Source organism: Campylobacter sp. CNRCH_2014_2452, from assembly GCF_025772865.1.
Classification (GTDB): domain Bacteria; phylum Campylobacterota; class Campylobacteria; order Campylobacterales; family Campylobacteraceae; genus Campylobacter_D; species Campylobacter_D lari_D.
Map to the genome: position 1 here is coordinate 57672 of NZ_JAKMSX010000006.1, position 57671 is coordinate 115342.

A 57671-nucleotide genomic window follows, 5' to 3' on the forward strand; every position below is an offset into this window, starting at 1 on the left:
AAAAAATATTGTATTACTTGTGTTAGAATTTAAAAAAAGGAAAAAACATGAAAGAAATTTTAATAACAAACGATGATGGCTATGAAAGTGAGGGTTTAAAAAAGCTTATAAAAATGCTAAGAAAGCATTTTAAAGCTAAAATTACCATAGTAGCTCCTGCTAGTGAAAAATCAGCATGCTCGCACTCCATAACACTAACTAAGCCTTTAAGATTTCATAAGGTTGGAAAAAGATTTTACAAGCTTGATGATGGCACGCCTGCAGATTGTATTTATCTAGCTTTACATGCTTTATATAAAAAGCGTTTGCCTGATCTTGTCATAAGTGGAATTAACAAAGGTGCTAATGTAGGCGAGGATATAACCTACTCAGGAACTTGCGCAGGTGCTATGGAAGCAGTGCTTCATGGAATTCCTGCCATTGCTTTATCGCAATTTTACAAAGATAATCAAAAAGAGCTTGATTATAAACTTGCTTTAAAACTTACTAAAAAAATAGTCAAAAATATCTTTGAAAAGGGCTTTCCTTTAGATAAAAAAGAATTTTTAAATATCAACTTTCCTTCTAGCAAAACAGCCTTTCAAGGCTTAAAAATTTGCAAAGTGGGTAAAAGAATTTATAGCTATAAAGCACATTCTAATACAAATCCAAGAGGTGTAGAATACTACTGGCTAGCTGCTGCTAATCTTGATCATGAAAATGAAAAAGATTCAGACATAGCACTTTTAAAACAAGGCTATGCCACAATAACCCCTATAATGCTTGACCTAACAGCTTATAAACAAATGAAAAATCTCAAAAAATGGATGAAAAATGGATAGATACACGCGTATAAAATGGCTTATTAATGAAGAAAATTTTATCAAAATTCAAAACACTAAAGTTTTAGTTTGTGGGCTTGGTGGAGTTGGTGGAATTTGTGTTGATGCGCTTTTTAGAAGTGGCTTTAGTAATCTAACTTTAATTGATGCGGATAAATTTGAAACTACTAATCAAAACCGCCAGCTTCATAGTGAAAATATAGGCGAAGAAAAAGCTAAGGTTTTTGAGCGTATTTACAATGCTAAAGGTATAGTCAGTAAAATCGATGATGAGTTTTTGAAAAGTTTTAATTTGAGTGAATTTGATCTTATCATCGATGCGATTGATGATATACCTGCTAAGGTTGCTTTGGCTAATTTACTTGATTTGAAAAAGCAAATTTTTATCTCATCAACCGGTGGAGCTAGAAAGCTTGATCCAACGCGTATTAAAACGACAAGCATATTTAAAACACATGGCGATGCTTTAGCTAAAAAATTCCGCTATGAGCTTAGAAAATCGGGCTTTAAAGGGGATTTTGATGTGGTATTTTCAGATGAAGAAGCCCATTGTAAAGATCTTGGCTCATTTATGGGTGTAACAGCTTCTTTTGGACTTGCTCTAGCTTCTTTGGCTTTAAGGAAAGTGCTTGATAAGAAAGCTTGATATAAAAGACTTAGCTCCTTGTATCAAGCTTTTTAAGCAAAGCGTATCCATTCTTTGTAAAAATGATTATACAAAAGAACAAATTCGTGCTTGGATTAATATAAACCAAAAAGCTTGGGAAGAAAAATTTCAAAATCAACTAGGTTTTATTTATGAAGAAAAAGGCCAAATTGTATCTTTTATAAGTATAAATTTAGAAGAAAAAACACTCGATCTTTGCTTTACTCATGCAAACTATGCTCATCAAGGTTATGGTAAAGCTTTATTAGAATTTGCTCTTAAAAACTACCCTTATAGTGAAATTTATACTTTTGCTAGCCTTAGTGCTAAAAATTTCTTTTTAAAAGCAGGATTTAAAATCATCAAAGAAAACATTGCTATAAGAGATCAACAAGAATTAAAAAATTTTTTCATGAAAAAGAAAATAAAACGATTTTAAAAAAGCAAGCAAAATGCATTTTATCTGCTTCTACTTTAAAATTTTTAATGTCTTAATTACACTCAATAAAGGTATTATAAAAGATAATAATAAATTTTTCACTACAAAGATAAAAATTATAAATATCATCAAGCTAAGTAAAAACACAAACTGGAATTTAAAACAATATAGACAAATTGTAGGTTTTATAAAAAGTAACAAAATTTACGCTTTTGTCTTAAATATATAAATGTAAATGATTAAAAAAGCTTTACCTAAGAGAAGAAGTAGTAAAACTATATCTAGATCAATTATAAACAAGGATTTTATATGTTAGCTTTAAGCACTCATCTTTTTTTGGCTATTTCTTTGATATTACTTTCATTTGATAAAGTCAAAATTTCGTATATTTTTTTACTCTTTTCAGTCTTGTTGGGATATGTATTTAAAATTATAGATATAACTTTTATAGTGATTAATGTATTAGTTTTTATAACGGCTATATTGTATCAGTATAAAAAAATTTTCATATTAGAAATAGCATTATTTATCTATGCTTTAGCTTTATTTCTTCATTTTATCCCTGGTGTAAATAACATCAAAGTTTTAGATCAAGTTTATGCAAGCACAAATAGCGCACCTTTTAATCTTTACTTTAGTATTGACAAGCCACTAGGGGTTTTTATACTTTTTATACTTTTTCCTATTTTATTTAAAAACACAAACTACACCAAAGCTTCAGTGCTAAAATGGAGCTTATTGCTTTTATCTCCTATTCTTTTGCTGTGCGTGCCTTGGTATTTGGGTGTTATCAAACTAGAAATAAGCATACCATCATGGATTTTATATTTTTTATTTTCAAATCTTTTGTTAGTTGCTTTAGTAGAAGAAGCTTTTTTTAGAGGTTATCTCCAACAAAGACTTACACAATTTATTCACCCCAATCTTGCTTTATTAATCGCAAGCATAGCTTTTGGATTAGTGCATTATAAAAGCGGTGTTTTGATGATTGTATTTGCTAGTGTTGCAGGCGTGATTTATGGCTTAGCTTATAAACACTCAAAAAGCTTATGGATGAGCGTATTGTTTCACTATGGATTAAATTTAATCCATTTGATATTTTTTACCTATCCATTTTACTTAAAACATTAGCGATTATAGTTTTCTAACTAGAAAAAATAAAGGATGATAAGTCAAGGTATTTTGAAATTCTTTTTCATAGTTTTTTAAAAATGCCTTGCTTATAAAAAATTTATCACTCAAAGCATTTACTCCGCTTAATTTCAAATGCCTAAAAAGTTCCAAAGTATGATCAAATTTTAACTCTTTTAACTCTTCTTTTGTTTTTATGATCTTAAAATTTTTAGAAAGCTTTTGCCTAATTTGCTCTAAAGTTAAATATTCAAGTGATAAATTAGTGCTTTGTTTTATTTGAGTGAAATTTTTTTCTCCAAAAGTAGAAAAAAGCAAAATCCCATTTTTATTTAGCATGCTTGCAAAATTTTCTAAAAGCTCATCTATCTTTAGCCACTGCATACAAGCATTGGAAGCTATAAGATCAAATTTTTTCGTATAAAAATGATGATTTTTAAGTTCATTCATATCAAAAACACCAAATTCATCAAACTTACAAGGATTTTCAAAAGGATAAATATCATTTAAAAAATAATGCTTAAATTTAATACACTCTTGCAAAGCCTTACTAAAAACCCCTACTCCACAGCCAAACTCAAATACCGCTTTAAAATCGCTCAAATCATTCTCACTAAGCATTTTACAAAGCTCTTTAACCATGTCTTTTTGCACTGGTGTATTTGCGCTATAAGTATCTTTTGCTCTTATGAAAGTTTGCAAAGCTCTTCCCAAGTGTGGTATTTAAAAAATGCAAAATGTGGCTCATCGATAAACACTGCCTTTTCTTTGAAAAAATTTAAAACATGCTTTGGTGGAAAGATCTTATCATCTTTACTGATTATGGCTTTATCCCAAGTGAAATTTTCATTTAAGTTTTTAGTGCAAAACTCATATAAACTTAAAAGTTCTTCTTTTAAATACTCATTTTTTTCAAAGTAAAATTCATCACTTAAATTCATTCTTTTTTCAAGCAAATTTGCTTTAAAATCCTCTAAAGCAAATCTTTTTATCGTAAGTTTAAAAATGGCTTTTTTAATCCCAAATTCATCATTTATAGGTAAATTTGTGCCATTTATGGCTATTTTTTTATCAAATTTCATATCTTTTAAAATTTTACTCGCTATGCAAACTCCCATAGAAAAGCCAACAAGAGTGATTTTTTCAAATTTATTAAAATCAATTTCCCAATCAAAACTCGTATAATCATACGCCATTAAAACATTTACATCACTTTTTAAATGCGTAAAATGGCTAAAATGTGAGCAAAACCCTGAAAAAAATAAAATCAACTCAGATGAATTTGCATTTTCATGTAAAAAATGAGTTTTCAAAATACCTCCAAAACCTTTTTTAAGTCTTTTTTCACTAAACCAGTATGCAAAGAAAAGCGAATTCTAGCTGTATTTTTAGCCACGGTTGGCTCTTTAATAGCAGGTGCAAAAACACCATTTTCTAAAAGCTTTTGTGAAATTTCACTAGCTAGTGCATTTTGCCCTAAAATAAAAGATATCACATAAGCCTCGCCTAAAACCGCACCTTTACTTGCTAAAGCATTTTTAAACCAAGTGCTTAACTCTAAAAGCTTTTTTCTTTGAGCATTAAATTCATGCAAATGCTTAAAAACATGTAAAGTCCAAGCTACATTGATAGGCGCAATAGCAGTTGAGTATATAAAAGCTCTTGCTTTGTTGATAAAAAAATCTTTTTCATTACTTATCATGCAAGCTCCCATAGAAGCTATGGCTTTACCAAAGGTAAAAACTAAAAAATCCACTTCCTTTTCTAAGCCCAAAAATTTCACATAACCCAAACCATCATCTCCAAAACAACCTATGCTATGAGCTTCGTCAATATAAATTTTGATATTTTTAAACTCTTTTTTTAAATTTATGAATTCTTTTATAGGCGCAAAATCTCCATCCATACTAAATAGCGCTTCACTTATGATGATAATATTTTCAAATTCTTTATAATGCTTTTGCACTAAACTTTGCAAATGCTTTATATCATTATGCTTAAATCTTATAAATTTAGCCCCGCCAAGCCTTAAACCATCGATGATACTTGCATGCACTTGCTTATCTGCTAAAAACAAAGTATTTTTAATGCTTGCTAAAGCTTGCAAACAGCTAACATTTAAAGCATAGCCATTGTTAAAATGCAAGATTTTTCTGCCTAACTTAGCTTCTAAAAAGCTTTCAAATTCATCAAAAATCGCATAATTTCCGCTCAAGCTTCTTGAACTTGAACTAGAAAATTCAAATTCTTTTAAATGTGTTAAAAAGTCTTGCTTTAATGCTTTTTCATTGCTTAAATTTAAATAATCATTGCTCGCTAAATTTAGTAATTTTTGCTCATTATAAACGACATATTTTCCCTCATGTTTTAATGAGTGTAGAATTCTAAAATTATCTTGTTGTTTTAATGCATTTAAAATTTGTGCAATTTGCATTATTGTTTAAACCTTGCGTAGTTTTGACAACCCTCATCGCTTTTTAAATCACAAGCCTTACCAAAATATTCTAAAGCTTTAGAAAGATCCTTTCTAACACCTTTTCCATTTGCATACATAGCTCCAAGATTAGAACAGCCATCTCCACTATTTAAACTACATGCTTTTCTATAAAGCTCCACTGCTTTAAAATTATCCTTTTTTACGCCATACCCATTTGCATACATAGCTCCAAGATTAGAACAACCCAAACCATTATTTAAACCACAAGCTTGCTGAAATAATTCCATTGCCTTAAAATTATCTTTTTTTACTCCAAATCCGTCTATATACATAACTCCAAGATCAGAGCAACTTAAACTATCGTTCAAGTCGCAAGCTTTTTTATAAAATTCTACCGCTTTAAAATTATCTTTTTTTACCCCTTCACCAAATTTATACATAGCATCAACATTACCACAACCAAAACCATCATTTAAATCACAAGCTTGTTTGTAATACTTCATAGCATTTATATAATCACCACTCTCATAAGCTTTAAATCCTTTTACAAATAAATCCTCTTGCGAGTATGCAAAATTTAAAAATAAAATCGCCAAGATAATCAATACTTTTTTCATACTTTACCTCTAAATTTAAGATAAAAGCTAATTATATAAATATTTTCTAAATAATCCTTTTTCATTTTAAAGCATAAATTTGAGTAAAAATTGTAGTATCATTAGTAATAAAAATCAAAGAAGTAAAAATGAATTTAAAAGAACTAGACTTAAAACACATTTGGCACCCTTGCACGCAAATGAGCGATCATGAGTTTTTACCTTTAATACCTATAAAAAAGGCTAAGGGAGTGTATTTGTATGATTTTGATGAAAAATCCTACATAGACTGCATTAGCTCTTGGTGGGTAAATATCTTTGGTCATTGTAATGAATACATCAATGAAAAAATCAAAGATCAACTTCAAAATTTAGAGCATGTCTTGCTTGCAGGCTTTTCACATGAGCCTATCATAAAGCTTTCGCAAAGACTTTGTAAGCTTTTACCTTTTGATAAATGCTTTTTTGCAGACAATGGTAGTTCAGCCATAGAAGTGGCTTTAAAAATGAGCTTTCAATACCACTTAAACAATGGCTCTAAAAAGGATAAATTCTTATCGCTTAGCAATTCTTACCACGGAGAAACCTTAGGCGCATTAAGCGTTGGCGATGTAGCACTTTATAAAAAAACCTACGAGCCTTTACTTTTAAAAAGTATCACAACACCTGTGCCAACAAGCAAGGACTATACAAAAGAACTTGAAATTTTAGAAAGTATTTTAAAAAATCATCATCATGAAATTTGTTCTTTTATACTCGAGCCTTTACTTCAATGTGCAGGCAATATGCATATGTACGAGCTTGGGTATTTAGATGAGGCAGTTAAACTTGCTAAAGATTATGGTGTGCAAGTGATATTTGATGAGATAGCCACAGGTTTTGGACGCACAGGGGAAATGTTTGCGCTTGATTATTGCTCACAAAGCATTGATTATATATGTCTTTCTAAAGCTATTACGGGTGGGTATTTACCACTTTCAGTGGTGCTTACTAAAGATGAAATTTATGAGAAATTTTATGATAGCTATGAGAGCCAAAAGGCCTTTTTACACTCTCACTCTTACACAGGTAATGCCTTAGCTTGTGCGGCGGCTAATGCGACTTTGGATATTTTTGAAAAAGAAAATATCATCGCAAAAAATAAAATCAAAAGTGCTTTTATAAAAACTCAATGGGAGAGTTTAAAAGAATTTGACTTTTTAGGAAATTTTAGAAATTTAGGCATGGTAAGTGCATTTGATATACAAAAAAGCAAATACCAAAGAGCAGGACTTGAAGTCTTTCAAAGAGCCTTAGAAAAAGGCTTGCTTTTAAGACCACTTGGAAATACAATTTATTTCATGCCACCATATGTTATAAATGAAGATGAAATTGCTTATATAGTGCAGTCTTTAAGAGAAATTTTCAAGGATTTTTGAAAGTTTTTTACACACTTTATCATCAAATTCTATGATAGGAATTTTAGCGTAATTGCTTATAAAATCCTTGCTAAAAGTATCTTGAGTTTTTAAGATTAAAGCAAGGATTTTAATATCTCTTTGTTTTAGTGCTTCTATGCTTAAAAGCGTGTGATTGATACTTCCTAGATAGTCTTTTGCGACTAAAATCGTAGGGTGCTTAAACGCACTCATATAATCAATCATTGTTTTTTCATCATCAAGGGGCGAAAAAAGCCCGCCAGCTAGCTCGATAATGAGTTTTTCACTTTGTGGAATTTGTATATCAAAAGCTTTATAATTTAAATTCTCTAAAATCCTACCTTTGTGCGGGGAAGCAGGGGTTTTTAAAAACACACCTTCTTTGAAAATCTTAGTTTTTGGGCTAAACTCAGCTACTACCTCGCTATCTTTTGGCATACCTGCTTGAATAAGCTTAAAATAATCAAAACCCAATTCTTTACAAATTCTAGCACTTAGATAAGTTTTACCAACATCTGTGTCTATACCACTAATGTATATTTTCATTTTAAACCTATGAAAGTATTTTTAAACCCACGGTGCAAGCAATGATAAGAGCAATCAAAAGAAGCTTTAAAAAGCTTTTGCTTTCTTTATAAAAAAGCACCCCTATGATAACCCCGCCTGCAGTTCCAGCTCCTGTCCATATAGAATAAGCCACACTCATAGCAATACTTTGCATGCTAAGGCTTAAAAATCCAAATGAAAAAGCAAAACACACTATCAAAGCTAAAAGATAAAGCTTATTTTTAGTGCTTACAAGTTGTTTCATGATAATCACACCAAAAATTTCAAAAGCGGTCGCTAAAAATAAAAAAAACCATTCCATTATTTAGCTTCCTTGCTAATGATTTTAAGGCCTATGATACTTAAAAGTAAAATGGCTATTAAAGTAAGCTTGGTAATAGAGCTTGGCTCATTGAAAATAAACATCTCATTAAGCACCACTCCAACCGTGCCAATACCTACAAAAACACTATAAGCAATACTTACTTCAAGTCTTTCACAAGCTTTTAAAAAACATGTAAAAGATATACAAACTCCAATGGCTGTTAAAGCATAATGCCAAATTTCAGTAGAGTATTTTAAACCACTTACCCAAAAACACTCAACCAAACCACCTAAAACTACCATAAACCAACCAAAATTAGAGCTTATTTTTGTTCTTTCAATCATAATCTACCTTTTTAAAAGTGCAAATTATAACCAAAATTACAAAATAATAAGCTCCTTGGTATTAAATTTTCTTACTTTCTACCTCTTTTAATATATCTTGAGAAATATCCCCTACTTCTTTAGTAGTTTCATTAGTAAAATTAGCTATTTTTACATTTTCTTTTGTGACATCTTCTAGTTGAATTATCGCATCATTGATTTGTGAAATACTTTGAGTTTGTTCATGCATTGATATAGAAACATCATTAACACTTTGAACTAAAATATTTACATTAGCTTCTATCTCACCTAAACTTCTTTCTGTCTTTTCAGCCAAATGACGCACCTCATCAGCAACCACAGCAAAACCTCTGCCATGTTCGCCCGCACGAGCAGCTTCTATGGCAGCATTTAATGCTAATAAATTTGTTTGTTCTGCTATGTCCTTGATCACATTTACTACTTCTTTAATATTTTCAGCTTGAGAAACAACCTCTGTAGTTTTACCTCCAACATTTTGCATAGAAATGTTTATTTGCTCTACTGCTTTTATGGATTTTTCCAAAGAATTTGATTGAGAATAAGTTCCATCAACAAGTTTTTGCATAAATTCTTCTAGTTTTTCACATTGTATAGTTAGTTTATGTGCAAATTTAGAAGAAGAAATCAACATCTTTTTGATTTCTGAACCTAAAACATTTGTTGTTATTTCTACACTTCCTTTTGCATTTTCAACCTGTGTTGAAAAATCTAAAGCCTTATAACTTTCAAGCACTCTATCAAGCTCGTTGATGTTTGATCCTATTTTCTCTTCTAAAATATCAAGCAATTCATTTAATACATTTTTTAACTCTATTAGTTGAGGATTTATAGGATCATTATCAATTCTAACAGATAAATCTCCAAGCTCTATCTCTTTCAACTTTTGAACACTTTCAAACACAGCCTTCTTGTCTTGCTTTAAATTCTTTTGGATATTTTTTATACCATTATTGATTTCTTTACCAATAATAGCAAATTCATCATTTCCTTTGATATTTAAATCTATATCTTTCATATCGCCTTTGTAGTTTAAACTTTCAAAAAAATCTTCTAAAGCTTCTTTAATAAATATAATTTTCTTAAGAAAATGCTCTATCATACCACCCAAAATAACGATAATAACAAGGACAAAAATCACACCAAATATAACTTGGGTAATTAAAAGTCCGTTTAAAACCTCATCATAATCACTCAAAGCATTAGAAGAACACAAAGTTAAAGAATTTTCTCCCATAATACACACAGCTAAGCGTTCTTGACCTTTAAGTTTATACAAAATCAAATCAGTAGTTTCATTTGGAGTTACACTTGCAACATTAACAAAATTTTTTAACACTTCTTTAACTTCATTGTCTTCGTAAAAATCTATATTAGCAGAAGAATGAGCTATCATTTCCTTTCTTTCATTGATTAAAAACACATTATTACTTGCAGTAGTTTTTAATCTTCCAAAAGCATTGCGTATATCATCTAGAAAAAACTCACCTGCTAAAACTCCATAAAATTTCCCATCAATAACAATCGGAATTGACACTGACAAAGCTATTTTTTTAGTTACGACATCTAAAAAAGGTTCTGAAATGCTTACCTTATTTTTATTTTTTGCATTTTGATACCACACGCGTTCTCTAGCATCAAAACCATCTTTTTCTTGATTTAAAATAAAATGTTTTCCTTTAGAATTAATATCTACATCAATCAAGCTACCATCTTTTTCATACCCAACATAAATAGCATTAAAAGAATAAAAACCAAACATCTTTTCTAAAAAAGAACCAATATATTCCTCACTTACATTTTTATGTTCAATAATATTTGCAGCGATTTTTTTAATATTCTCTATCTTAGTATTGAAGTATAAATCTGAAAAATTTTTTCCATTTTTAACACTTTCTTGCTTTCCACTTACAATACTTTGAAGAATATCCGTTTTAGACGAATAATAATTTAGTCCAACAAAAATACCAAATCCAACAACCAAAATCAAAGCTGTGAAAAATGATATTTTCTTAGCTACAATAGTTTTAAACATTAAAATACCTCCTAATTTTGCAATAAATATAAAAACATTTTAATTAATTTCTAAAAAATTTTTCAAAAATAACACCTATAAAAATAAAAAGTAGAATTTTTGTCCTAAAAATACTCATTTATTAATTAAATTTTAGTTATATTTAATTTTTATTAAATATAATAAATAATTTTAAAAAAGGAGTAAATAATGAAATTTTTAACCTGTAGTAAAAGAATTTTATTGACATTAACTAGTTTAATATTTTTACTAAGCAATAATGTCTTTGCAAAAGATTTTGAACCTATCATCGTTATACATGGTGGAACAAGTGGCTTAGGACTTACCAAAGAAGAATTTGCCAAAAGAGAAAAGGTAATGAAAGAATCTTTAAAAGCAGGTCAAAGCATACTTGAAAAAGGAGGAAGCTCGGTTGATGCAGTTATAGCCGCTATTAAAGTAATGGAAGATAGTCCTGAATTTAATGCTGGGAAAGGTGCTGTTTTTACCTCTGATGGATTTAATGAACTTGATGCATCTATAATGGATGGAAAAAATTTAAAAGCAGGTGCAGTTGCTATGGCTAGGACGATTAAAAACCCTATAGAAGCAGCAAGACTTGTTATGGAAAAAACACCCCATACTTTAATAGCGGGCGAGGGTGCTGATAAATTAGCCAAAAAACATGGCTTAGAAATAGTAGGACAAAAATACTTCTTTACAGAGTACAGATACAAACAACTTCAAGAAGCTAAAAAAAGTAAGGAAGTTTTATTAGATAGTGATAAGGCGAAAGCTCATCTTGGTGTAAGCACCGAGCCATATTTAGGCACAGTAGGTGCAATAGCTTTAGATAAAAACGGCAACCTAGCAGCAGGTACAAGCACAGGTGGCACTACAAATAAAATGACAGGACGCATTGGGGATTCTCCTATCATAGGAGCAGGAAATTATGCAAATAATGACTCAGTAGCAATTTCTTGCACAGGAACAGGTGACATTTACATAAGAGTAGCTGCAGCTCATGAAGTTGCGTCTTTATACAAATACAAAAAACTTTCAGTGCAAAAAGCAGCCCAAGAAACTATCAAACAAGTTGCAAAACTTGGTGGTACAGGCGGAATTATTTCAATAGATAAAAATGGAAAAGTTGGTTATGCTTGGACTAAAGATAAACTTGGAATGTATCATGGACAAGCAAAAATCGGCGAAGAGCCAAAAGTATTTTGGCCGCTTGGAAATTAACGCAGTTTAACTTTTTTAATGCCTCGAAGTTTAAAAATCTTTGAGGCTCCACTTTCAAAAAACTTTTCATCTACTATTTTATCTGCATTTTGCATAGCCCAATTTAGATCAAATTTTTTTCCATGAATGTTTGCAGAAGTAGAATAAAGCCAATCAAACTTTTTTAAAAATTCCTCATGAGTGCAATCTTTCACAACGCGTATTGCTTTAGAATTAGGATATAAAAAAGTAGTTTTTTTGGATTTTCTAATAGTATTTTTAAAATAATTTGGCACTCTTGTAAGTTTTTTAAGCTCACTAAATTTAGCCGTAGTAATTAAACAATCTTGCTTTAAGGGCCTTTTTTTTAAAGTATTAAGGGCTTTTAAGTCCTTACTTAAAAACCCTGCTGTTGTATCAGTTTGAGCAAGATAAATCATGTTTTTAAGTATTCTTGTAAGCTCTTTACTTCAAGACATGATTTATTTTGTATAGCTTTGATAGCTTTAATCCCCGCATAAGCTGCTCTTAGATTTGTAAAATATGGGATTTTAAAGCGTAAAATATTTGCTCTAATTTTTTTAGTGTCGCCTTTAAAACTATGCTCATCGCTAGTATTTATAGCAAGTTGAATTTGAGAATTTTTTAATTTATCCTCTACATTCGGGCGTCCTTCAGAAATTTTATGTACAAACTCACATTCCAAGCCCGCTTCTTGTAAAACTTTATAAGTTCCACTCGTAGCAATGATTTTAAATCCTAGCTTAATATACTCATTAGCTAAATCTACTGCATATTTTTTATCTTGCTCTCTTAGTGATAAAAACACATTACCACTTTCTGGTAAGAAATTTGAAGAAGCAAGTTGGCTTTTTGCATAAGAGTTATCAAAATCTTTACTTACCCCCATGACTTCACCGGTTGAGCGCATTTCAGGTCCAAGCTCAAGATCGCTTCCGCTAAGTTTAGCAAAAGGAAATACCACTGATTTTACACTAATATGTTTTGGCTTTTTAGCTCTTAAAATTCCGTTTTTTTCCTCTACCACTTTAAAGGTGTCATAAAATTTCAAGCTTTCTCTTAAATTTCCTTGCCACATCACGCGCGTTGCAACCTTAGCTAAAGGAATTCCTGTGGCTTTGCTCACAAAAGGCACGGTTCTACTAGCTCTTGGATTTACTTCTATCATATAAAGTTTATTATCATAAATAGCAAATTGTATATTTAAAAGCCCTACTACACCTAAATTTAAAGCAATATCTTTTGTTTTTTGCTCAATCATTTCAAGCATAGCTTCATCAATATTTACAGCAGGTAAAGAGCAAGCGCTATCGCCTGAGTGAATTCCTGCTTCTTCAATATGCTCCATAATACCTGCTACATAAACTTCTTTTCCATCACTTATCGCATCTACATCAAGCTCAGTTGCATTATCTAAAAATTGATCGATTAATACCGGAGATTTATCACTCACATCTACTGCTTCTTGCATATAAAGTCTAAGCTCACTCTCATCATGCACTACACGCATTGCACGACCGCCCAAAACATAACTTGGTCTAACAAGCACAGGATAACCTATCTCATTTGCTTTTATAATCGCTTCTTCTACACTTATGGCTGTGCCATTTTTAGGTTGATTTATACCTAGATCTTCAATAAATTTAGCAAATTTCTTTCTATCTTCAGCTAAATCTATTACCCTTGCACTTGTTCCTATGATCTTTGCCCCAAAAGCACTAAGGCGTTTTGCAAATTTAAGCGGAGTTTGACCACCAAAATGCACTATCACTCCATCGGGTCTTTCTCTATCAATAACCGCTCTTAAATGCTCAAAATCAATTGGCTCAAAATACAAAATATCGCTTGTATCATAATCTGTTGAAACCGTTTCTGGGTTACAATTATACATTATAGTTTTTACACCCATATCTTTTAGAGCAAAAGAAGCATGCACGCAAGCATAATCAAACTCAATGCCTTGTCCTATGCGGTTTGGTCCACCACCTATAATCATCACTTTTTTATCTTTTTTATCTTTACTTTCTTTTACTTGCGTAGCTTCATTTGTATTAATACTTGAGTATAAATACGGGGTCAGTGCTTCAAATTCTCCTGCACAAGTATCTACTTCACTATATTGAGCGATGATTTTGTGTTTAATTCTTGCATAATAAATATCATTTTGGCTTAACTCAAGATTATCTTTTTGATTAATTAAGCTAGCAATTTTTTTATCTGAAAAACCTAAGGTTTTAGCTTTTCTTAATAGTTGCTTATTACTTAAAATATCCATATCTATTTGATTTTCAAATTCCACTATTTCTTTGATTTGGTTTAAAAACCAAGGATCTATTTTGCAAAGCTCAAAAAGCTCTTGTGTGCTAAAACCTTCTCTAAAAGCTTGTGCTATATAAAGTAAGCGTTTTTCATTAGCTTGGCGAATTTTTGCTAAAAGCTCATTTTTATCACATTCTATAGTATCAAACCCACTTAAATTTCTCTCAAGTGAGCAAAGTGCTTTTTGAATGCTTTCTTTAAAAGTTCTCCCTATAGCCATAACCTCACCCACGCTTTTCATAGCAGTGCCAAGCTCTGTGCTTGCATTTGGAAATTTTTCAAAAGTAAAACGAGGAATTTTAGTTACGATATAATCAATTACCGGTTCAAATGAGGCAGGAGTTCCTGTGATATCATTTTTAATCTCATCTAAACTAAATCCAACTGCTAAAAGCGTAGCTACCTTAGCTATAGGATAGCCCGTAGCTTTACTAGCTAGGGCTGAAGATCTTGAAACCCTAGGATTCATTTCAATAACTATCATTCTACCATTAGTTGGATTGATAGCAAATTGCACATTTGATCCACCTGTATCTACTCCAATTTCTCTTAAAATAGCAAAAGAAGCATTACGCATCGCTTGGTATTCTTTATCAGTCAAAGTTAAAGCAGGAGCTATAGTAATAGAATCGCCTGTATGAACCCCCATAGGATCGACATTTTCAATAGAGCAAACGATAATACAATTGTCATTTTTATCTCTAATGACTTCCATTTCGTATTCTTTCCAACCAAGTAAGCTTTCTTCGATTAAAATTTCATGGATAGGGCTTAGCGCTAAAGCAGTATTTGCAAGTTCTGCAAACTCATCCATATTATACACCACGCCACTTCCTGCACCACCTAAGGTAAAAGAAGCTCTAATCATCAAAGGAAAACCAATCTCATCAACAGCTTTTAACGCTTCTTCATAATTATACGCATACATAGATTTTGGCAAATCCATGCCGATTTTTTTCATACATTCTTTAAAAACTTGTCTGTCTTCGCCTTTTTTAATCGCTTCAGGATTTGCACCTAAAAATTTTACATCTGCAAGCTCGCCACTTTCATAAACTTCCATAGCAACATTTAAAGCAACTTGGCCACCCATAGTAGGTAAAATCGCATCGATTTTTTCTTTTTTGATAATACTTAGAATACTTTCTTTGGTAATTGGTTCTATATAAGTTGCATCAGCAAATTCAGGATCTGTCATAATCGTAGCCGGATTAGAATTGATCAAAACTACTCTATAACCTAGCTCTTTTAAAGTTTTTGCCGCTTGAGTTCCTGAGTAATCAAACTCACAAGCTTGACCTATAATGATAGGCCCACTGCCTATTAATAATATATTTTTTATATCTGTTCTTTTTGGCATGTATTTTCCTAAGCTAAATTTTTAGCCAAATTATAACAAATATAAGTTTTTTAGAAGTTGAATTTAACAAAGAATTTAGCTCTTAAAGAGCTAAATTTTATTGACGCTTACCAAAAGTTATAGCATAAGCTTCATTTCTTACATCAAATAAAGGATCTTGTGGTGGATTAACCCCTTGAGGTACATCCGAAGGAAAATATACATCAAAATTACAATCTTCATCGCTCAAGGCATTAACCTTAAAAGTCCCAACTAGACTTTCTTTGTGCTTACCACTCCATAAAGCCGTTGTTTCATTGGTAATATCATTTTTATTTGCATATACTAAATACATTTTATACTCAACCGGCTTATTAGCTTTTACACGATTTTGGAAATCTTCTTTTAAAAAATCACTACTCGCACTTTTCATTTGTGCTTCATTTAAATATGCCACACCTTCACTTGGAACTAATTTCCATCTTGCTGGCAAATAGTTTTCTCCGTTTGCTTGTTTAAAATAAAAAGTATGAATACTAAAAAATGGAGTATTTGCTACACTTTTACTAATGCCAATTTTATCAGTATATGCAGCAAAATTTCTATAAGAATCAACCTCTTGCATCATCTTGCTTATTTTTTCTTGATCGACTTTACCATTTACAGGAAGTCTCATTTCAAAAAACTGACCGAATTCTTTAGGATTTTTTGCGAAATTTATTTCTGTATTTAGCATAACCATAGTCCAAGAAGCAGAATCTTTAGGATCAGTAATTCTAATAGCCATACCTCTTGTTTTGCTTTTATCATCTTTAAAAGCTCCACCCAAAGAATATCTTACTTGGATTGGCAAACTTTTTTGTGTTAACAAAGGCACATCAACTTCTTTATTGATAGACAAAGCTGGCTCAAAAGTTCCCATAGCACAAAAGCCTTTTGCATGATTAACTTTTGCTTTTGGATTTTTAGGATCAGCATTAAGTTGATAAAAAATATCTGCTATTTTTTGTGCATCATATTCCACTTCATTTGCATAAATAGCACCACTTAAACAGCAAAAAGCTAAACAACTACTGATATATTTTTTCATTTAATCTCCTAAATTTTTAAAATTCGGAGATAATTCTAATATTTAATAGTAAATAATAATTTATATCAACTAAAATAAATAACTTTTTATTAAAAATTTTCTACCATATAAAAATAACTTGGTACTTTCATTTTTACATAAGGTTTAACATATGCATTTTGATAGGCACCTTCTTCTTCTATTTTAAAAATTTCGCCTACTGGAATTCCTGAAAAGAAAATCTCATCTAAGCCACTTGTATAAACCTTATCGCCCATTTTAAGTTCAAGCCATTTAGGAATATATTTAACTAAAACATAATCATTTCTACCATGAGCTATACCTGGTGCTTGTTCCTTACCTATATATACGGAAAAAATACACTCTTCATCACCTTGTAAAAGTCCCAAAGCTCTACCATTTTTTTCTATAACTATGCCTGCTGTATAGCCATTATAAATTAAGCCTTTAATTTTTCCTTTATAATCCACATCAAGCCAAACTTTATGATAATCGCTAATTTGAGCATAAGAAGTTGCCTTAACTAAACTAACATTAGGATAATAAAAACTTGAATTTTTATCACTTAAAATATTGTTTAATTCATTGGCAAAGTTTTTCATATAGATATTGTTTTTTTCAAGTTCAGCATTTCTTTCTCTTAATTTTTTAATTTCTTGAGCTTGATTAAAATGCTCATTAAATTTATCTTTTAAAAGATTAATGCTTTGAGAAAACTGATTAACAATAGCAATATTTAAATCTAAAATATTTCGTTTTATTATATCTCCATAATAAAACGAAACAAACACTAAAAAAGATAAAATTAAAACACTAAGAATTTTACTCTTCATTCGTTAGTTGGTGCAATAAAGAAATTTCTTCCAAAGCTTTACCTGTGCCTTTTGCCACTGCTAAAAGTGGCTCATCAGCTACATATACTGGAAGTTTTACAATTTCAGATAAATATTTATCAAGACCGCGTATTAAAGCTCCGCCTCCTGTTAAAACAACACCGTTTTCAACAATATCAGCTGCAAGATCAGGCGGCATCATTTCAAGAACGATTTTTAATGCATCAGCAATTTCTTTTAAATGCTCACGCATAGCCTCTCTTACATCTTCACTTGTTAACTCTATTCTATTTAACAATCCTGTTACTTGATCGCGTCCTTTAACTACCATAGAAAGCTCTTTTGGAAGCTGAACTGCTGAGCCTATTGCGATTTTGATTTCCTCGCCCGTTCTTTCACCTATGACAAGATTGTATTTTTCTTTTACATAATTTACTATACTAGTATCAAGCTTATCACCAGCTGTTCGGATAGATTTTGAAATCACAAGACCGCCCAAAGAAGTAACACCAATTTCAGTAGTACCACCGCCAATATCTACCACCAAGCTCCCTTGAGGCTCTCTAATTGGTAAATTTGCACCAATAGCTGCTGCCATAGGTTCTTCTATCAAAAATACTTCTCTAGCACCCGCACTCAAAGCACTTTCTCTAACTGCTTTTCTTTCTACTTGGGTTAATCCATAAGGAACTGAAATGATAATTCTAGGTCTTAAAAAAGATTTTCTTCTATGAGTTTTTTCTATAAAATAACGGATCATTTTTTCAGTCATATCAAAATCAGCAATCACACCATCTTTCATAGGACGGATTGCTTCGATATTACCTGGGGTTTTTCCTACCATTTCCTTAGCTTCTTTTCCAACAGCTAAAATTTTAACCCTACCATATCTTTCACGCTCTACCGCAACAACCGAAGGTTCATCAATCACTATACCTTTATCTTTTACCAAAACTAAAGTATTTGCAGTACCTAAGTCAATCCCCATATCACTTGAAAAAAATCCAATTATTTGATCTAAAATCATTCTCAGCCTTTAACTTTTTTATTTTTTATAAATAAAGGTTTTGTACCTTCTTTGATCACTTCTTTAGTAATTACTATGCTATATCCATTATACTCTGGCAAATCAAACATCAAATCTACCATCATTTCTTCAATAATACTTCTTAAACCTCTAGCGCCTGTTTTACGCTCTAGCGAAAGCTTAGCAATCTCTCTTAGCGCTTCATCTTCAAATTTTAATTCCACATTGTCAATAGCAAAAAGTTTTTGATATTGCTTAATAATGGCATTTTTTGGCTCAGTTAAAATACGCACCATGCTTTCCTCATCAAGCTCTTCTAAAGAAGCAAGTACATGCAATCTTCCTATAAGTTCAGGAATAAGCCCAAAATGCACCAAATCATCAGGCTCTAGTCTTTGAAGTAAAGCTTCTTTTTCATCTTTTTTATCATCAGTAAAAAAGCCCATGACATTATCGCCTAATTTTCTTTTAATAATATCACTAATACCATCAAAAGCCCCGCCACACACAAATAAAATATTAGTTGTATCTATTTGTATGAAGTCTTGATTTGGGTGTTTTCTACCGCCTTTTGGTGGGATATTTACCAAAGATCCTTCAATAATTTTGAGTAAGGCTTGTTGCACGCCCTCACCACTTACATCTCTTGTAATGGAGCGATTTTCACCCATTCTTGCGATTTTGTCTATCTCATCGATAAATATAATCCCTTTTTGTGCTCTTTGCACATCTCCATCAGCAGCTTGCAAAAGACGAGTAAGGATATTTTCAACATCTTCTCCCACATAACCTGCTTCAGTTAAAGAAGTCGCATCACAAATTGCGATAGGAACATCTAAAAATCTAGCTAAAGTCTGTGCCAGTAAAGTTTTTCCACTTCCCGTTGGGCCTACTAATAAAATATTTGATTTTGCTAATTCTGTATCATCATCTTCTAAGTCAGATCTAAAAAGCCTTTTGTAGTGATTATACACCCCTACACTAAAGATTTTTTTAGCTCTATCTTGCCCGATAACATATTTATCTAAATATGCTTTTAATTCCTTAGGAGTAATATCTTTAAAATTTTCTTTATCAACTTCTTTATTTTTTAATTCTTTTTCCTCTCCAAAGAAAATATTGCAAGCACTTTCGGCACAATACTCACATATAAAAGCATTATTATAATCATTTACTAAAATTCTTCTTTCACTTGTTTCTATTTCATTGCAAAAACTACATCTTTTAACCATGACTTTTTTCCTTATATATAGGAATTCCTCTTTTTGTTTCTAAGATAAAATTACACATTTTTTTCACATTTTCACTAGAAGTATTTTCTAGCAAACTTAAAGCATTATCTTTTAAATTTCCTTGTCTGAATAAAAATTTAAAAGCCTTGCTTAAAACATCCACTTCTTCTTTATCAAAGCGTCTTCTAATGCCTACTAAATTTAAACTTCTAATGCTTGCTCGATTTCCTTCAGCTAAGCAAAATGGCACCACATCTTGAGAAAGCGCACTAGCACCTGCTATCATACACCCCTCACCTACCTTAACAAACTGATGTATTGGAGTAAGTCCACCTACCACAGTATAATCTCCAAGTTCCACATGACCTGCTAAAGTAGCATTATTTGCTAAAATAATATTATCTCCAAGCAAACAATCATGTGCAATATGAGAATAAGCCATTATAAAAGCATTATCGCCTATTCTTGTAAAACCATCACCCTTAGCTGTACCTGAATTTATAGTAACAAATTCTCTAATAACTGCATTTTTTCCTATAATAACACCTGAATTTATCTCATCTTTATAAGATATATCTTGTGGGATATCTCCAACTATGGCATAAGAAAAAACTTTAGAATTTTCACCTATAGTTACATTAGGTAAAATTCTTGCACCTTGTTTGATGATAGTATTTGCACCTATATTGGCATTTTTTCCAACATAGGCATAGGCCTCTACTACAACACCATCTGCTATAATAGCTCCATCTTCTATAACAGCACTTGGATGAATTTTGCTCATCATTTATCTACTATCATAGCTTTAAGTTCAGCTTCTGCAACCAATTGTCCATCAACAAAAGCTTTTCCTTGAAAAATCCACATATTTCCACGATTTTTCACCACACTCATCTCATAATCAAGCCTATCACCTGGACGCACTGGATTTCTAAATTTAGCATTATCAATGCCTGTAAAATATACTACTTTAGTGCTTGGATCTACCTTATCATCCATACTTTCAAATGCCAAAACCCCTCCAGTTTGTGCCATACCTTCTAAAATTAACACACCCGGGTAAATTGGATGATCTGGAAAATGCCCCATAAAAACATGGTCGCTTATACTAATATTTTTATAACCTCTAACAACTTCTTTATTTTTTAATTCTACGATTTTATCTACAAGTAAAAATGGATACCTATGTGGTAAAATTTTTTGAATTTGCATTACATCTATCATAAATTTAGCCTTAAAATATATTCAAAATTCAGATTTTACAAAAAAAATATTAACAAACTAGTTAAGTTTTATAACTTCACAATCTTTTCTTTACTATCAAAATAAATTTCACTTTTTGCTATAAATTCATAAGCACCTTTGGTGATATTTTCAACAATAATTACCGGCGAAAGATCATAAGCGCCAAAATGCCTTTGCCTTATTTTGATTTCTTGCTCTATTTTTAAAGGATTTTGTAAAAAATCTTCAAAACTTTTAAATCGCATTTTGCACAAACTATTTAAATAATCAAAACTCCATAAATTAATCTCATCCTTTACGCTTTTATAGCACTTTAAATCCTCTTCTAAAATACTAAATTTAGTGTAAGAATTTTTAAAATGAGAATAAAATAAAACATGAGTTTTTATGGCTTTTTTGTTTTCTTTTATCAAAGCTCTTAGTAAGCGATAATTTAAAAATTTCTCTCTTTGAATTTCAAATTTAATGCCCTTTTTTTCTAAATTTTTTACTTGGTTATAAAATTTTATTTTTTCTTCTATGCTTGAAGGTAATATTTGTTTATTTATAGGACTCATAAGCTCATCTATAAAAGCTTTTTGGCCTTTTTGTTTAGAAAGTGCATAAATACACCCACAATAATTTTGATGATAAAGCATATCTTGCTTAGCTAAGGCAAATTGTCTTTGCGTGCCTCCATTTTTTCTAAAATCAGGTGCCAAAAACTCTATACCAAATTTATCGCATTCTTTTTGTAAAGCTAATTTTAGCTGCTCTAAGTCTTTTTTAGGGGATGTTAAAAGGGTTGTTGTAAGTTTTTTTTCACCAATTTTTTGAGCAAATTCAACACTTTTATGCATTCTAAAATCAAAACAAATTTGACATCTTGCGCCTTTTTCAGGCTCGTCTTCATAACCCTTTACACTCTCAAGCCATTTTTCATACTCATATTCACCTTTATAAAGCTTAACACCCAATTTATCACAACTACGCTTAACATCTAAAAATCTAAGTTCATGCTCACTATAAGGATGAATATTTGGATCATAAAAAAAACCTATAATTTTCTCATCAGGATAAGTTTTGCTTAATTCTTGTATAAAATAATGACTATCCACACTACAGCAAATATGCACTAGCATAATTCTTTTAATACCTTAAAAGCATGGTCTTTAGCTTTTACATTTTTATAAATTTTTGAGATTTTTCCATTTTCATCAATCACAAAAGTAGATCTTATAAGCCCCTCATACTCTTTACCATAATTTTTCTTTAAACCCCAAGCACCATAAAGTTTACAAATTTCTTTTTCACTATCGCTTAATAAAGTGTGTTTTAAATCATATTTTTTTATGAAATTTTCATGCGATTTAACACTATCTGGACTAATACCTATAATCACAGCATTTTGCTCTAAAAAATCCTCATAACTTTGACTAAATTCACAAGCTTGTGTGGTACAACCTGGGGTGTTATCTTTTGGATAAAAATACAAAATAATTTTTTTACCCAAGAAATCACTTAAAGAAATTTTAACTCCATCTTGATTTAAAAGTTCAAACACAGGAGCTTTATCACCAATTTGCAATTCTTTCATTTTTTATCTTTCAATCTTAATTTTTCTACACTTTCGCCACCAAAAGCAATATTATATGGCTCAATATCTTCTAACATGATCACTATATTTTGCTTTGGCTTGTTGTATTTTGTATGTAAAAGTTCTGTAATATCTGCTATTAACTCTTCTTTTTGTGTTTTGCTAAATTCTGGTTTAGCTAATTTGATATTTATAATTGGCATGATTTTTCCTTGTTTCAAATATAATAATTTTACTATATTCTAGTAATTATTAGTATATTTTTGATAAAATTAGTTTTATTTTCAACAAAAAGGCTTAGTTATGATTAGGGCAAAAAAAATTTGGATGGATGGAAAAATCATTGATTTTGATGATGCAAAAATTCATGTTTTAACACATTCATTACATTATGCAAATGCAGTTTTTGAAGGAACAAGAGCTTATAAAACACAAAATGGTTTAGCAATTTTTAGATTAAAAGAACACACCAAAAGACTTTTAGAGTCTGCAAAAATTACTTTAATTAATTCTCCTTTTTCTCAAGAAGAACTTGAAAATGCACAAGTTGAACTTTTAAGAGCAAATGATTTTCAAAATAACACCTATTTGCGACCATTAATCTTTTTAGGTGATGGCACTATGGGAGTTTATCATGCTAAAGCTCCTGTTAGGGTAGCTATTGCTGCTTGGGAATGGGGTGCTTATTTAGGTGAAGAAGGCTTAGAAAAAGGTATTAAGGTTAAAATTTCTTCTTTTGCTAGAAATAGTGTAAAATCTAGCTTAGGTAAAGCAAAAGTAAGTGCAAATTATTTAAATTCTCAAATGGCTAAATATGAAGCTATAGAAGCAGGATATGAGGAAGCCTTAATGCTCGATGAAGAAGGTTTTGTAGCAGAAGGAACAGGTGAGTGTTTTTTTATGATTAAAGATAATAAGCTAATCACACCGCCAAATGATTTTTCATTAAAAAGTATCACTCAAGATACTGTTTTAAAAATTGCACATGATTTGGGCATAAGTGTAGTGCGTCAAAGAATTTCAAGAGATGAAGTTTATGTAGCTGATGAAGCATTTTTCACAGGAACTGCAGCAGAAATAACTCCGATAAATAATATTGATGCAAGAATTATAGGAGATGGAAAAAGAGGTGAGCTAACGACAAAGCTTCAAAATGCGTATTTTGATATAGTTTATGGACGCAATGAAAAATACGCTTCTATGCTAACTTATATTTAACAAAGGAACTAAATGCCAGCTGATTTGAATGATTATTTTAATAAAAAAAACAATCAAAACAACAATAAGCAAAATTTAAACTTCAAAACACCAGAATTTAATTTCAAAGGTTTTGGGAAATTTTCTCCATTAATTTATAGTGCAATTGCGATTATTTTAGTTTTTGCACTTTTTAAGCCTTTTGCAATAGTAAATTCAGGGGAAATGGGGATCAAATCCACTACAGGTAAATACAGCCCTACCCCACTTGAACCAGGACTTCATTTTTTTATGCCTATACTGCAAAAAATCACTATCATAGATACTAGAGTAAGACAAATCAACTATGCTTCGATCGAAGGAATAAATGAAAATTTACAAATAGGATCAGGTGTTGTTAATAAAAATAGTATTTCGGTGCTTGATTCAAGAGGCTTGCCTGTATCTATTGATGTAACCGTTCAATACAGATTAAATCCTTTACAAGTTCCTCAAACTATCGCGACATGGGGGCTTAATTGGGAAAATAAAATCATAGATCCAGTAGTAAGAGATGTTGTAAGAAATGTTGTAGGTCAATACACTGCAGAAGAGCTTCCAACAAATCGTAATACTATAGCGGTGCAAATTGATCAGGGTATTAGAAAAACTATTGAAAGCCAACCAAATGAGCCAGCAGAGCTTCAAGCAGTTCAGCTTAGAGAAATTATCTTACCTATAAAAGTAAAAGAACAAATCGAAAGAGTACAAATTGCTAAACAAGAAGCTGAAAGAACTAAATATGAAGTTGAAAGAGCTAACCAAGAAGCACTTAAAAAAGCGGCTTTAGCTGAAGGGGAGGCAAATGCAACTATTATTAGTGCTAAAGGTAGAGCAAGTGCCGTAAAAATTGAAGCTGATGCGCAAGCATATTCAAATAGAGAAATAGCAAAAAGTTTAAATAATCCTTTACTTGATTTAAAACAAATTGAAACCCAAAAGCAATTTAATGAAGCACTTAAAGTCAATAAAGATGCTAAAATTTTCTTAACACCAGGCGGAGCTGTGCCAAATATTTGGGTTGATAGCAAAGATAATAAAAGAACAAGTTCAGTAGCAAATTAAAAAATAAAGAAGTGATAATGAATGTTCAACATATCCGAGAGCAAATGATCTTTTATACAGCTCATTTGCACTTGATCGATTTTTTGTTAATGGCTTTAGTTGTATTCTTTTTCATTATCACTTTATTTATTGCTTTGATTGTTAGAAACAAACCTACTTTTGCTTTTATTATAATTTTTTTAGGAATTTTATGTTCACTTAGTATTGCGTATTTGGGATATTTTTTAATTGATACTAAAGTTAGATCTAGAATAGCTAGCTTAGATAATGCTCAATTTTTTGTATATGATAATTCTTTAAGTGTTGATTATAGCTTGACAAATACTTCTAAAAAAAGTTTTAAATTTTGCAAAATAAAAGTAGAAGTATTTAGAAAAAGCGATGAAAATAATACTTTTAAAAATTTAATACATTTATTAAAACCATTAAGAAGTAAATCTACCACTATCGAAAAAACAATAAGTCCCAACCAAACTATTAATCTAAAAACCAAATTTTCCGATTTTAATGAAGGTCAAGATTTTGACATTAAAATTAATTCAAAGTGTTTTTAATGGGATATTTTACTTTTTTTCATATTCTCATCATTTTTATTATGCTAGCTTCAACTTTCCTTACTTGGATTTTATTCTATTTAAAAATACAAAACAAAAAGTATATGATAATTTTTTGCATAATAAGTTTTATATTAGCCTCAATCTTAACTATTTCTTTATTATTAACTATAGATCAATACACAAAAAAAGCTAGTTTGAGTAATTTTTCAACCTACAGACGCTTAGCTACAGAAAGCATTGTTATAAAAGGTAGAGTAACCAACGATACTAATTTTAAAATTTCAGAATGCTTTTTAGAACTTAGAATTATTGATAATAATAATAATAAAAAGCATGAAATCAGTGGAGAAATTTTTAATCAACAAAATTTTGATAGTATAAAAAAAGCAAATCAACAACAAAGAGATGTTTCGTATAATATTAACATTGCAAATCAATTATCAGGTCATACCTACAAAGACTTTTCTTTTGAAGTGGGATTGCCACCTCATTTTCAAAGTTATAAAATTTTTAAACAATTAAAATGCAGATAAGGATTATTTAATAAAATAATCCCCATCAAAACTAATCAAAGAATATTTTCTTTCATTGCCTATGCTTGAAACTAGCTCATTAATATCTAAAAAAGTCAAACTATCTGCACCTGTATATTCTCTAACCTCTTCAATACTCTTATTAGCTGAAATTAACTCTTCAAAAGTTGGAGTGTCTATACCATAAATATCAGGAAATTTGATTTCTGGACAAGCTATAGCCAAATGAATTTTTCTAGCACCTGCTTGTCTTAAAAGTGTGATGATTTTTTTAGAAGTTGTTCCTCTTACTACACTATCATCAATCACCACTATATCTTTGCCTTCTAAAACTTTCTTCATAGGATTTAATTTCAGTTTTACTTTTAAATTTCTCATTTCTTGAGTTGGCTCTATGAAAGTTCTTCCAACATAGTGATTTCTAACTATGGCCATTTCAAGTGGAATTTTTAAATATTGTGCAAAACCTATAGCAGCACTTACTCCACTATCAGGAACAGGCACTACAAAATCTACTTTTTCTTTAAATTTTTTAGCCAAGGCTTCACCCATTTTTTTACGCACTTCATATACACTTTTACCTTCTATAATACTATCAGGTCTAGCAAAATAAATATATTCAAATGCACAAATTCTTGGATCTGTTTTATCAAAAACTTGAATGCTTTCAAACTCATCACTACCTTGAGTAAAAACTAGCATTTCACCGGGCTTTATATCGCGGATAAATTCAGCTTCTATCAAATCAAAAGCACAAGTTTCACTCGCTACAATATATCCACCATCTTTTAATTTTCCCAAAGATAAAGGTCTAACCCCATAAGGATCTCTTACCACAAAAAGTTGATTTTTACTAGCTAACATAAAGCAATATGCACCCTTACTTTGCATTAGACTTTCTATAAATCTATCTTTTAAAGTTTCTTTTTTGCTTTTTGCTATTAAATGCACAACATTTTCTGTGTCCATATTAGAATGAAAAATAGCCCCATTGTCAATTAACTCTTTTCTAACTTCTTCTTTATTAATCAAATTTCCATTATGCACTAAAGAAATATCACCCAAAGAACAAGTAGCTGCAACAGGCTGTGCATCATGCAAAGAAGAATTTCCAGCGGTAGAATAACGATTATGGCCTACAGCTATACTACCTTTTAAATCTGCTAAAATTTGAGTATTAAAAATTTGTCCTACTTCACCTTTAGCTTTATGAGTTTTGATATTTAAACCATCACTTACACTAATTCCACTTGCTTCTTGGCCACGATGTTGCATAGCAAATAAAGCATAATAAGCCACCGTGCTTGCATTTTTTGAATTAATTACTCCAACTACCGCACACATTTAAATTCCTAAACAATCGTCTATATCATATAAGCCATTTTCTTGAGAAACCAGCCATTTAGCACATCTAATAGCCCCCATAGCAAAAGTAGCTCTTGAAGTAGCACTATGATTTAATTCTATAAATTCACCATCATTATAAAATCCAACTCTATGAGAACCCACTATATCACCACCTCTTAAGCTCATCACTGCGATTTCATCTTTACTTCTTTGACCAATAATCCCATCTCTACCACTTACTCTAACCTTTTCTAAATCTAAATTCCTAGCCTTAGCGACATTTTGTGCTAAAGTCATAGCTGTACCACTTGGAGCGTCTTTTTTCTTATTGTGGTGCATTTCAAGTATTTCTATATCAAAATCCCTTAAAGCTTCACTTGCTAAACATGAAAGTTTTTTTAAAATAGCTACACCCAAAGACATATTGGTAGCATAAAGAATTGGCATAGTAATGCTTGCACTTTGCATTAACTCATTTTGCTTAGCATCTAATCCTGTAGTACCTATCACTAAAGGTTTAGGATTGCTTCTTGCGTATAACAACAAATCCTCACAACCTTTCGGGGAAGAAAAATCAATTATTACATCGCATTTGTTAAAAAATTCTTCATAGCTTGATCCTTGATAAAAAAATGCACTTGCTTTAACATCTTTTTGATCTTGTAAACAATTTTCAATTTGTTTACCCATGCGACCATTGCTCCCATGAATTCCTATACATATCATAAATTTATCCTTTATATTTGCAGTGAGAAATTGTATCACTAAGTTAATTAATACAATATTACATACCATGAGCAAAAGTTTCCAAAAAGTTTCCAAAAAACTTTAAATTTATAACACATTTTTAAAAGGAGTTTTATGAAAAGAAGAACATTTTTGAAAGGCTCAGCTTTGGGTTCTATGGTAGCATTTTTTGCTAGCTCAAATTTAAATGCGAGTTTATTAAAAGATAAAGATTTGCTAAATTTTAAAGAAATACCTGCTAGCACAGAAGATAAAGTTATCGTACCAGATGGCTACAAAGCAGATATTTTAATCTCATGGGGCGATCCTCTTTTTAGCAAAGCATCTATTTATGATGAAGAAAAAAATATCGATAAAAAAGCTGTGGAAAATGCTAAATTAACTTTTGGAGACAATAACGATGGTATGAGTTTTTTTCCTCTTTCAAAAGATAGGGCTATACTAGCTATTAATAATGAATATATAAATCCTGAAATTATGTTTAAACATCAAGGTAAAAATCTTAGCTTAGATGATATTTTATATGAACAAGCAAATTTAGGAGTGAGTATTTTTGAAATAAAAAAAGAAAAAGATCAATGGTCTGTGGTGCTTGATTCTAAATACAATCGCAGAATCGATGCAAATACAAAAATGAGCATTAGTGGTCCAGCAAAACAACAAGTACTTCAAAATGAAAATTTTATATATGGAACTTTAAATAATTGTGCCAATGGAAAAACACCTTGGGGGACTTATCTTACTTGCGAAGAAAATATAAATGATTTTTTTGGAAGTTTAGATGAAAAAATTAAATTTTCAAAAGAGCAACTTAGATTTGGATTTAAAACTCAAAGTCAATATGGATGGGAAAAATTTGATGAAAGATTTGATTTAAGTAAAAATCCAAACGAGGCAAATAAATTTGGATGGGTTGTAGAAATTGATCCATTTGATCCAAACAGCATACCTATAAAAAGAACAGCTCTTGGAAGATTTAAACACGAAAATGCAGAATTAATTGTAGAAGATGATGGAACCGTTGTAATTTATATGGGAGATGATGAAGCCAATGAATTTATTTATAAATTTATAAGCAAACATAAATATAAAAAAGGTCTAGATACTAGCAAAATTTTAGATGAAGGAACCTTATATGTAGCACAATTTAATGGAGAAATAGGAGATTTTAGAGGGAGTGGAAAATGGATTGAGTTAGAATATGGTAAAAATAACCTTAATAAAGAAAATGGTTTTAACTCTCAAGCAGATGTGTTAATCAATGCTAGAATTGCTGGAACTATTGTAAATGCAACTCCTATGGATAGATGTGAATGGATAGCAAGCCATAAAGAAAGTGACTCAAAAGAAGTATTTGCTACCTTAACAAACAATAAAAAAAATAATAACCCAAATCCAGCAAACCCAAGAACAAAAAATATTTACGGACAAATAATTAAATGGGAGCATAAAAATTCTCATAAAGATGATGAATTTACTTGGGAAATTTTTGCACTTGCAGGAAACCCTGATAATCAAACAAGTTTAAATAAAGGCTCAAACAACATTACAAGTAATAATAAATTTAATTCCCCCGATGGATTAAGTTTTGATAGAGATGGTCGCCTTTGGATACAAACTGATGGAAACTATTCTAATCAAGAAGAATTTGAAGGCATGGGAAATAATTGTATGTTAGCAGCTAATCCAAAAACAGGGGAAATAAAAAGATTTTTAACAGGACCAATAGCTTGCGAAATAACAGGAATTGCTTTTAGTCAAGATTATAAAACTATGTTTGTTGGAATTCAACATCCAGGAGAGAAATTAAAAGGCAGTCAATTTCCTTATGGCAAAACACCAAGATCAAGTATAATAGCAATAAGTAAAATTGATGGCGGAGTTATTGGAAGTTAATCAATTTACACTAGAAATTCTAGTGTAAATTTTCAATATAAGCTAAAGCGCTAAGCGCTGCAACCGCTCCATCGCCTGCTGCACATATTACTTGTTTTGGAGCATCTTTTCTTAAATCACCTGCTGCAAATAACCCTGCTATATTGGTTTGCATTTTAAGATCAACACTAACTTGACCACCTTCTTCCATAGCACATAAAAATTCACCATTGTCTTGTTTTAAGATTTCATTTCTTACATTTAATCCAACAAAGGTAAAGATTCCAGGCACATCAAGCTCTCTTTTAGAACCATCATTAAATGCTATTTTAATTTTATTAACACCCATATTATCACCGCAAACCTCATCAACAACCGCATTTGTGATTAATTCTATTTTGTCATTATTTTTTACTTTTTCAACTGTTGAAGGTGCTGCTCTAAACTCATCTCTTCTGTGGATTAAATACACTTTTGAACAAATATTAGCTAGATACAAAGCTTCTTCTAAAGCAGTATCTCCCCCACCTAAAACAGCCACTTCTTTATTTTTATAAAAAAAGCCATCGCAAGTTGCACAAGTACTCACACCTTTACCAAAAAATTCATCCTCGCCTTTAAAACCAGCACGACGCGGAGTAGAGCCTGTGCAAACAATAACTGCTTTTGCTTGTTCGTTTTTACCGCCTTCCAATTTTATATTAAAACTTCCATCAGAATTTTTACTAATTTGTTCAACACCTACCATCTCATGTTTTAAACCAAAACGCATACATTGTTCATTCCAAGGAACCATAAAAGAAATTCCATCTAAAACTTGAGCAACTCCAGGATAATTTTCTATCTCTGAACTCGAAGTAATCTGCCCACCAGGCATACCTTTTTCAAACATTACAACATTTTTTAATCCACCTCTTGTAGCATATAAACCTGCGCTCAAACCTGCAGGTCCACCACCTATAATAGCTAAATCTAACATGATATTTTCCTTATAGTTTTATTTATAAGTATTATACAAATTTTTCTTTAATTATAAATAATAAAAATTATTAAATAGTAAAAAATATGAAGAAAAGCCACAAAAAGTGGCTTAAGATTATAAAAGTGAGTTTAGTTTATCTGCTAAAGCTTGTTTTGATTGAGCACCAACTAGTTGATCAACCACTTCACCATCTTTAAAGAAAATGATAGTTGGGATAGATCTTACACCAAATTGTGCAGCCAAATCACCTTGCTCATCTGTATTTACTTTACAAATTTTAGCTTTACCATCAAAATCATTTGCAAGCTCATCAATTACCGGTGCAAGCATTCTGCAAGGTCCGCACCATGGAGCCCAAAAATCTACTAAAGCTACACCTTCTTTTGCTTGTGCAAAATTTTCTGTAGTTAAATCAATATATTTTCCCATTTTTTTCTCCTTTGTTTTTTCAAATTCTATTAAAATAGAATAAACATTCCCTTAATAACTAATGTTCTCTAAAAGTTTTATATCATCTTTATATACGCAAAGTAAATCTAGTTGATAATTTTCATCATTTTTATGTTTCATAAAGTAATATTCTATAGTCTTAATAATTTTATTATATTTTTTATTATCCAATCTATATTCTACCTCATAATCACCTTGCGTGCTTTTAACTTCAATAAAATGTAAAATTTTATCTTTTTTAGCAATAATATCAATTTCTCCAAATTTAGAATAAAAATTCCTTTTTAAAATTTCAAATCCTTGTGTTTTTAAAAATTCACACACTAACTCTTCTCCTTTTTTACCAAAAAGATATTCAAATAATGCCATTACTCTTCTATTCTCATCATAAAAACATCATCTTTTACAAATTCTTGTTCTCTAAGCTTTTGAGTTAAAATTTGTATATTTTTTTCATAAGTTTGATGAGTGATGAAAAATAAAGTGCTATAATCTTGCTTTTCTTTTTTAGGCTTTTGCAAGAAAGTATCGATTGAAATTTGATGTTCACTCATTAATTGTGTGATTTTTGATAAAACTCCTATTTTATCTAATACCTTTAATCTTAAATAATATCTTGTATAAATTTCATCTTTACTTAAAAGTTTATAAGAAGTATCATTTAAATACCCAAAAATAGCACTATTTTTTTCTTTTCTTGCTATATCGATTAAATCAGCTATAACAGCACTTGCAGTTGCCCTGCCACCTGCTCCTGGGCCATAATATAAACTTTCACCCAATACATCTCCATCAATACTAATAGCATTCATTACCCCATCAACTTTTGCTAGTATTTTATCTTTGCTAAGCATGGTAGGATGAACTCTTAATTCTATTTTTTCATCTTTAATCTTAGCAATACCCAAGTGTTTTATGGTATATTCAAATTCTTTTGCAAAATAAATATCCTCATTACTTACTTTGCTAATACCCTCAATCAAAATATCTTCAGGTTTTACTCTTAATCCATAGGCAATATTTGCTAAAATCAAAAGTTTATGTGCTGCATCAAAACCCTCTATATCAAAAGTGGGGTTAGCTTCAGCATATCCTAAATCTTGTGCTTTTTTTAACACCTCTTGGAATTTGGTATTATCTTCGGTCATTTTACTTAAAATATAATTGCTTGTGCCATTTAAAATACCTTTAATAGAAACAATATTATTAGCACTCAAGCCCTCTTTTAAAATTTTAATAATAGGAATTCCACCCGCCACACTCGCCTCATAACCAAAAGCTGTATCTTGTGCTAATTTTTCAAGCTCATAACGATGATAAGCAAGCAAAGCTTTATTAGCAGTTACCACTGCTTTTTTTCTTTTTAAAATTTTTGAAATTATCTCAAAGGGTAAATCAATACCACCCATTAACTCCACAAATACATCAATATCTTCACGCTCTAAAACCTCATCAATATCATTTACCACAGGAATTAATGCATTTGGTTTTGGATTTCTTGCCAAAGCAATTACTGGAATAATTTCTTCATCACATCTTGCTTTGATTAAATCTTGATTTTTTAGCAAAGTTTCTACAACAGCACTTCCTACCGTACCATATCCCAAAATTGCGATTTTCATTTTATTCTCTTAAATATTTTTTTATATTTCTTGCTGCTTGACGAATGCGATTTTCATTTTCTATTAAAGCTATTCTAACATACTCATTACCCGCTTCACCAAAACCAACTCCAGGACTTACCGCTACATTTGCTTTTTGCAAAAGCTGTTTAGAAAATTCCATACTTCCAAGGTGAGCTTTACTTTGAGGGAGTTTTGCCCAAACAAACATACTTGCATTAGGTTTTTTCAGCTCCCATCCTGCCTGAAAAAATGAATCAAGCAAGACTTCTAATCTTTTTGCATAAGTTGCCTTAATCTCTTCAACACAAGTTTGATCTCCATCTAAAGCTATAGTAGCAGCAACTTGTATAGGAGTATACATACCATAATCAAACCAAGACTTGATTTTTTTCAAAGCCGCAATTAAGCGTTTATTACCCACTACAAAACCTACACGCCAACCTGCCATATTGTAAGACTTTGAAAGTGTATAAGTTTCCACCGCTACATCTTTAGCACCTTCAACTTCAAAAATAGAAGGGGTTTTATAAGAACCAAAAGTCAAATCTGCATAAGCAATATCAGAAATAATATAAAATCTTTCTTTTTTTGCCATTGCAACTAATCTCTCATAAAAACTTCTTTCCACAGTGACTGTTGTAGGATTGTGCGGAAAATTTACTACTACATATTTTGGACGCGGAATACTTTCATGTAGTGTTTTTTGTAAATTTTCAAAAAAAGTATTTTCATTTAATTCATAATTTTCATTAAAATCAAAATTCATAGTTGCTACATTACCACCTGCTATGATAAAAGCTTGAGTGTGTATAGGATAAGCGGGTGTAGGTACAATAGCTACATCTCCTGGGTTAATAACAGCTCTTGCTAAATTTACAAAGCCTTCTTTAGAGCCCATCGTTGCAACTACTTCACTTTCAGGATCTAAATCAACATCGTATTTTCTTTTATACCAATTACAAATTGCAAGTCTTAGTTTATAAATTCCACTCGAAGCAGAATAACCAGAAGTTTTTTCTTTATTTGCACTTTCACAAAGTTTATCTATAATGTGTTGAGGAGTTTTACCATCAGGATTTCCCATAGAAAAATCTATTATATCCTCCCCTGCTCTTCTTGCTGCCATTTTAATCGCATTAACTTCAGCAAAAACATAATTTGGAAGTCTTTCTATGGTATTAAAATGAATTTCTTCAAACATTTTCCATCCTTTTTAGCGTCTTAAGTAAATTTTTAAACCCCTTTTTATGTTATCAAGGCTAAACATATCGCCAATGATAGCATATTTTGCACCCAATGGGATATTTATATTAATTTCATTTTGTTTGTGTGTGTTTTCTATGCCTTGAATAAAATTTAAATTTTTATCTAAAAATTGAATTTTACAAAACCAAGAATCAAGATTGTGCGCACTAAGCTCTATGCTTTTTGCTCCTTGTAAATCAACAATATATTCCCTTAAAGGCTTATTTAATTGAGTGATGGTATTTAGTGGAATTTGAGTATTGACTTTAGGTTTTGCTTTTGAAAAATCTAGCTCATACTCATAATTTAATTCTGAAATTTTAGAAATATCTTTAATAAAAACAGAGCTTGATAACAAGGCTTTATAGAAAACTCCTGGATCAAGCATATATTGAGAATCTACAGCTAACTTATAGGTGATATAATTTTCCCTTAAAGTTAATTCAGTTGGTATAAAATACACATAGCCTAATTCGTTTAAAGTATCATTAATAGTTTTAAAAAATAAAACAGAATCAGCTTGAGCTTTAAAACTAAAAGTTAGAGTTTTTGGCTCATTTAATATAAAATTTGCCAAAGAATTAGTTTTTAAAATTTGAGAAATAGTGTAAATATCTACATTTCCGCGTTCATCTTTATAATCATTCCTTGCAAGCAAGAGCTCTAATTTTGCATCTTTAGAATTATCATTAACAATATGTTTTGCAACTTCTAAAGCACTTAGTGCAAAAGCGTTAAGAGTAAAAAAAATGGAAAATATTAAAATTCTTACCATAATTTTCCTCTATTTTCTTTGATAAATTCAGCTTTTGTAATTTGTTTGATTTTACCATCTTTAATCATTAAAAATTTAGACACACCGTTTTTAAACTCTAAAGTATTATTATTTTCATCGTTTAAGCTAAAAGCAGCGTGGCCTGTGGTAATTAACATATCTTTATCCAAAGGTAAAACATAATCATTTTTAATAGTTAAAGAGCTCTTTCTAAAAGTTTTTAAATCCACCATACCAAGCCAAAGCTCTGCACTTGGTTTTATAATGCTTTCATTGAGTAAAATGATATTTTCTTCAGGCATATTTGAGCTAGCATTATCTTCTAATGTTTTTTCTGTATTATTGTTCTCGCTTATTGGTTCTAAAATAGTCGCGTTTGTTTCATTATTTTCCATAGCATCATCAGCAAAAAAATTAAGAACTGGTGTTTCATTTTCATCAACTTTTTCTTCTAAAACAACCTGCTCTTGATTTAATACATTGGTGGTATTTTCATCTAAAGTAGAACTTTGAAAAAATCTTGAAACACCCCAGGCCAAAGCTACTATCAAAAGTACTACTACTATAATCACAATATACCATACACTTGAGCTTTCTTTGGTATATGAGTTCATTCTAGGTGAAATATGCACATGATTTTTTTTCTCAATACCATTTTCTTCTAAATAGACATGATATTCTTCTAAAAAATTAGAAAAGTCAAGCTCATACTCTCTTTGTAAAATTTTAATAAAGCCATTTACATTAAAGCGAGATAAAGACTTAAAATCTTTCTTAATGATATATTCAAGACAAGCTATTTCTATTTGTGTTCTTTTTTGAACTTCTAACAAATTTAAATCTTCTAATTTTTTCCAACTATCCATTTTTCATCCTATCGCAAAGTATTGCAAATGCTGCACTAACATTTAAACTATCAAAATCATTGTGCATTTTTATACCTACGCACTCATCGCATTTTTTAAGTACCTTTGGCGCTATACCAAAACCTTCACTTCCCATAATCAAAACTTTTTTATCTTTGGCCTTGATAGTATGTATATCACTACCTCCGCTTGCACTAGCATAGATATAAAAACCTTTTTGTTTTAACTCATTTATCATGCTTAAAATATCATCATTTAAGACTATTTCCATATCTAAAGCTGCTCCACTACTTGCACGAATAACTCCATCCATAGCCACGCTTTTAGCTACCAAAATAACCCCATCAGCACCTAAAGCATAAGCACTACGCACGATAGCACCTATATTTCCAACATCGCTAATATTATATAAAATAACTATAAAATCTTTTTCTTTTAAACTCTCAAAAGAGCTAAATTCAAATTCATCAATTTCCATTAAAAAACCTTGATGATTTCCACCTCTTGCTAAGCTTTGTGCGGTTTTAAAATCAAGCTTTTTAATTTTTTTTGATGCCCTTGTTATTTTTGAAAAATCAGCTTTTTCACATTCTTTTGCCAAATAAATTTCTTTAATTTTTTCTTCATGCTTTTCTAAGATATAAAAAAACACTTGCTTACCATAAACTATCATTTTTAAATAATAACCAAATTCAACTTAAAAGCAGTTTTTGATAATTTTCTTTTGGAGATTTTGCATTGATTTTCGAAAGAAGTTTTGCCTTTGCCTTTAAAGATAAATCAAGCTCATAAATATCTTGCTCACACAAGGTGTTTTGATGAAATTGCTTTTCTTTAGCATTTACCACTGCACACCATTCACCGCGTAAATCCATTGTTTTTAATTTTTCCAAAACCTCTAAAGCTTCTGCTCTAAATTTAGTTTCAAATTTCTTTGTTGCTTCTTTTATGATAAAAATTTCTCTTAAAGGATCAATTTTACTAATTTCTTCTACTAAATTAAGTATTCTAGTGGGTGCTTCATAAACTATACTAGGATAAGGATTAAGCATTAAATTTTCAATATCTTTTTGTCTTTGAGGATTTTTATTGGCCAAAAAACCCATAAAAATAAATTCTTTTTTACAAAATGCACTTGAAACCAATGCAAGCAAAGCAGCATTTGATCCTGTTAAGACTTCATAGTCAATATTGTTTTTAATAGCATATTCGATTAAAAATTGCCCCGGATCGCTAATACCTGGCATACCTGCATCACTTAAATATGCAATATCTTGTTTAAAAAAATCCTCATCTATTTTTGCTAAAAAATCTTTTTCATTATGAGTATGTAAAGCTATATATTTATCAGGCTTTATTTCTAAATTAAATTTTTCATTAAGAAGATGAATTAAAGATTTGCAAACTCTTGTATCTTCACATAAAAAGAGCTTGCATTTTTGTAAAATTTCTAAAGAATGAAAAGAAATATCGTTTAAATTTCCTATGGGCGTAGGAATAAAATATAACATTATTGCATTGCGTATTTTTTCTTAAATTTCTCTACACGACCCGCAGCATCTACGATTTTTTCACTACCTGTAAAGAATGGGTGGCAGCTTGAACAAATATCAACTTTAATTTCTGATTTATTTGACTTAGTAGTAAAAGAATTTCCACAAGCACAACTAACTTTACACTCTACATATTCTGGGTGAATTTCTTTCTTCATTGTTTATCCTTTTTCAAAACATTAAGGCGTAATTATATAGATTTTTATATAAAAAATAGCTAAATTTAAGCATGCTTTTAAATTATAAATTTTGAAGCAACCCCTATAAGTGCTGTTTGTGCTTTAAGTATATAGTTGGCTTGTAATTTTGCTCTTTTTATATTTATTTCTCTTTCTTTTTGCGAAAATCCGCCTTCAGCCCCAACCAAAAATACATACCTACCGGGATCAAAATTCATCAAATCTTCACCTTCAAAATCTATCAAAACAATATTTTCATAAGCTTGCTGAAATTTTTTAAAATCATCAAAACTTTCAAGTTCCATTAAAGAAGCACGACCGCATTGCTGGGATGATTCTATAAGAATTTTTTCCATTCTTTTAAAATCTAATTTAAAATTTTTTTGCGAGTATTCCATATACACAAAAGAAAGTTTTGCTACTCCAAGTTCATTTAAAAAAGGTAAAGTTTTTTCTATAACCTTTGGATCAATCACCGCCAAAGCTAAGTGTATATATGTTTTTAATTCTTGTTTTTCTTCTTTTTTGTCAAGTAAATTTAATACACAAGAGCGTCTAGAAAGCTCTATGCATTCATAAGTGTAAGTATAAAAATCTTTCAAATTCTTTAATATAATTTTATCACTCACTTTAATTCTTCGAGCCTTTAAGTGCAAAAAGGCTTCATTTTCTAGCTCTAAACTTGCAGTACCACTTTGTGGGTGATATAAAAATTGCATTAAAAATAAAACCTCTTAAGTAAATAAGGTACAAAAAGTAAGAATATACCCAAACACAAAATAAAAAAACTTAAAAATCTAAATTTAGCATAGCGTTTAAACAATCTTGCTTTTTTAAATAAAACAAATTGATAAATAGCCAAAGCAAAAATCAAAATCCAACAAAACCACATAGAAAGCACATAGAAATTAAATTCAAAATGCTTTAAAGCCCATAACAAACTTCCAGTAAAAAGTGTAATTGCTAAAAACAAATAATAAATTGGCAAAAATAGACGAATTCTTTTTATAAAGATAAATTCTTGTGAGAAGTTACTTTGAGTCAAATACAAATAAAACAACATTAAAAAACCATTTGTATATAAACTATACACATGCAATGCTAAAAAAAATTCATAACTTTGATCCATTATTGTCCTTGTGTATTATTTTCATCTTGTATATCATCATCAACAGGTATAGGAAGTGTTTCATCATCTATAATGACATTAGAATCACTTTGTTCAATCTGAACTTGCTCGGTTTGTATTTCTTTTTTTATATTTTTATTCTCTTGATTTGAACAAGCCATAAAAAGCAATATTGGCACAATCAATAAAATCTTTTTCATTACACCTCCTTTTGATTGATAAAAACAAAATTTACATCTTGAAGTTTTTCAAAAAAATCTTTATCTTTCCATTCATCTCTTATAGCTTGCGAAAAGTCAATATCTGCCAAATCAATCTTTGGTAAAAATTCACTATAAGCATCTTCTCTAAAACCTTGCGCATAACCTGTTCTTGTTTCATGTACAATAATGCTTTTTAAACTAACACCTTGCTCACCATTGACCATCTTAGTCTTTAAAAGCAAAGTATCAATCAGTACAAAAAATATGCGTACAAAATTTTCTGCACTTACATTCACAGGTAAACTTACCCATCTTTGTGAATGTTTTTTCATATCTTCTAAATAAACTTTATCATCATCTTTAAAAAGCGTAATAGCATGATCAAAACTATCAATAATTTGTTTTATCTCATCTTTTAACAAGCCAAAATCATACACCATTCCAGCATTGTCAAGGTATTTACTCTCAAGTAAAATTTCTACCTTATAAGAGTGACCGTGTATGCTTGTTTTACATCGCTTGGAGCTACAAAATCTAACAATATGAGCATTTTCAAATTCAAACATTTTTCTAATAATCATACGCCTTCTTTATCTCCCCAAATTCTAATATGCAATCTATCAGAGTAATTATATCCATTTTTTATACAAAATTCAGCAACACTTAAGGCATTTTTAGAAATTTCTTCTTCATTTGACCCCATAGGCATACAAAACACCTCATTTTCACAAACTTGTAAAATTTCATTGATTTCTTCTAAGGCTTTATTTTCTTGTAAAAAATCCTTATCTAAAACAAATTTGTAAAAGCTATCCTTAGCGTAGTATTTAAAAGCTTTTAAGGCTTTTTCATTAATTCTTTTTTCTTTTTTAACCCCACTATTGCTAAGCTTTACTCCTAAAGCAAAATAGCATTTTTTATACAAAGGATATTTTTCAAAATCAATTTCAATACTTGCATTTGTTTCAAAATGCACTTTAAAGTCATTTTCTAAAAGTAAATTTATAAAACACAAAAAATCTTTATTTTGATAATTTAACAAAGGCTCACCACCGGTAATTACAACTATAGCTTTGTGTGAATTTACTAGCTTCAAAACCTCATCAAAAAGCTTTGTTGAAGTATATGTTTTATAACAAGTTTTAAATTCTTTAGTAAAAACAGCTCTTATAGTATCACAGCCCAAAAGTATTTTAGAATCTTTTTCTTTTTTTATTCCAAAGCCTGCGCAGTTAAAATTACACCCGGCAAATCTTACAAATATAGCCAAATTTCCACTATATTTTCCCTCACCTTGCAAGCTTAAAAAAGTTTCAACAACTTCCATTATCCACCTGTTTGATAAAAGGCTCTTGTGGAACTTTGATTGGCTTCATTTTCTGCCCATCTATTTTTTTCTGATTTATTTTTTATCACGGTTTTTAAAACTTCACAAGCACTTGCTATGTCTTTATTGCGTATAGCTTTTTTAATGCTTAAAGCCTCATCATAATATAAACAAGGTATTAAAAGCCCTTCGGCTGAAAGCCTTATACGGTTACAACTATCACAAAAATCATGGCTATGTGGATCAATAATGCCAAACTCATACCCATCTTCAAGTTCATAAATAGTCGCAGGTGCATTTGGACTTTTTTGTCCTTGTTTAAAAGAATACTTTTGAGCAATGATATTTAAAATTTCTGTTGATTTCAAGCCTTTTAAATCTCCATAAGCATGATAATTTTCCATAAATTCTATAAAGCGAATTTGGCTTTTGCGTGCTTTAGCAAATTCTAAAAGATCGATAAATTCACTATCATTAATCCCTTTAAGAGCTACGGTGTTAAATTTAATATTAAAACCTAATTCTAAAGCCTCATTAATACCATTTAACACATCTTTGAGTATGTTTTTTTGAGCTAATTTAAAGGCCACTTCTTCTTTTAAAGTATCCAAAGAGATGTTAATTCTTTTTAAGCCCGCTTGTTTTAAATCCTTTGCTTGTTGTTTTAATAAAGAAGCATTAGTAGTAAGCGCTAGATCTATATCTTGCTTATACTCACTAATCATAGCAATAAATTTATGCAAATCTTTTCTTACTAAAGGCTCACCACCTGTAATACGAATTTTCTTAACTCCTTCATCAATGCAAACTTTAACAAACATAAAAAGTTCTTCAAATGATAAAAGATTTTCCTTAGCACTCCATTCAAATGGAGTTTTTGGCATACAATAAAGGCAACGAAAATTACATCTTTGTGTTACTGAAATTCTTAAATAATCAATCACTCTTCCATAGCTATCTACTAACATCAAAGGCCTTTATAATAATTTATTAAATTTTAAAATAAGCTCAACCCTGCCCATACCTATACGCAAATCTTTGGCAATTTGCTCTATGGATTTTTTTTGATTAAAAAGTTCTATAACTTTTTGCTCTTCATTATCATAGCTTGGGCTTAATTTTGTAATACTTTGAGTTTTTTGTTCTAAATTTAATAAACGATTTTTTTGCTCACTTTGAAATTCTTCAATTACTTCTTCCACTTCTTTTAAAGCACTTAAAATAGGAATAATATTTTGATTGATTTTTTGTTCTAGCACCTGCAAAAGCTCTTCTTTTAATTCTTCTCTTATGGCTTCAGTGTCTATTTCTTCTTTTTCTTGCTCTTGCTCATCTAAACTTTCTTTTTTTAAATAATGATATTGTTTATTTAAATCTTCTATCATTTTACCAAGCTCATTAATCTTAACAATACTTTCTTTTTCTTTAATCATCATATAAGCAAACATAGCAAAAATTAATAAAGCTACAACTAGCCACAATAATAAATCACTATCCATTTTCTTGCTCCTTTAAAATTTTAATCATTGCTCTTTGCATATTTGCTACAAAATTATCATACACAAGCTCATCTTCTGCTTTTATTTGCGTGATTTTTGCTTCATTCTCATTTAATGCTTTAAAAAAAATACTAATTTTTTGACCATTTAAATTAAATCTAGCATAATAATCTTCATCTTGCATTAAACACCTATCTTTAAATTGAATATGTGTAAAATTTACCCCAATCACAAAAGATTTATATTTTAAATTAACAAATAATTTTGTTTTATTAATATCATTTTTTATCAAATACAATTCTTGCTTTAAATCCATAAGCAAATCAAAAATCAACTGCTCACCCTCGCTAAATTCTACCCTTGAAGCAAGCTTTTTCCATTTGCTTAAATTGACATAATTATTACTTGAAACATATTCTTGCAAAAACTCTTCATATCTTTCTTTGCTCTCTTCAAATTCTAATTCCAAAGAGCTTTTAAAAAATTTCATCTCCATAAAAGATCAACCCATATAAAAATAAAAAAGACTATACTTAAATACCCATTTAAAGTAAAAAATGCTTTGTCAATTTTTGCAAAATTCTTTCTAACAATGCGGTGCTCAAAAAATAAAATAACAGCACTAACAATCACACCTAAAAATGCAATATTTCCTGTTGGAGCTACCCAAACAAATAAAAACCAAAAAAGCACTGCTAAAACATGACAAAATGCTGAGATGAACAAGGTTGCTTCAAGCCCAAATTTAGCAGGTATAGAGTGCAAGCCTGTCTTTTTATCATACTCCATATCTTGCAAAGCATAAAGTAAATCAAAACCAGCTGTCCAAAAAGTAACACCCAAACACAAAATAACACTATAAATTTCAATACTTCCCAAAACCACAATACTGCCTGCAATAGGAGCAAGTCCTAAGCAAAATCCTAATACTAAATGCGCTAGGGATGAAAATCTTTTAAAGGCTGAATAAATAGCTAAAATAAACAATACCGGCAAAGAAAGAGCAAAGGCTAGTTTGTTGATAAAATAACTTGCCAAAACAAAAATAATAGCATTTAAAATAATAAAAAGTAAAATGCTAGTTTTACCTATACGACCATCGATATTAGGTCTATTTGCACATCTTGGATTGTTTTTATCAATGTCTTCATCCATCAAACGATTGATTGCCATTGCAAAATTTCTTGCACTTACCGCGCAAATAACACCCAAAAACAAAGCTTTAAAACCAAACCAAGTGCTATCATTTAAAATAACAGAAGCTACAATCATAGAAACAAACAAAAATGGTAAAGCAAAAATAGAATGCTTAAAAACAATCAAGTCCAAAATATCTTTTAATTTTTCTTTTAATAAAGGCATTTTTTCTCTTTATAGTATATTTTTGTTATGATTTTACTAAAATAATTTTAAATTTAGGATATTTTTACGATGTTTTTTGAATTTGCTCTTATTGGAACTACTGCAAGTGGCAAAACAGAACTTGCTAACAAACTAGCTTATGAATTTAATGCAAGTATTTTAAGCCTTGATAGTCTTTGTGTGTATAAACAAATCAACATCGCTTCAGCCAAAACAGAGCAAAAAACCTTAGATGAGCTTGATTATTTTGGAATAAATTTATTAAATGTTAATGAGCATTTTAACATTGCTTTATTTTTTGAAGAATACAAAAAAGCAAAAGCCTTTGCTCAAAAAAACAATCAAATGTTAATTATTACAGGTGGAACTAGTTTTTATTTAAAAGCTTTAATGGATGGCTTGAGTGAAAATTTCAAAGAAAGTCAAAGCACGCTAAGTAATGATGAAATTTATCATTTAATGATAAAAACTGATCCACATGCCAAAATAGAAAAAAACGACACCTATCGCTTAAAAAAATGGCTTGGAATTTATGAGCAAACTAATAAAATCCCAAGCGAAGTTTTAAAAGAAACAAAACAAGAAGCTTTAATTAAAAAACTTGATATTTTTGAAATTTCTTGGCAAAAAGATCTTTTGGAAAAACGCATTATTAAACGCACTAAAAATATGCTTGATGAGGGTTTAATAGATGAAGCTAAAATGCTATATAGTAACTATGATCATCATTTAAAAGCACTAAATTCCATAGGCTTGAAAGAATGTAAAGATTTTTTAGATAAAAAAATAAATTTAAACGAGCTTGAAGAACTCATCATCATTCACACAAGACAACTTGCCAAAAGACAAAGAACTTTTAATAAAAAATTCAACAAAGAAATTTTAGATTTTCAAAACGCTTATGAAAATTTAAAAGCTTATATTTTAAAAAAACATCAAGGCTGAGTGTTTAAGACATTTAATTTATCTTTACATAAATTTTGCCAATTGCTTGTTGTGTTAATATCTATACAATTTTGCAAACTTTGCTTTTGATTTTGTACATCTTTTAAATCTTCATAAATATTACTTTGCATATAAAAAGCTCTTGCGCGCTCATCGTCTTTTAAAGGATTAGCAAGCAAATCTTTAAACAAAGTTAAGGCTTGTTGAGCTTGATTGTTTTGTTTTAAGGCTTTGATATAGATAAATTCTAAATCCGGACTAAAAAGATTTACTCCTTTTAAATTTTGATAATCAATAGCCTTTGGAGCATAAGTTAAAATACTTGTTAGAAAATTATTTTTTTCACAATAACGCAAAAACTCATAATATAATTCCACCATACGATAATTCATAGGAAATTGCTCTAGTTTTTGCAAAGTTCTTATCATGGCATTATAATCTTGCAATTTAAGTTCAGCAAAAAATTTAATATAATTTGCTTCAAATTTTTCATCATCGCTAATAATAGTTCTTGTATTTAAAATATCATTAATTGTTTTTACAACAAAACGATAACGCTTATCTTTAAGCGCCAAATCTGCACTTTGGAGTTTATAAAAAATAATATCATCATTTTCATTTTCAACTATATATTTTTTAGCTTCTTCTATACGAGTAGTACGCTTAAAGCATTCAAGCATTTGTTTTTTATTTTGTATTTTATTTCCCACATCATATACCTTAAAATCATCATATATTTTAACAGCAGCTAAGCACTCATCATTTTTTAAATTTTGTTCTAAAACTAAGATAGCAGCTTGTTCTAAAAGATTTTTGATTTCTTTGTTGGAATATTTTTCTATGTCTTTTTGATAACTTACAACTTTTTCATAATTTTTTTCTTGAAAATATAATCTCACATTATCAAATAAAGCCATACTAGAAATTTCTCCAGCATACTTTTGCATGATCTCTTCATATCTTTGATGTAAAAAACTTGCATTATTATCTTTTAAATATAAGAAATTTTTATCTTGAGCTTCTTTTATTAAACTCACATATTCACCCAAAGGAAAATCTTCTGTGTAAAGATCTAAATACTTTTGAGCTTTAGTATGTTCATTTGCATTTAACAAAGCCAAAGAAAGATCTTTTAATACTCTTTCATATTCTTTATCGACTTTAGTCAAATGCGTAAAAATATACTCATAAATTTTAGAACTTAAATCATAAATTCTATGATTACTAAAAGCCTTAGCTAAAGATAAAGAATTTTCTAAATCACTCATAAAAAATTCAGGATTTGATTCTAAAATTTTACTTGCTAACTCCTTGGCTTCTTTTGTATTTTGCGCTTCTAAATAATTTTTAGACAAAAATAAAGCAGCTCTACTAGCTAAATCTGCATTCGGAGTAGAATAGTATACATCTTGATAAATATTATTTGCTATATTTTTTTTACCCAAATGATATAAATAATCTGCATAATCAAGTAAAGCAATTATGGTATATTTATCATCTTTATGCTCAGTACTTAAAGTATCAATAATATAATCAACATTAGACCTTTGAGATAAGCCCATATAAACTCTCATCATGATATACATTACTTCCGTATAATCTTTATCATTAATATAAGTTCTCACCCATCTTTTAGCATCATCTAGCATTTGCTCTAAAATTTGCTGATCTTTATCAAGCTCATAAGTGTAAAGCTTATTTTGCGCTCTTAATTTATAAAGCTCAAATTCATTCATAAATACACTACCTTGATAACGCTTAATAGCATTAACAGCATCTCGTAAAACTTGATCGTATTTTTTGGCTTCATATTCTTGTTTGATATTAAAATATGCATTAAAATCTGCACTTTTTGAAGTTTCCATAGGATTAGAATTTAAATCCAATGCTCCAATATAAGGCATTAATGCATCATCGAAATAAATATCAAAATCAAGTCCATCGCTAGGTTTATAATACCTTAAATCCTTAGTAAAAATAAACACAAAATGTTTAGAAGTATCTCCATTTTGACTTTGAATTTCTTTAGCATTAAAAATATCTTGAGAATAATTAAACATTTTAGCTAAAATTTTAGGATATATTTTAATTGTCAAAAAAGTTTGGTGTTTTTCAAAATAAATTGTAAAATCATCAAATTCTTTATTTTGAAATTGCATATTACTAACACCCAAAACATTACACTCAAAATGAGTTTTTTCAAATTCAAAAATACTCTTGCAAGTAAAATCTTTATTATCTTTTAAATGCAAAAGTGTAAAGGGACGATTTTGTTCTTCCCCTTTATTAACAATAACCTCAAAAGAAAATATATAATTTATGCTTAATAATAATAAAAATAAAATCCTTATCATGAGCGTGATTATAGCAATATTATTTCACAAAAGCAAAAACGCACATGATAAGCTTCCGATAAAACATAAACTTAAAATAATCTTTTGCTTAATATCTAAATTTATACTCTTTATAGATTGACTTTTTTTAAAAAAGATATAAATTAAAATTTTCAAATAAGCATAAAGCATGATCATGGAACTTAAAGCTATAGCAAATATAAGCACATAATAGCCCGAATTTAAAATAGAAGCTAAAATTAAAATTTTACCCCAAAAAATCCCAAAAGGTGGAATTCCTGCTATACATAAAATAAACATAGCTAATATTATAGATAATACGGGTCTTTGATCAAATAAGCCAGAAAAACTTTCAAATGAGCTTTTTTGAAATAAACTTAAGATTAAAAAAATTCCATAGTTTGCAAAAGCAAAAGAAACCCAATAAACGAACAAGGCAAAAATTGAAAGCAGGTAAGAAGTTCCATCTCCTTGAGAACTCACACTCATACTAGAAACAATAACAGCCAATATAAAAGAAGAATGAGTAATAGAGCTATATGCAAGCATTTTTTTTGCATCTTTTTGAATTAAAGCTACTATGCTTACAGCAAGCATAGAAAAAATTGCTAACGATGCGACTATGTATTCAAATTTTACTCCACCGCCTAAAGCAGAAAAAATTCTTAAAACTACTATTATCATAGCAATTTTTGGAACAATAGATATGAAAGCTATAAAATTTGTATGAACTCCACAATATACATCTTTTAGCCAAAAATGAAAAGGAGCGATAGAAAGTTTTACTCCAACAATAACCAAAAACATTACTCCAGCACATAATAATATAGGATCTGAAATATATTCAGAATGCAATAAATTATCCAAATCCAAAGACTTTGTTTTTAAATACACAAAAGCACAAGCAAAAACAAAAAATCCAGCCCCTACTGCAGCTAAGGCAAAATATTTTATGCTAGAACTAATAGCATTATGAGTTCCTCTTAATGCTATTAATGTATAAAGAGCTAAAGAAGATCCTTCTAAAGCTAGGAAAATCACAATCAAATTAGTACTTGAAACCATTAATATTAAGGAAGCAACCATAAGCAAAAATAAAGAAAAAAATTCTGCTCTTTGCTCATCTTTGTCTATAAGCAAATAAAGCATAGAAAAAAACAAAATAATTATTTGTGCAAAAATTGCATAATTATCGCTTACAAATAAACCAAAAAAAGCATGAGAATCATCTAAAACAAAACCATTATAAAGCAATAAAAAACACAAAGTGCTAAGCAAAGCTATAACACTTGCTCCTATATAAAAATTTCTAGAAAGTTTTTTAAACGCACTCAATAAAAGTAATACAATAGCCCAAAAAAGCAATGACAACACAGGAAATAATAATACAAAATTTAATTTTTCTAAACTAAAACCACTCATTAAAAACCTCTTATACTATCTATGATTTTTTGATTTTCTATGGCGATATTTCTTGTTTGCATAACTTCAAGAATACTATTTACATTAGAAGCAATTTGATCTAGCATAGCACTTGGAGCTACCCCTAAATAAATCACTAATGCACTTAAAATACTTAAAACAAAAATTTCACCTTTTTTAAGCGTAAATTTACTGCACACTTCTTCTTCGCAAGTAGTAAAAAACATATTTCTATAAATATTTAGCATATAAATAGCTCCTAAAACGATTACACCGCCTGCAAATAATGCATACCATAAATTTACACTTGCCACACCTTGCAAGATCAAAAACTCACCTACAAAGGAAATAGTCAAAGGTAATGAAATAGATGAAAACAACAATACTGCAAAGAAAAAGCTAAATAATGGGGCTGTTTTAGCTAAATTTTTATAAAAGTCTAAATCAAAAGTATGATATCTTTTGTAAAGCATATAAGCGGCTAAAAATAAGCCACCTGTTACTATACCATGTGCAAACATATAAAATACAGAACCACTAACCCCATTATAAGTAAAAGTTACGATACCTAAAATTACCACACCCAAATGCGAAATTGAGCTATAAGCAATTAATTCTTTTAAATCCTTGGCTTTAAAAGCAATTAAGGCTGCATATAAAATTCCAACTATACATAAAATAGCAAGTAAAGAATAATAATGATTCAAAGTATCAGGCGCTAAAGGCAAAATAAATCTTAAAAACCCAAAAGGCGCCATTTTAAAGCTTACAAGCATTACAGATACTAAAGTCGGACTTTTGGTATAAACCTTTGGAGCCCAAGTATGAAAAGGAAATAAAGGACTTTTAATCGCAAAAGCAATAAAAAATCCTACAAATATTAGATTTTGTGCATTCTCAGGTATAAAAAATTCACTCTTATACCAAGCTAACAAATCAAAACTCCAATATCCAAAACTTTGATAATACAAAAATCCCACATAAATAATAGCTAAAAGCATAAGCATAGAACCGCAAAATGCATAAATGAAAAATTTAATCCCTGCCTTATAATTATCTGAATATCTACCTATTAAATAAATAAGCGGTATAAGAGAAAACTCCCAAAATACATAAAACAATAAAGCATCTAATGAAGCAAAAAGTCCTACAATGCAAAATTGTAATAAAAATATACTTATTACAACACTTTTATCTTGAATATCCAAACATATAAAAGATAAAAAAATCATAATAGAACAAAGTAATATTAAATAAAGCGCTATAGCATCTACACCTATGTGAAAATTAACTATCAAAGAATTTAAACTAAATTCATAAGCCATGCCACCATCGTAGTTAAATAACAAAAAAACATTAAAAACTAAAATCAAAAAACTAACTAAAATAGCAAAGGACTTGCTATCTTCTTTTTGTAAAAATAAAGCTATAAAAGCCGCAAAAAATGGAAATAACATTAATAAACCGAGCATATTACACCGCCAAAGCTAAACAAAATAAACACACAAAAGCCAAAACTACAATTCTTAAAGCCAAAGAATAATCCTTACCCATACTAAGAACCCTAGCAAATGTTTTAAGGAAAAATGCAATACTATCTACCAAAGCATCTAAAATTTCTTTATCAGCTTTTCTTAAAAATTCACAAAATAAAGCATACTTACTAACAATAAATTGATGATAAAATTTTGGTATGTAGTATTCATTAAACAAAAGTTTGTAAATACTTGTTTTAGAAAGTGATGGTTTAAACCAATTTTTCCAATAAGCTATGATAGCTAAAAGCACTCCAAGTACCGCAGAAACACTTGCAAGTATCATAACTAAAGAATTTTGACCATCAATAAAAGCTAAATTTTTACTTACAAAATCCATAAAGCTATGCTCAAAAAATCCTGCTATAATAGCAAGTAAAGCCAAAGGACTCATCGCAAGCAAAGCTATTTTACTAGCTTCATGGGGATGTTCTTCATGTCTTTTTGGAGTAAAAAATACAAGCATTAAAAGTCTAAAGCTATAAAAAGCTGTCATAAAAGCTGCTATTAAAAGTACTAAAAAAATTCCATGATGATGGCTTATAAAAGAAAATCCTAAAATTAAATCTTTAGAGAAAAATCCTGCAAAAGGATAAATTCCTGCTAAAGCTAAAGAACCTATAAGCATTAAAATAGCACTAAAACGCATACTTTTATAAAGTCCACCCATTTTACTAATGTCAAGCTTATCATTCATAGCATGCATAACATTACCCGCACCTAAGAATAATAAAGATTTAAAAAATGCATGAGTTGCAAGATGAAATAAAGCTATTGCATAAGCTCCAAGACCTGCTGCTACAAACATATACCCAAGTTGAGAAAGCGTCGAATATGCAATAATTCTTTTTAAATCTTTAGCTACCATGGCCATAGAAGCAGCAAAAAGCGCTACAAAAGCTCCAAGTATAGCGATAAAATACCCTACTTCAGGAACTTGTAAATAAAGCTCCCCTGCGCGAATTACCAAATAAACTCCCGCAGTAACCATAGTAGCAGCATGGATTAGAGCTGAAACTGGCGTAGGTCCTGCCATAGCATCAGCAAGCCAAGTATGGAAAGGAAATTGTGCTGATTTACCCATAGCACCTACAAAAAGTAAAAGTGCTATTAAAATCAAAATCACATCATTTTCATGCCCTAAAGATAAAAGGGTAAAAAATTCATCATATTTTAAAGAGTTAAATTCTATATAAATTAAGAAAATTCCTAAAAGCAAAGCCAAATCTGCAATTCTATTCATGATAAATGCTTCATTAGCAGCAAAAGTGTATTTTTCATTATGATACCAAAAACCTATCAAAAGCCATGAGCAAAGTCCAACACCTTCCCAACCTATGAAAAGTCCTAAGAAATTATCACTCATAATCAAAAACATCATAGAAAAAACAAAAAGTCCCAAATAGCTAAAATAGCGATTAAACCCTTCATCATGCTCCATATAAAATATACTATATAAATGCACAAAAGTCGCTACTATACTTACCACATTCATCATAATCAAAGTAATAGAGTCTATTTTAAAACCAAAACTAACATCTACTAAAGATATCCAAGTACCAAGTTCAAAATTAAAATGTACTCCATTATTTAATAAAACAATTGAAGCAAAAGCTGAAAAAGCTATAAATAAAGAAGCTAAATAACCTAAAATAATTTTCTTAGCACTAAAAGCAAAAATACCTAAAATAACAGCTGAAGCCAAAGGAGAAAAAAGTGCAATTAAAGCTAAATTTTGCATTTTATCTCTCCTTTTTCAGCTAAAGAGCTAAGCTCTAATGTTCCTGTTTTTCTATACCATAAAACACAAAGCGCTATCCCAACAGCTACTTCACAAGCTGCAACTCCCATTACAAATAAAGCAAAAATTTGACCTTCTATGTCTTTATGAGAAGCTCCTGCTGTAACTAAAGCCAAATTAGCAGCATTTAATAAAATTTCACTTGAAATAAAAAGCATAATTAAATTTTGGCGTTTTATGATACCTATTAGACCAATGATAAACATCAAAATAGCCACAATGTAGTATTTTTCTAACATCATTGTTCGTCCTTTTTTATATTTTTTTGAGTAAGTGCTATAGCACAAATTAAAGCTATTAAAAGTAAAATTGCCATAAATTCAAAAGCAAGCATATATTTTGTAAATAGAGCAAAGCCTATTTGCTGAGTAGAATCAAGACTATAAACTTCACTAGTTTCATTTAAACCAAACTCATATCCCATAATAATACTAACTAATAAAACAGCACTAAAAATCACAGCAAAAATGAAGATTCTTTTACCTTTTAAACTTTCTTTTACTTTTATAGAAGCATCAAAAAACATCATAGCAAAACTATAAAGACCTAAAATAGCTCCACTGTAAACAATTATTTGAATTGCTCCAATAAATTCAGCATTAAGTAAAAAATAAAATCCACTTAAAAAAACCATAGCCACAGCCAAAGAACTGATAGCATAAAGCACGCTAGTGCTTAAAACACTAATTAAAAAAAATCCCAACACCAAAACACTTAATAAACAAAAAGCTATCGTTTCAAACATTTTCTTCCTTTGGAACATCTTGCTGTCTTTGCAAATCTATCTCATAATAATTTGGAGTTTTCTTTACTAAATCATCAGCATCTTTTCTTAAACTACCACTTCCTTCAAACACCACTTGATTTTTAAGCTCATCGATAGGGGTTAAAAAATCTTCCTTTTGACCAAAATAAGATCTTTGCTCTGCGGCATTTTCATATTCTTTACCATGCACAATGGCAAGTTCAGGACAAACATCAGCACAAAATCCACAATAAATACAACGCCCTAAATTAATACTATAATTTTCGACCTTTTTGCGTCCATCTTCACTTAAACTCGTTTCCATTCTTATACAATTACTAATGCAAATTTTTTCACACAAGCCACAACCAATACAACATTCATTTTCACTTTCAATAAAACGCATCAAACGATGAACTGCACGATATCTATCATCTAAAGCAACTTTTTCCATAGGATATTTAATCGTTGCGCTATTGTTTTTTTTAAACATTTCTCTTAATACGACAAACAAACCTACAAAAAGCTCTGTATTTAAAGAACGCTTGATTACTTGTATGAATTTTTCATAAGTATTTTGAGGATTTTTACGCTCAAAATCTACTTTAAAATAACCTTTTTTCATTGTTTTTTCCTATATCACAAGTACTAAAGCACTAATTAATAAATTTAAAACCGCTAAAGGTATTAAAATCAAATAACACATTCTCATTACTTGATCAGGACGCAGTTGCGGAAAAGCACCTCTAGCCCAAAAATACCAAAAGAACACAAAAGACACTTTCAAAAGCATCATAATAGCCCCTGGTATAATCCAAAAATCATTAAATCCACCCAAAAATAAAAGCGATATCATAATCGCTCCGGTAATCATGGCTGTATATTCTCCGATAAAAAACATACCCCATCTAAGTCCGCTATATTCAGTGCCATAACCTGAAACAAGTTCGGTTTCGTTTTCACTTAAACAAAGTGGAGTTCTATTAGTTTCTATAAAAATAGCTATCACAAATAAAATAAAAGCTAAAGGTTGTTTAAAAATAAGCCAAGAAAGTATGCCATCACTTTGATAGTTATTAATATCTACTAAAGACAAAGATCCAACAAGCATTACAACACACACCAAAGAAAGCCCTGCAACGCTCTCATAAGAGATAATAGAAACAAGCCCTCTTGCCCCGCCTAGCAGCGACCATTTATTATTACTTGCTAAACCTCCTAAAAAAATCGCATAAAAACTAACTCCACCCATACCTACAACAAAAAGCAAGGCTACATTAATATCAGCGATAATAGGACGAATCACTCTACCAAATAAAGTAAATTCAGGAAAAATAGGTATAGCTGCAATTGCTACAAAAGCACAAATTGCTGCAATCAATGGAGCAATTAAAAATACCACTTTTTGAGCATAAGTTGGCACTATATCCTCTTTAGTAAAAAGTTTAATCATATCAGCAACTACCTGAAGCAATCCAAAAGGACCTACCATATCAGGCCCTAAACGACGATGAAATAAAGCCAAAGCCTTTCTTTCAAGATAAGTTGCCAAGCCTGCTAAAGTAGCAAAAATAGCTATAACAAGCACACATTTTATAATTGTTTCTACAATAAAAAAAGTAATATCACTCATATTTTAGCTCCTGCTTTTTCAAGCCAAACTTTTACATATCGAGTATTATCAAATAAAGATTTATAATCAATCTTACTATCATAATCCCCTAAATACGCACCATTTTCTAAAGATTCATCACATTTTACACTTATAGCAATTTGAGTTTTTTCATTTTTTAAAATAACACTATCATCTTGGTTTAAATCAAATTTTTGCATTAAATCAGACGATAAAAATAAAGCTCCAACCTCATTAAAAGCTCTATTACTAAGTTTTGAAAACTGATGAATGCTATTTGCATGATATAAAGTTAAATTTCCTTCATTTTGCTCTTTAACTTCTTGAATGCTTAATGTTTTTTCAAACTCAAAATGGGAAAAATCAAGCTCATAACCTCTATGATTTACCCCACCATTATCATAATGATTTTCTAACTCATCAAAGTCAATTACCCTAAAGCCTTTATTTTGTGGTAAAAATTTAGTATAGTTGATCGTAAATTCTTCATCAAAACCTAAGGCATTTGCCAAATCATTTAAAAAATAACCTTTAAATTCTAAAGCCGCATTTGTAGGAACTAATCTTTTATCATAATTTACAAAGCTACCTTCTTGTTGATTTAAACTAGAACTTGCAAGATCAAAATGCCCATCATAAGAAAAAGTAAAATCGCCTTTTTCGTTATAACCTAATGTTTTTCCTGCTTGAAAATCTTGACTTAAATCACAAATTAAACTCACACCTAAGGTATTAGTACAAGTTGGATTTAAAAAGACTTTAAATTCAGTATATTTTTGCACCAAAGCACAAAATTTTGCTAGCTTAACACTTTGCTCATCATAGTAAAAATCACTTCCTATAATAAGTGTAAATTTTTGCTTTTTTGCGAGTAAAGTTTCTAAAATATCCTCATCTATGCCAAGATTTTTCGCATAATTTGATCTTTGCACCTCTATGCTTTTTTTAATTTTTTTAGGCACAAGTTTTTTAACTTCTTCTATAATAGTTTCGCCGTTTTCATTTTGCTTTTCTATCTTTTCAATAACTTCTTCATTAATAGTTTCTTCTATTTCTTTTGTATCTTGATAATACGCATTTTCTAATGTGTTTTTAAAATCCTGCGGAAGCTCTTTGGCAAATTTTTGCAAGATAAATAATAAAATACTTTCATTATCTTTAATATTATGATCAATCTGCAAGAAATTTTTAGAATATTTATCCACGCCTTTATCTTTTATAGGGTGAAAATATAGCCCTGCACCTTTATTCATTACCAAAGCGTTATTAACTTTATATCCTAGCGTTGGCGCATCATAGCGTAAAAACGAACCTACGATGATTAAAAAATCACTTTGAGTGATATCGTCTGTATTTGCATTATACATTGCATTTGCATTTTGATAAAAACAAGCTAGGAAATCTTGGAATTTTTTAGCTTCATGATTTATAAGATTAAGATTAAATTTTTTACTTAAATTTTGCAAGATTAAAGCTTCTTCATTAGTAATAAAACTATTAAATAAAATATTTTTTATTTCATCATTTTTTATCATATTTACTAATTTTTCAAAGGCTTTTTCGTCTTTACCTTGAACTTCATTTTGGGTATTAAAACCATATCTTGCAGCTTTATTTAGCGTAGCAAAAGCAAAATCATTACTCACTCTATAAATTTTTTCTTTTTGATTATTAATACTAGTTTGTTTAATATCATAATACATCAACTCACAATCACTTGAATGGGGATTACTAGCTGGAATTTTCTTTAACTCCCAAGCATTAGATGTATATTGAAAAGCCGAACCCACCAAAGCTCCCGTTGGACATACACTTGTACATTCTCCGCAAAAAGAACAATCAAGCATATCGCCACTACTCGGTGCAATTAAACTCTTTTGAAATTTAGTCCAAATAGCTAATGCATCTTTACTCATACTTTCTTTAAAGCTTGCATCGGGCGCGCTTGCCCCTCTTGGAGTAGTTTTTAAAGCACTTTCTCCTATTTTATCTTTGCAAACTGTGATACATCTTTCACACACGATACATAAAGCTGGATCATAATTAATCTCGCCCCATTTTTTATGCTCTTTATGGGTATCTTTAATCCAATAATTTTGCACATTTACTCTTGCTTTGTGTGTAAAGTTTTGAAGCTCACACTCACCGGATTTATCACATACCCCACATTGTAAAGGGTGGTTGATGCAATATGCTTGCATGATAGCATTACGCTCATCCCATAAATTTGATAAATCACTCTCTACTACCATACCTTCTTTAACTTTAGTATTGCAAGAATAAACCTTTTTACCATCAGCTTCTACCATACACATACGACAAGCAAGTGTTGGAGAACAACCATTTAAATAACAAATTGCAGGAATGAAAATATCATTTTTTCTTGCGACATTTAAGATATACTCACCCTCATTTGCCTCACATTCTATACCATTAATGATAACTTTCATTTTATAACCTTAACTTGAGCTTTTGAAAAAGCAAAATCAGCGCTTTCATAATCAAACAAAGCCACCGTGCCTTTCAAATCATGATTGATTTTTACTATAGTTGTAAATTCTTGAGTGTTTATTTTTAAATTAATTTTATCCCCATCCTTAACCTTAGCAATTAAAGCAAAAGAAGAAGAGCAATGCAAATTTTTGTCTCCCAAAGGTGCTTGCATGATAATAGTTCCATCAAAATTATCAAGTTCTAAAAGCTCACTAAAAGAATTTTGTATTGATAAATTTTCTTCATTTTCATTAGAGCAAATTAGCAAAAGATTAAATTTATGACAAAGTTTTTCTAAAAAATACTTAATATTTTCAAAATCTTTATGTTGATATAAATTTTCATCAAAAATAATACATTTTGCTTCTTTTAAAAACTCTAAAATCTCTAAAGCTTCTTCTTCACCAAAGCAAGATTCAGCACTTAAATACCCCTCATCAAATTCGTTAAATTCAGTCTCCAAGCTCATCTTACAAAGCAAAGCAAGCACGAAAGGCGCACTTGCAATCTCACATTTATAAAAGTTTGCTTTTAAATTTTTATCCTCTAAACAAGAAATATTATAATTTTTACTTTTGTTAAGCTTAGCGCAAAGTGAAGAATTTTTTAAAGAAAGCAAATCCACAAAACACAAAGCATTTAAACCTTCTTGATATTTTGCTAATTTCATTGTCCTACCTTTTTAAAAACTATAGTCCAATCTACTTGATTAAATTTTAAAGAATTTAAAAGTTCACAATTTTGCTCTTTTATGAAAGCAAAACTTTTTTCTACACTAGAAAAATCTCCTATTTCAAATAAAACTACTAAAACTTCACCCATATAAGCATTTTGAATGATTTGCTCTAAATCCTTAAACAAATCTTGACTTTTTCTTAAATCCACGCGTCTCATCGGTCTATCTCGCCTAAAACTATATTAATACTTCCTAAAATTGCCACTGCATCAGCCAAATATGATCCAACAAGCATTTCTTCTAAAAATGCACAATGAAAAAAGCTTGGGGTTCTAGCTCTTAATCTATATGGCCTACCGCTACCATCTGAGTGGATAAAAAATCCAAGTTCGCCTTTTGGACTTTCAGTTGGCACATACACCTCTCCTTTTGGTGGTTTTAGACCTTGGGTTACTAGGACAAAATGTTGCATAAGAGAATAATTTTGCGTCATGATTTGCTCTTTTGAAGCGCTTACATATTCAGGATGATTGCATAAAATTTCAGGCGGAGTATCTTGATAAAGCTTAGCACATTGAACTAAAATTTTTAAACTTTCTCTAAATTCTTGCATATAAACCTTATATCTTGCATAAGAATCACCCATTTTGGCCACAGGCACGCCAAAATCTACCTCATCATAAAGCAAATAAGGCTCTTCTTTTCTAACATCATAAGCAATACCACTTCCTCTTAGCATAACCCCACTACAACCCCAACTTAGTGCTTGTTCTTTGCTTACAACTCCTACATTTTCAGTTCTTGCACGCCAAATTCTATTATCATCAAGCAAAGCTTCATAATCTTTTATATCATTTGGAAATTTATTACA

General features: G+C 30.0%; 64 protein-coding genes and 2 pseudogenes (1 of these 66 only partly in view). 13 read left to right on the forward strand and 53 right to left on the reverse strand.

Features of this window, described 5'->3' with window-relative positions:
• Window positions 1-47 precede the first annotated feature (47 nt).
• The 5 genes and pseudogenes from surE (at window position 48) to L8X38_RS05350 (ending at window position 3037) form a co-directional block, all read left to right on the forward strand.
• Complete coding sequence (surE, locus tag L8X38_RS05330) at window positions 48-821, forward strand: 5'/3'-nucleotidase SurE (RefSeq protein ID WP_263661490.1); 774 nt, start codon at window positions 48-50, stop codon at window positions 819-821.
• On the forward strand, window positions 814-1467 hold the full coding sequence (locus L8X38_RS05335) for a ThiF family adenylyltransferase (protein WP_220566570.1): 654 nt from the start codon (window positions 814-816) through the stop codon (window positions 1465-1467). Before surE ends, L8X38_RS05335 begins: the two co-directional genes overlap by 8 nt.
• Window positions 1451-1906: a GNAT family N-acetyltransferase gene (locus L8X38_RS05340; RefSeq protein ID WP_263661491.1), complete on the forward strand. Its 456-nt coding sequence runs from the start codon at window positions 1451-1453 to the stop codon at window positions 1904-1906. The genes L8X38_RS05335 and L8X38_RS05340 overlap by 17 nt, the downstream gene beginning before the upstream one ends.
• Window positions 1896-2202: pseudogene (locus L8X38_RS05345) on the forward strand (hypothetical protein); the annotation flags it as partial. The gene L8X38_RS05340 and the pseudogene L8X38_RS05345, both read left to right, overlap by 11 nt.
• 13 nt (window positions 2203-2215) lie before the next feature.
• Window positions 2216-3037 (forward strand): CPBP family intramembrane glutamic endopeptidase, encoded by an 822-nt coding sequence (locus tag L8X38_RS05350; protein WP_263661492.1) that lies wholly within the window; start codon window positions 2216-2218, stop codon window positions 3035-3037.
• Between the two features lie 3 nt (window positions 3038-3040).
• Here the strand turns inward: L8X38_RS05350 and L8X38_RS05355 are convergent, their stop codons facing one another.
• The 4 genes from L8X38_RS05355 to L8X38_RS05370 are packed head-to-tail and all read right to left on the reverse strand — an operon-like array spanning window position 3041 to window position 6091.
• A complete protein-coding gene (locus tag L8X38_RS05355) occupies window positions 3041-3739 on the reverse strand; it encodes a methyltransferase domain-containing protein (protein WP_263659508.1) in 699 nt (232 codons plus the stop codon).
• Complete coding sequence (locus L8X38_RS05360; RefSeq protein ID WP_263661493.1) at window positions 3724-4350, reverse strand: pimeloyl-ACP methyl esterase BioG family protein; 627 nt, start codon at window positions 4348-4350, stop codon at window positions 3724-3726. Before L8X38_RS05360 ends, L8X38_RS05355 begins: the two co-directional genes overlap by 16 nt.
• The gene (locus L8X38_RS05365) at window positions 4347-5471 is read right to left on the reverse strand and encodes an aminotransferase class I/II-fold pyridoxal phosphate-dependent enzyme (RefSeq protein ID WP_263661494.1); all 1125 of its coding nucleotides are present in this window, start codon (window positions 5469-5471) and stop codon (window positions 4347-4349) included. The genes L8X38_RS05360 and L8X38_RS05365 overlap by 4 nt, the downstream gene beginning before the upstream one ends.
• Window positions 5471-6091, reverse strand: a complete 621-nt coding sequence (locus L8X38_RS05370) for a tetratricopeptide repeat protein (protein ID WP_263661495.1) — start codon at window positions 6089-6091, stop codon at window positions 5471-5473. Before L8X38_RS05370 ends, L8X38_RS05365 begins: the two co-directional genes overlap by 1 nt.
• A gap of 128 nt (window positions 6092-6219) precedes the next feature.
• Here L8X38_RS05370 and L8X38_RS05375 point away from each other — a divergent pair, with 128 nt between their 5' ends.
• Window positions 6220-7488 (forward strand): adenosylmethionine--8-amino-7-oxononanoate transaminase, encoded by a 1269-nt coding sequence (locus tag L8X38_RS05375; protein ID WP_263661496.1) that lies wholly within the window; start codon window positions 6220-6222, stop codon window positions 7486-7488.
• Here L8X38_RS05375 and bioD read toward each other — a convergent pair.
• From bioD to L8X38_RS08525, 5 genes and pseudogenes are all read right to left on the reverse strand, one after another.
• Window positions 7462-8034, reverse strand: coding sequence for a dethiobiotin synthase (bioD, locus tag L8X38_RS05380; protein ID WP_263661497.1), 573 nt, complete (start codon window positions 8032-8034; stop codon window positions 7462-7464). The genes L8X38_RS05375 and bioD overlap by 27 nt on opposite strands.
• 7 nt (window positions 8035-8041) lie before the next feature.
• Window positions 8042-8356, reverse strand: a complete 315-nt coding sequence (locus L8X38_RS05385) for a DMT family transporter (protein WP_220566562.1) — start codon at window positions 8354-8356, stop codon at window positions 8042-8044.
• Window positions 8356-8703: a DMT family transporter gene (locus tag L8X38_RS05390; protein ID WP_263661498.1), complete on the reverse strand. Its 348-nt coding sequence runs from the start codon at window positions 8701-8703 to the stop codon at window positions 8356-8358. Before L8X38_RS05390 ends, L8X38_RS05385 begins: the two co-directional genes overlap by 1 nt.
• A 61-nt stretch (window positions 8704-8764) precedes the next feature.
• Window positions 8765-9958, reverse strand: coding sequence for a methyl-accepting chemotaxis protein (locus L8X38_RS08520; RefSeq protein ID WP_404842198.1), 1194 nt, complete (start codon window positions 9956-9958; stop codon window positions 8765-8767).
• Between the two features lie 21 nt (window positions 9959-9979).
• A pseudogene (locus L8X38_RS08525) lies at window positions 9980-10756 on the reverse strand (cache domain-containing protein); the annotation flags it as partial.
• A 189-nt stretch (window positions 10757-10945) separates the two neighbouring features.
• Here L8X38_RS08525 and L8X38_RS05405 point away from each other — a divergent pair.
• Window positions 10946-11980, forward strand: coding sequence for an isoaspartyl peptidase/L-asparaginase family protein (locus tag L8X38_RS05405; RefSeq protein WP_220566560.1), 1035 nt, complete (start codon window positions 10946-10948; stop codon window positions 11978-11980).
• Here L8X38_RS05405 and L8X38_RS05410 read toward each other — a convergent pair.
• The 11 genes from L8X38_RS05410 to L8X38_RS05460 form a co-directional block, all read right to left on the reverse strand.
• Window positions 11977-12399, reverse strand: a complete 423-nt coding sequence (locus tag L8X38_RS05410) for a Sua5 YciO YrdC YwlC family protein (protein WP_133319514.1) — start codon at window positions 12397-12399, stop codon at window positions 11977-11979. The genes L8X38_RS05405 and L8X38_RS05410 overlap by 4 nt on opposite strands.
• Entirely contained in the window at window positions 12396-15659 is a 3264-nt protein-coding gene (carB, locus tag L8X38_RS05415) for a carbamoyl-phosphate synthase large subunit (protein WP_263661499.1), read from the reverse strand. The genes L8X38_RS05410 and carB overlap by 4 nt, the downstream gene beginning before the upstream one ends.
• A gap of 97 nt (window positions 15660-15756) precedes the next feature.
• Window positions 15757-16728: a catalase gene (locus tag L8X38_RS05420; RefSeq protein ID WP_263660462.1), complete on the reverse strand. Its 972-nt coding sequence runs from the start codon at window positions 16726-16728 to the stop codon at window positions 15757-15759.
• A gap of 89 nt (window positions 16729-16817) precedes the next feature.
• A complete protein-coding gene (gene mreC / locus L8X38_RS05425; protein WP_263659517.1) occupies window positions 16818-17561 on the reverse strand; it encodes a rod shape-determining protein MreC in 744 nt (247 codons plus the stop codon).
• On the reverse strand, window positions 17551-18588 hold the full coding sequence (locus L8X38_RS05430) for a rod shape-determining protein (RefSeq protein ID WP_012662095.1): 1038 nt from the start codon (window positions 18586-18588) through the stop codon (window positions 17551-17553). Before L8X38_RS05430 ends, mreC begins: the two co-directional genes overlap by 11 nt.
• 2 nt (window positions 18589-18590) lie before the next feature.
• Complete coding sequence (clpX, locus tag L8X38_RS05435; RefSeq protein WP_263659518.1) at window positions 18591-19820, reverse strand: ATP-dependent Clp protease ATP-binding subunit ClpX; 1230 nt, start codon at window positions 19818-19820, stop codon at window positions 18591-18593.
• Window positions 19813-20604: an acyl-ACP--UDP-N-acetylglucosamine O-acyltransferase gene (lpxA, locus tag L8X38_RS05440; RefSeq protein WP_263660490.1), complete on the reverse strand. Its 792-nt coding sequence runs from the start codon at window positions 20602-20604 to the stop codon at window positions 19813-19815. Before lpxA ends, clpX begins: the two co-directional genes overlap by 8 nt.
• On the reverse strand, window positions 20604-21044 hold the full coding sequence (gene fabZ / locus L8X38_RS05445; RefSeq protein WP_039619275.1) for a 3-hydroxyacyl-ACP dehydratase FabZ: 441 nt from the start codon (window positions 21042-21044) through the stop codon (window positions 20604-20606). Before fabZ ends, lpxA begins: the two co-directional genes overlap by 1 nt.
• Before the next feature lie 68 nt (window positions 21045-21112).
• Entirely contained in the window at window positions 21113-22186 is a 1074-nt protein-coding gene (locus tag L8X38_RS05450; RefSeq protein ID WP_263660461.1) for an epoxyqueuosine reductase QueH, read from the reverse strand.
• Complete coding sequence (bcp, locus tag L8X38_RS05455) at window positions 22180-22641, reverse strand: thioredoxin-dependent thiol peroxidase (RefSeq protein ID WP_263659520.1); 462 nt, start codon at window positions 22639-22641, stop codon at window positions 22180-22182. The genes L8X38_RS05450 and bcp overlap by 7 nt, the downstream gene beginning before the upstream one ends.
• Window positions 22638-22844, reverse strand: coding sequence for a tautomerase family protein (locus L8X38_RS05460; RefSeq protein WP_133319508.1), 207 nt, complete (start codon window positions 22842-22844; stop codon window positions 22638-22640). Before L8X38_RS05460 ends, bcp begins: the two co-directional genes overlap by 4 nt.
• Before the next feature lie 100 nt (window positions 22845-22944).
• Between L8X38_RS05460 and ilvE the strand changes: the two genes are divergently transcribed.
• The 4 genes from ilvE to L8X38_RS05480 are packed head-to-tail and all read left to right on the forward strand — an operon-like array spanning window position 22945 to window position 26032.
• Entirely contained in the window at window positions 22945-23859 is a 915-nt protein-coding gene (ilvE, locus tag L8X38_RS05465) for a branched-chain-amino-acid transaminase (RefSeq protein ID WP_263660460.1), read from the forward strand.
• Between the two features lie 12 nt (window positions 23860-23871).
• On the forward strand, window positions 23872-24942 hold the full coding sequence (locus tag L8X38_RS05470; protein ID WP_220566555.1) for a prohibitin family protein: 1071 nt from the start codon (window positions 23872-23874) through the stop codon (window positions 24940-24942).
• A gap of 17 nt (window positions 24943-24959) precedes the next feature.
• Entirely contained in the window at window positions 24960-25496 is a 537-nt protein-coding gene (locus L8X38_RS05475) for a DUF2393 family protein (RefSeq protein WP_133319505.1), read from the forward strand.
• Between the two features lie 41 nt (window positions 25497-25537).
• Complete coding sequence (locus L8X38_RS05480) at window positions 25538-26032, forward strand: DUF2393 domain-containing protein (RefSeq protein WP_263661528.1); 495 nt, start codon at window positions 25538-25540, stop codon at window positions 26030-26032.
• Window positions 26033-26035: 3 nt separating this feature from the next.
• Here L8X38_RS05480 and purF read toward each other — a convergent pair whose 3' ends face one another.
• Both purF and dapB read right to left on the reverse strand, forming a co-directional pair.
• Complete coding sequence (gene purF / locus L8X38_RS05485) at window positions 26036-27376, reverse strand: amidophosphoribosyltransferase (protein ID WP_133319503.1); 1341 nt, start codon at window positions 27374-27376, stop codon at window positions 26036-26038.
• Window positions 27377-28105: a 4-hydroxy-tetrahydrodipicolinate reductase gene (gene dapB / locus L8X38_RS05490; RefSeq protein ID WP_263661500.1), complete on the reverse strand. Its 729-nt coding sequence runs from the start codon at window positions 28103-28105 to the stop codon at window positions 27377-27379.
• Window positions 28106-28240: 135 nt separating this feature from the next.
• Between dapB and L8X38_RS05495 the strand changes: the two genes are divergently transcribed.
• Complete coding sequence (locus tag L8X38_RS05495) at window positions 28241-30022, forward strand: PhoX family protein (RefSeq protein WP_263661501.1); 1782 nt, start codon at window positions 28241-28243, stop codon at window positions 30020-30022.
• Window positions 30023-30041: 19 nt separating this feature from the next.
• On the opposite strand, the gene trxB is transcribed toward L8X38_RS05495, so the two are convergent.
• The 19 genes from trxB to mqnP form a co-directional block, all read right to left on the reverse strand.
• Window positions 30042-30980 (reverse strand): thioredoxin-disulfide reductase, encoded by a 939-nt coding sequence (gene trxB / locus L8X38_RS05500; RefSeq protein WP_263659523.1) that lies wholly within the window; start codon window positions 30978-30980, stop codon window positions 30042-30044.
• 117 nt (window positions 30981-31097) lie between these two features.
• Window positions 31098-31412, reverse strand: a complete 315-nt coding sequence (gene trxA / locus L8X38_RS05505) for a thioredoxin (RefSeq protein WP_039619298.1) — start codon at window positions 31410-31412, stop codon at window positions 31098-31100.
• Window positions 31413-31463: 51 nt separating this feature from the next.
• Window positions 31464-31802, reverse strand: coding sequence for a YraN family protein (locus L8X38_RS05510; RefSeq protein ID WP_263661502.1), 339 nt, complete (start codon window positions 31800-31802; stop codon window positions 31464-31466).
• Window positions 31802-33055 (reverse strand): homoserine dehydrogenase, encoded by a 1254-nt coding sequence (locus tag L8X38_RS05515; protein ID WP_133319498.1) that lies wholly within the window; start codon window positions 33053-33055, stop codon window positions 31802-31804. Before L8X38_RS05515 ends, L8X38_RS05510 begins: the two co-directional genes overlap by 1 nt.
• Before the next feature lies 1 nt (window position 33056).
• A complete protein-coding gene (locus tag L8X38_RS05520) occupies window positions 33057-34259 on the reverse strand; it encodes an LL-diaminopimelate aminotransferase (protein ID WP_220566550.1) in 1203 nt (400 codons plus the stop codon).
• A 12-nt stretch (window positions 34260-34271) separates the two neighbouring features.
• The gene (locus tag L8X38_RS05525; RefSeq protein WP_263661503.1) at window positions 34272-35078 is read right to left on the reverse strand and encodes a hypothetical protein; all 807 of its coding nucleotides are present in this window, start codon (window positions 35076-35078) and stop codon (window positions 34272-34274) included.
• Window positions 35072-35944 carry a hypothetical protein gene (locus L8X38_RS05530; protein ID WP_133319495.1) on the reverse strand — a complete coding sequence of 291 codons (873 nt, stop codon included), beginning with the start codon at window positions 35942-35944 and terminating at the stop codon, window positions 35072-35074. The genes L8X38_RS05525 and L8X38_RS05530 overlap by 7 nt, the downstream gene beginning before the upstream one ends.
• On the reverse strand, window positions 35937-36617 hold the full coding sequence (gene rlmB, locus L8X38_RS05535) for a 23S rRNA (guanosine(2251)-2'-O)-methyltransferase RlmB (RefSeq protein ID WP_263660456.1): 681 nt from the start codon (window positions 36615-36617) through the stop codon (window positions 35937-35939). The genes L8X38_RS05530 and rlmB overlap by 8 nt, the downstream gene beginning before the upstream one ends.
• Window positions 36618-36636: 19 nt before the next feature.
• Window positions 36637-37455, reverse strand: a complete 819-nt coding sequence (rsmI, locus tag L8X38_RS05540; RefSeq protein WP_263660455.1) for a 16S rRNA (cytidine(1402)-2'-O)-methyltransferase — start codon at window positions 37453-37455, stop codon at window positions 36637-36639.
• Window positions 37455-37655, reverse strand: a complete 201-nt coding sequence (gene rpmE / locus L8X38_RS05545) for a 50S ribosomal protein L31 (RefSeq protein WP_039664588.1) — start codon at window positions 37653-37655, stop codon at window positions 37455-37457. The genes rsmI and rpmE overlap by 1 nt, the downstream gene beginning before the upstream one ends.
• 77 nt (window positions 37656-37732) lie before the next feature.
• Window positions 37733-38395 (reverse strand): 16S rRNA (uracil(1498)-N(3))-methyltransferase, encoded by a 663-nt coding sequence (locus L8X38_RS05550; RefSeq protein WP_263661504.1) that lies wholly within the window; start codon window positions 38393-38395, stop codon window positions 37733-37735.
• The gene (locus L8X38_RS05555; RefSeq protein ID WP_220566545.1) at window positions 38395-38805 is read right to left on the reverse strand and encodes a hypothetical protein; all 411 of its coding nucleotides are present in this window, start codon (window positions 38803-38805) and stop codon (window positions 38395-38397) included. Before L8X38_RS05555 ends, L8X38_RS05550 begins: the two co-directional genes overlap by 1 nt.
• Window positions 38805-39005 (reverse strand): cytochrome C, encoded by a 201-nt coding sequence (locus L8X38_RS05560; RefSeq protein WP_133319490.1) that lies wholly within the window; start codon window positions 39003-39005, stop codon window positions 38805-38807. The genes L8X38_RS05555 and L8X38_RS05560 overlap by 1 nt, the downstream gene beginning before the upstream one ends.
• Window positions 39005-39589 carry a 6-pyruvoyl trahydropterin synthase family protein gene (locus L8X38_RS05565; protein WP_263661505.1) on the reverse strand — a complete coding sequence of 195 codons (585 nt, stop codon included), beginning with the start codon at window positions 39587-39589 and terminating at the stop codon, window positions 39005-39007. The genes L8X38_RS05560 and L8X38_RS05565 overlap by 1 nt, the downstream gene beginning before the upstream one ends.
• Complete coding sequence (locus L8X38_RS05570) at window positions 39586-40335, reverse strand: 7-carboxy-7-deazaguanine synthase QueE (protein WP_263661506.1); 750 nt, start codon at window positions 40333-40335, stop codon at window positions 39586-39588. The genes L8X38_RS05565 and L8X38_RS05570 overlap by 4 nt, the downstream gene beginning before the upstream one ends.
• Window positions 40335-41303 carry a GTP 3',8-cyclase MoaA gene (gene moaA / locus L8X38_RS05575; RefSeq protein WP_263661507.1) on the reverse strand — a complete coding sequence of 323 codons (969 nt, stop codon included), beginning with the start codon at window positions 41301-41303 and terminating at the stop codon, window positions 40335-40337. The genes L8X38_RS05570 and moaA overlap by 1 nt, the downstream gene beginning before the upstream one ends.
• Window positions 41304-41312: 9 nt before the next feature.
• Window positions 41313-41834 (reverse strand): DUF6115 domain-containing protein, encoded by a 522-nt coding sequence (locus L8X38_RS05580; RefSeq protein ID WP_133319486.1) that lies wholly within the window; start codon window positions 41832-41834, stop codon window positions 41313-41315.
• Window positions 41827-42324, reverse strand: coding sequence for a hypothetical protein (locus L8X38_RS05585; protein WP_263659526.1), 498 nt, complete (start codon window positions 42322-42324; stop codon window positions 41827-41829). Before L8X38_RS05585 ends, L8X38_RS05580 begins: the two co-directional genes overlap by 8 nt.
• Window positions 42321-43196, reverse strand: coding sequence for a menaquinone biosynthesis prenyltransferase MqnP (gene mqnP, locus L8X38_RS05590; protein ID WP_263660452.1), 876 nt, complete (start codon window positions 43194-43196; stop codon window positions 42321-42323). Before mqnP ends, L8X38_RS05585 begins: the two co-directional genes overlap by 4 nt.
• Before the next feature lie 69 nt (window positions 43197-43265).
• Here mqnP and miaA point away from each other — a divergent pair, with 69 nt between their 5' ends.
• Complete coding sequence (gene miaA / locus L8X38_RS05595) at window positions 43266-44141, forward strand: tRNA (adenosine(37)-N6)-dimethylallyltransferase MiaA (protein ID WP_220566539.1); 876 nt, start codon at window positions 43266-43268, stop codon at window positions 44139-44141.
• Here the strand turns inward: miaA and L8X38_RS05600 are convergent.
• The 12 genes in view from L8X38_RS05600 to nuoD are tightly spaced (at most 24 nt apart) and all read right to left on the reverse strand, a layout consistent with a single transcriptional unit that may run on beyond the window.
• The gene (locus L8X38_RS05600; RefSeq protein WP_220566538.1) at window positions 44132-46495 is read right to left on the reverse strand and encodes a tetratricopeptide repeat protein; all 2364 of its coding nucleotides are present in this window, start codon (window positions 46493-46495) and stop codon (window positions 44132-44134) included. The two genes, miaA and L8X38_RS05600, sit on opposite strands and share 10 nt — an antisense overlap.
• A 24-nt stretch (window positions 46496-46519) precedes the next feature.
• Window positions 46520-47917: an NADH-quinone oxidoreductase subunit N gene (locus L8X38_RS05605; RefSeq protein ID WP_263661508.1), complete on the reverse strand. Its 1398-nt coding sequence runs from the start codon at window positions 47915-47917 to the stop codon at window positions 46520-46522.
• The gene (locus L8X38_RS05610; RefSeq protein ID WP_263659531.1) at window positions 47917-49389 is read right to left on the reverse strand and encodes a complex I subunit 4 family protein; all 1473 of its coding nucleotides are present in this window, start codon (window positions 49387-49389) and stop codon (window positions 47917-47919) included. Before L8X38_RS05610 ends, L8X38_RS05605 begins: the two co-directional genes overlap by 1 nt.
• Before the next feature lies 1 nt (window position 49390).
• Entirely contained in the window at window positions 49391-51193 is a 1803-nt protein-coding gene (gene nuoL / locus L8X38_RS05615) for an NADH-quinone oxidoreductase subunit L (RefSeq protein WP_263661509.1), read from the reverse strand.
• On the reverse strand, window positions 51181-51492 hold the full coding sequence (gene nuoK / locus L8X38_RS05620) for an NADH-quinone oxidoreductase subunit NuoK (RefSeq protein WP_087699810.1): 312 nt from the start codon (window positions 51490-51492) through the stop codon (window positions 51181-51183). The genes nuoL and nuoK overlap by 13 nt, the downstream gene beginning before the upstream one ends.
• Entirely contained in the window at window positions 51492-51998 is a 507-nt protein-coding gene (locus L8X38_RS05625) for an NADH-quinone oxidoreductase subunit J (protein ID WP_263661510.1), read from the reverse strand. Before L8X38_RS05625 ends, nuoK begins: the two co-directional genes overlap by 1 nt.
• Entirely contained in the window at window positions 51991-52623 is a 633-nt protein-coding gene (nuoI, locus tag L8X38_RS05630) for an NADH-quinone oxidoreductase subunit NuoI (protein WP_263661511.1), read from the reverse strand. Before nuoI ends, L8X38_RS05625 begins: the two co-directional genes overlap by 8 nt.
• Window positions 52624-52632: 9 nt before the next feature.
• On the reverse strand, window positions 52633-53631 hold the full coding sequence (nuoH, locus tag L8X38_RS05635) for an NADH-quinone oxidoreductase subunit NuoH (RefSeq protein WP_133319476.1): 999 nt from the start codon (window positions 53629-53631) through the stop codon (window positions 52633-52635).
• Window positions 53628-56081: an NADH-quinone oxidoreductase subunit G gene (locus tag L8X38_RS05640; protein ID WP_263661512.1), complete on the reverse strand. Its 2454-nt coding sequence runs from the start codon at window positions 56079-56081 to the stop codon at window positions 53628-53630. Before L8X38_RS05640 ends, nuoH begins: the two co-directional genes overlap by 4 nt.
• On the reverse strand, window positions 56078-56794 hold the full coding sequence (locus tag L8X38_RS05645) for a hypothetical protein (protein ID WP_263661513.1): 717 nt from the start codon (window positions 56792-56794) through the stop codon (window positions 56078-56080). Before L8X38_RS05645 ends, L8X38_RS05640 begins: the two co-directional genes overlap by 4 nt.
• On the reverse strand, window positions 56791-57018 hold the full coding sequence (locus L8X38_RS05650) for an NADH-ubiquinone oxidoreductase subunit E family protein (protein WP_263661514.1): 228 nt from the start codon (window positions 57016-57018) through the stop codon (window positions 56791-56793). Before L8X38_RS05650 ends, L8X38_RS05645 begins: the two co-directional genes overlap by 4 nt.
• Window positions 57015-57671, reverse strand: the 3' portion of a protein-coding gene (gene nuoD, locus L8X38_RS05655; protein ID WP_263661515.1) for an NADH dehydrogenase (quinone) subunit D. 570 nt of this gene lie beyond the right edge of the window; 657 of the gene's 1227 nt are visible here — the last part of the coding sequence; its start codon lies beyond the right edge, outside the window; the stop codon is at window positions 57015-57017. The genes L8X38_RS05650 and nuoD overlap by 4 nt, the downstream gene beginning before the upstream one ends.

Coding starts and splice junctions, on each gene's coding strand:
- surE (WP_263661490.1), top strand. CDS start 48: ATGAAAGAAATTTTAATAACAAACGATGATGGCTATGAAAGTGAGGGT.
- L8X38_RS05335 (WP_220566570.1), top strand. CDS start 814: ATGGATAGATACACGCGTATAAAATGGCTTATTAATGAAGAAAATTTT.
- L8X38_RS05350 (WP_263661492.1), top strand. CDS start 2,216: ATGTTAGCTTTAAGCACTCATCTTTTTTTGGCTATTTCTTTGATATTA.
- L8X38_RS05365 (WP_263661494.1), bottom strand. CDS start 5,471: ATGCAAATTGCACAAATTTTAAATGCATTAAAACAACAAGATAATTTT.
- L8X38_RS05370 (WP_263661495.1), bottom strand. CDS start 6,091: ATGAAAAAAGTATTGATTATCTTGGCGATTTTATTTTTAAATTTTGCA.
- L8X38_RS05375 (WP_263661496.1), top strand. CDS start 6,220: ATGAATTTAAAAGAACTAGACTTAAAACACATTTGGCACCCTTGCACG.
- bioD (WP_263661497.1), bottom strand. CDS start 8,034: ATGAAAATATACATTAGTGGTATAGACACAGATGTTGGTAAAACTTAT.
- L8X38_RS05385 (WP_220566562.1), bottom strand. CDS start 8,356: ATGGAATGGTTTTTTTTATTTTTAGCGACCGCTTTTGAAATTTTTGGT.
- L8X38_RS05390 (WP_263661498.1), bottom strand. CDS start 8,703: ATGATTGAAAGAACAAAAATAAGCTCTAATTTTGGTTGGTTTATGGTA.
- L8X38_RS08520 (WP_404842198.1), bottom strand. CDS start 9,958: ATGGGAGAAAATTCTTTAACTTTGTGTTCTTCTAATGCTTTGAGTGAT.
- L8X38_RS05405 (WP_220566560.1), top strand. CDS start 10,946: ATGAAATTTTTAACCTGTAGTAAAAGAATTTTATTGACATTAACTAGT.
- L8X38_RS05410 (WP_133319514.1), bottom strand. CDS start 12,399: ATGATTTATCTTGCTCAAACTGATACAACAGCAGGGTTTTTAAGTAAG.
- carB (WP_263661499.1), bottom strand. CDS start 15,659: ATGCCAAAAAGAACAGATATAAAAAATATATTATTAATAGGCAGTGGG.
- L8X38_RS05420 (WP_263660462.1), bottom strand. CDS start 16,728: ATGAAAAAATATATCAGTAGTTGTTTAGCTTTTTGCTGTTTAAGTGGT.
- mreC (WP_263659517.1), bottom strand. CDS start 17,561: ATGAAGAGTAAAATTCTTAGTGTTTTAATTTTATCTTTTTTAGTGTTT.
- L8X38_RS05430 (WP_012662095.1), bottom strand. CDS start 18,588: ATGATTTTAGATCAAATAATTGGATTTTTTTCAAGTGATATGGGGATT.
- clpX (WP_263659518.1), bottom strand. CDS start 19,820: ATGGTTAAAAGATGTAGTTTTTGCAATGAAATAGAAACAAGTGAAAGA.
- lpxA (WP_263660490.1), bottom strand. CDS start 20,604: ATGAGCAAAATTCATCCAAGTGCTGTTATAGAAGATGGAGCTATTATA.
- fabZ (WP_039619275.1), bottom strand. CDS start 21,044: ATGATAGATGTAATGCAAATTCAAAAAATTTTACCACATAGGTATCCA.
- L8X38_RS05450 (WP_263660461.1), bottom strand. CDS start 22,186: ATGCTAGTGCATATTTGCTGTAGTGTGGATAGTCATTATTTTATACAA.
- bcp (WP_263659520.1), bottom strand. CDS start 22,641: ATGAAAGAATTGCAAATTGGTGATAAAGCTCCTGTGTTTGAACTTTTA.
- L8X38_RS05460 (WP_133319508.1), bottom strand. CDS start 22,844: ATGCCAATTATAAATATCAAATTAGCTAAACCAGAATTTAGCAAAACA.
- ilvE (WP_263660460.1), top strand. CDS start 22,945: ATGATTAGGGCAAAAAAAATTTGGATGGATGGAAAAATCATTGATTTT.
- L8X38_RS05470 (WP_220566555.1), top strand. CDS start 23,872: ATGCCAGCTGATTTGAATGATTATTTTAATAAAAAAAACAATCAAAAC.
- L8X38_RS05475 (WP_133319505.1), top strand. CDS start 24,960: ATGAATGTTCAACATATCCGAGAGCAAATGATCTTTTATACAGCTCAT.
- L8X38_RS05480 (WP_263661528.1), top strand. CDS start 25,538: ATGCTAGCTTCAACTTTCCTTACTTGGATTTTATTCTATTTAAAAATA.
- purF (WP_133319503.1), bottom strand. CDS start 27,376: ATGTGTGCGGTAGTTGGAGTAATTAATTCAAAAAATGCAAGCACGGTG.
- dapB (WP_263661500.1), bottom strand. CDS start 28,105: ATGATATGTATAGGAATTCATGGGAGCAATGGTCGCATGGGTAAACAA.
- L8X38_RS05495 (WP_263661501.1), top strand. CDS start 28,241: ATGAAAAGAAGAACATTTTTGAAAGGCTCAGCTTTGGGTTCTATGGTA.
- trxB (WP_263659523.1), bottom strand. CDS start 30,980: ATGTTAGATTTAGCTATTATAGGTGGTGGACCTGCAGGTTTGAGCGCA.
- trxA (WP_039619298.1), bottom strand. CDS start 31,412: ATGGGAAAATATATTGATTTAACTACAGAAAATTTTGCACAAGCAAAA.
- L8X38_RS05510 (WP_263661502.1), bottom strand. CDS start 31,802: ATGGCATTATTTGAATATCTTTTTGGTAAAAAAGGAGAAGAGTTAGTG.
- L8X38_RS05515 (WP_133319498.1), bottom strand. CDS start 33,055: ATGAAAATCGCAATTTTGGGATATGGTACGGTAGGAAGTGCTGTTGTA.
- L8X38_RS05520 (WP_220566550.1), bottom strand. CDS start 34,259: ATGTTTGAAGAAATTCATTTTAATACCATAGAAAGACTTCCAAATTAT.
- L8X38_RS05525 (WP_263661503.1), bottom strand. CDS start 35,078: ATGGTAAGAATTTTAATATTTTCCATTTTTTTTACTCTTAACGCTTTT.
- L8X38_RS05530 (WP_133319495.1), bottom strand. CDS start 35,944: ATGGATAGTTGGAAAAAATTAGAAGATTTAAATTTGTTAGAAGTTCAA.
- rlmB (WP_263660456.1), bottom strand. CDS start 36,617: ATGATAGTTTATGGTAAGCAAGTGTTTTTTTATATCTTAGAAAAGCAT.
- rsmI (WP_263660455.1), bottom strand. CDS start 37,455: ATGTTATATTTTATTCCTACGCCCATAGGAAATTTAAACGATATTTCT.
- rpmE (WP_039664588.1), bottom strand. CDS start 37,655: ATGAAGAAAGAAATTCACCCAGAATATGTAGAGTGTAAAGTTAGTTGT.
- L8X38_RS05550 (WP_263661504.1), bottom strand. CDS start 38,395: ATGCAATTTTTATATCACCCACAAAGTGGTACTGCAAGTTTAGAGCTA.
- L8X38_RS05555 (WP_220566545.1), bottom strand. CDS start 38,805: ATGGATCAAAGTTATGAATTTTTTTTAGCATTGCATGTGTATAGTTTA.
- L8X38_RS05560 (WP_133319490.1), bottom strand. CDS start 39,005: ATGAAAAAGATTTTATTGATTGTGCCAATATTGCTTTTTATGGCTTGT.
- L8X38_RS05565 (WP_263661505.1), bottom strand. CDS start 39,589: ATGATTATTAGAAAAATGTTTGAATTTGAAAATGCTCATATTGTTAGA.
- L8X38_RS05570 (WP_263661506.1), bottom strand. CDS start 40,335: ATGGAAGTTGTTGAAACTTTTTTAAGCTTGCAAGGTGAGGGAAAATAT.
- moaA (WP_263661507.1), bottom strand. CDS start 41,303: ATGTTAGTAGATAGCTATGGAAGAGTGATTGATTATTTAAGAATTTCA.
- L8X38_RS05580 (WP_133319486.1), bottom strand. CDS start 41,834: ATGGATAGTGATTTATTATTGTGGCTAGTTGTAGCTTTATTAATTTTT.
- L8X38_RS05585 (WP_263659526.1), bottom strand. CDS start 42,324: ATGAAATTTTTTAAAAGCTCTTTGGAATTAGAATTTGAAGAGAGCAAA.
- mqnP (WP_263660452.1), bottom strand. CDS start 43,196: ATGCCTTTATTAAAAGAAAAATTAAAAGATATTTTGGACTTGATTGTT.
- miaA (WP_220566539.1), top strand. CDS start 43,266: ATGTTTTTTGAATTTGCTCTTATTGGAACTACTGCAAGTGGCAAAACA.
- L8X38_RS05600 (WP_220566538.1), bottom strand. CDS start 46,495: ATGATAAGGATTTTATTTTTATTATTATTAAGCATAAATTATATATTT.
- L8X38_RS05605 (WP_263661508.1), bottom strand. CDS start 47,917: ATGAGTGGTTTTAGTTTAGAAAAATTAAATTTTGTATTATTATTTCCT.
- L8X38_RS05610 (WP_263659531.1), bottom strand. CDS start 49,389: ATGCTCGGTTTATTAATGTTATTTCCATTTTTTGCGGCTTTTATAGCT.
- nuoL (WP_263661509.1), bottom strand. CDS start 51,193: ATGCAAAATTTAGCTTTAATTGCACTTTTTTCTCCTTTGGCTTCAGCT.
- nuoK (WP_087699810.1), bottom strand. CDS start 51,492: ATGTTAGAAAAATACTACATTGTGGCTATTTTGATGTTTATCATTGGT.
- L8X38_RS05625 (WP_263661510.1), bottom strand. CDS start 51,998: ATGTTTGAAACGATAGCTTTTTGTTTATTAAGTGTTTTGGTGTTGGGA.
- nuoI (WP_263661511.1), bottom strand. CDS start 52,623: ATGAAAAAAGGTTATTTTAAAGTAGATTTTGAGCGTAAAAATCCTCAA.
- nuoH (WP_133319476.1), bottom strand. CDS start 53,631: ATGAGTGATATTACTTTTTTTATTGTAGAAACAATTATAAAATGTGTG.
- L8X38_RS05640 (WP_263661512.1), bottom strand. CDS start 56,081: ATGAAAGTTATCATTAATGGTATAGAATGTGAGGCAAATGAGGGTGAG.
- L8X38_RS05645 (WP_263661513.1), bottom strand. CDS start 56,794: ATGAAATTAGCAAAATATCAAGAAGGTTTAAATGCTTTGTGTTTTGTG.
- L8X38_RS05650 (WP_263661514.1), bottom strand. CDS start 57,018: ATGAGACGCGTGGATTTAAGAAAAAGTCAAGATTTGTTTAAGGATTTA.